This window comes from Cobetia sp. 3AK, from assembly GCF_029846335.1.
In the GTDB taxonomy this organism is placed as follows: domain Bacteria; phylum Pseudomonadota; class Gammaproteobacteria; order Pseudomonadales; family Halomonadaceae; genus Cobetia; species Cobetia marina.
This window is the reverse complement of sequence record NZ_JARWKR010000013.1, coordinates 1-57,671: the sequence shown is the minus strand read 5'-3', so window position 1 is coordinate 57,671 and position 57,671 is coordinate 1. Positions and strand designations below refer to the sequence as shown.

General features: G+C 63.4%; 50 protein-coding genes and 1 tRNA gene (1 of these 51 running past the window's edge). 21 read left to right on the top strand and 30 right to left on the bottom strand.

The genetic code is table 11. The features are described 5' to 3' along the window. The 5 genes from ttcA to QD228_RS15745 all read left to right on the top strand — a co-directional run. Positions 1-422, top strand: the 3' end of a protein-coding gene (ttcA, locus tag QD228_RS15765) for a tRNA 2-thiocytidine(32) synthetase TtcA (protein WP_077380114.1). It extends 544 nt beyond the left edge of the window; only the last 422 of its 966 coding nucleotides appear in the window; its start codon lies off the left edge, out of view; it ends in the stop codon at positions 420-422. Between the two features lie 230 nt (positions 423-652). Then, the gene (gene aceK, locus QD228_RS15760; protein WP_077380112.1) at positions 653-2,425 is read left to right on the top strand and encodes a bifunctional isocitrate dehydrogenase kinase/phosphatase; all 1,773 of its coding nucleotides are present in this window, start codon (positions 653-655) and stop codon (positions 2,423-2,425) included. Positions 2,426-2,506: 81 nt separating this feature from the next. After that, a complete protein-coding gene (locus QD228_RS15755) occupies positions 2,507-3,256 on the top strand; it encodes a Sir2 family NAD-dependent protein deacetylase (protein ID WP_077380110.1) in 750 nt (249 codons plus the stop codon). A gap of 80 nt (positions 3,257-3,336) precedes the next feature. Beyond that, entirely contained in the window at positions 3,337-4,281 is a 945-nt protein-coding gene (locus tag QD228_RS15750; RefSeq protein ID WP_077380107.1) for a bile acid:sodium symporter family protein, read from the top strand. A 110-nt stretch (positions 4,282-4,391) separates the two neighbouring features. Continuing rightward, entirely contained in the window at positions 4,392-5,264 is an 873-nt protein-coding gene (locus tag QD228_RS15745; protein ID WP_279876023.1) for a DTW domain-containing protein, read from the top strand. Positions 5,265-5,370: 106 nt separating this feature from the next. Here QD228_RS15745 and QD228_RS15740 read toward each other — a convergent pair whose 3' ends face one another. The 5 genes from QD228_RS15740 to def all read right to left on the bottom strand — a co-directional run bounded on the left by QD228_RS15740 (position 5,371) and on the right by def (position 11,573). Next, entirely contained in the window at positions 5,371-6,819 is a 1,449-nt protein-coding gene (locus tag QD228_RS15740; protein ID WP_077380103.1) for a TrkH family potassium uptake protein, read from the bottom strand. 82 nt (positions 6,820-6,901) lie between these two features. Continuing rightward, positions 6,902-8,275: a Trk system potassium transporter TrkA gene (gene trkA / locus QD228_RS15735; RefSeq protein ID WP_077380101.1), complete on the bottom strand. Its 1,374-nt coding sequence runs from the start codon at positions 8,273-8,275 to the stop codon at positions 6,902-6,904. 160 nt (positions 8,276-8,435) lie between these two features. Next, entirely contained in the window at positions 8,436-9,887 is a 1,452-nt protein-coding gene (rsmB, locus tag QD228_RS15730) for a 16S rRNA (cytosine(967)-C(5))-methyltransferase RsmB (protein WP_191237660.1), read from the bottom strand. Beyond that, the gene (gene fmt, locus QD228_RS15725; protein ID WP_077380097.1) at positions 9,884-10,888 is read right to left on the bottom strand and encodes a methionyl-tRNA formyltransferase; all 1,005 of its coding nucleotides are present in this window, start codon (positions 10,886-10,888) and stop codon (positions 9,884-9,886) included. Before fmt ends, rsmB begins: the two co-directional genes overlap by 4 nt. A gap of 175 nt (positions 10,889-11,063) precedes the next feature. Beyond that, the gene (gene def / locus QD228_RS15720) at positions 11,064-11,573 is read right to left on the bottom strand and encodes a peptide deformylase (RefSeq protein WP_077380095.1); all 510 of its coding nucleotides are present in this window, start codon (positions 11,571-11,573) and stop codon (positions 11,064-11,066) included. A gap of 239 nt (positions 11,574-11,812) precedes the next feature. Here def and QD228_RS15715 point away from each other — a divergent pair, with 239 nt between their 5' ends. Next, on the top strand, positions 11,813-12,865 hold the full coding sequence (locus tag QD228_RS15715; RefSeq protein ID WP_205632725.1) for a LysM domain-containing protein: 1,053 nt from the start codon (positions 11,813-11,815) through the stop codon (positions 12,863-12,865). Positions 12,866-12,921: 56 nt separating this feature from the next. Continuing rightward, entirely contained in the window at positions 12,922-14,181 is a 1,260-nt protein-coding gene (dprA, locus tag QD228_RS15710) for a DNA-processing protein DprA (RefSeq protein ID WP_279876022.1), read from the top strand. Between the two features lie 190 nt (positions 14,182-14,371). Here dprA and QD228_RS15705 read toward each other — a convergent pair whose 3' ends face one another. After that, entirely contained in the window at positions 14,372-15,265 is an 894-nt protein-coding gene (locus tag QD228_RS15705) for a 5'-nucleotidase, lipoprotein e(P4) family (protein ID WP_279876021.1), read from the bottom strand. Between the two features lie 255 nt (positions 15,266-15,520). Between QD228_RS15705 and QD228_RS15700 the strand changes: the two genes are divergently transcribed. The 3 genes from QD228_RS15700 to aroE all read left to right on the top strand — a co-directional run bounded on the left by QD228_RS15700 (position 15,521) and on the right by aroE (position 18,056). Continuing rightward, a complete protein-coding gene (locus QD228_RS15700; RefSeq protein WP_077380089.1) occupies positions 15,521-16,102 on the top strand; it encodes a Sua5/YciO/YrdC/YwlC family protein in 582 nt (193 codons plus the stop codon). 154 nt (positions 16,103-16,256) lie between these two features. After that, entirely contained in the window at positions 16,257-17,177 is a 921-nt protein-coding gene (hemF, locus tag QD228_RS15695) for an oxygen-dependent coproporphyrinogen oxidase (protein WP_077380086.1), read from the top strand. 45 nt (positions 17,178-17,222) lie between these two features. Beyond that, positions 17,223-18,056, top strand: coding sequence for a shikimate dehydrogenase (gene aroE / locus QD228_RS15690; RefSeq protein ID WP_279876036.1), 834 nt, complete (start codon positions 17,223-17,225; stop codon positions 18,054-18,056). A 127-nt stretch (positions 18,057-18,183) separates the two neighbouring features. Here aroE and QD228_RS15685 read toward each other — a convergent pair whose 3' ends face one another. Further along, entirely contained in the window at positions 18,184-18,909 is a 726-nt protein-coding gene (locus tag QD228_RS15685; RefSeq protein WP_279876020.1) for a response regulator transcription factor, read from the bottom strand. Positions 18,910-19,139: 230 nt separating this feature from the next. On the opposite strand from QD228_RS15685, the gene QD228_RS15680 reads away from it, so the two are divergent. Together QD228_RS15680 and QD228_RS15675 are read left to right on the top strand one after the other, a co-directional pair. Next, complete coding sequence (locus QD228_RS15680) at positions 19,140-19,679, top strand: hypothetical protein (protein WP_279876019.1); 540 nt, start codon at positions 19,140-19,142, stop codon at positions 19,677-19,679. 48 nt (positions 19,680-19,727) lie between these two features. Continuing rightward, positions 19,728-22,100 carry an ATP-binding protein gene (locus tag QD228_RS15675; RefSeq protein WP_279876018.1) on the top strand — a complete coding sequence of 791 codons (2,373 nt, stop codon included), beginning with the start codon at positions 19,728-19,730 and terminating at the stop codon, positions 22,098-22,100. 241 nt (positions 22,101-22,341) lie between these two features. On the opposite strand, the gene QD228_RS15670 is transcribed toward QD228_RS15675, so the two are convergent. Then, entirely contained in the window at positions 22,342-23,529 is a 1,188-nt protein-coding gene (locus QD228_RS15670) for an EAL domain-containing response regulator (RefSeq protein WP_164850252.1), read from the bottom strand. Positions 23,530-23,813: 284 nt separating this feature from the next. Further along, on the bottom strand, positions 23,814-24,653 hold the full coding sequence (locus QD228_RS15665; RefSeq protein WP_170877501.1) for a M48 family metallopeptidase: 840 nt from the start codon (positions 24,651-24,653) through the stop codon (positions 23,814-23,816). Positions 24,654-24,892: 239 nt separating this feature from the next. On the opposite strand from QD228_RS15665, the gene QD228_RS15660 reads away from it, so the two are divergent. Then, positions 24,893-25,756, top strand: coding sequence for an ATP-binding protein (locus QD228_RS15660; RefSeq protein ID WP_077380076.1), 864 nt, complete (start codon positions 24,893-24,895; stop codon positions 25,754-25,756). Between the two features lie 152 nt (positions 25,757-25,908). Here the strand turns inward: QD228_RS15660 and der are convergent, their stop codons facing one another. The 14 genes from der to trmJ form a co-directional block, all read right to left on the bottom strand. After that, positions 25,909-27,333, bottom strand: coding sequence for a ribosome biogenesis GTPase Der (gene der / locus QD228_RS15655; protein WP_077380074.1), 1,425 nt, complete (start codon positions 27,331-27,333; stop codon positions 25,909-25,911). A gap of 399 nt (positions 27,334-27,732) precedes the next feature. Next, complete coding sequence (gene bamB, locus QD228_RS15650) at positions 27,733-28,893, bottom strand: outer membrane protein assembly factor BamB (RefSeq protein WP_077380072.1); 1,161 nt, start codon at positions 28,891-28,893, stop codon at positions 27,733-27,735. Beyond that, a complete protein-coding gene (locus QD228_RS15645; RefSeq protein ID WP_084207900.1) occupies positions 28,890-29,546 on the bottom strand; it encodes a tetratricopeptide repeat protein in 657 nt (218 codons plus the stop codon). Before QD228_RS15645 ends, bamB begins: the two co-directional genes overlap by 4 nt. A gap of 87 nt (positions 29,547-29,633) precedes the next feature. After that, positions 29,634-30,917 carry a histidine--tRNA ligase gene (gene hisS, locus QD228_RS15640; protein WP_254696563.1) on the bottom strand — a complete coding sequence of 428 codons (1,284 nt, stop codon included), beginning with the start codon at positions 30,915-30,917 and terminating at the stop codon, positions 29,634-29,636. 113 nt (positions 30,918-31,030) lie between these two features. Beyond that, entirely contained in the window at positions 31,031-32,146 is a 1,116-nt protein-coding gene (gene ispG, locus QD228_RS15635) for a flavodoxin-dependent (E)-4-hydroxy-3-methylbut-2-enyl-diphosphate synthase (protein WP_077380065.1), read from the bottom strand. Positions 32,147-32,157: 11 nt separating this feature from the next. Next, a complete protein-coding gene (locus QD228_RS15630) occupies positions 32,158-33,162 on the bottom strand; it encodes a RodZ domain-containing protein (protein ID WP_279876017.1) in 1,005 nt (334 codons plus the stop codon). Between the two features lie 363 nt (positions 33,163-33,525). Continuing rightward, positions 33,526-34,335 (bottom strand): type IV pilus biogenesis/stability protein PilW, encoded by an 810-nt coding sequence (gene pilW, locus QD228_RS15625; protein WP_077380061.1) that lies wholly within the window; start codon positions 34,333-34,335, stop codon positions 33,526-33,528. Between the two features lie 269 nt (positions 34,336-34,604). Continuing rightward, a complete protein-coding gene (gene rlmN / locus QD228_RS15620; protein ID WP_279876016.1) occupies positions 34,605-35,762 on the bottom strand; it encodes a 23S rRNA (adenine(2503)-C(2))-methyltransferase RlmN in 1,158 nt (385 codons plus the stop codon). A gap of 357 nt (positions 35,763-36,119) precedes the next feature. Continuing rightward, positions 36,120-36,545 carry a nucleoside-diphosphate kinase gene (ndk, locus tag QD228_RS15615; RefSeq protein ID WP_043333812.1) on the bottom strand — a complete coding sequence of 142 codons (426 nt, stop codon included), beginning with the start codon at positions 36,543-36,545 and terminating at the stop codon, positions 36,120-36,122. Between the two features lie 260 nt (positions 36,546-36,805). Then, positions 36,806-37,132, bottom strand: a complete 327-nt coding sequence (locus QD228_RS15610) for an iron-sulfur cluster assembly accessory protein (protein WP_077380057.1) — start codon at positions 37,130-37,132, stop codon at positions 36,806-36,808. A 15-nt stretch (positions 37,133-37,147) separates the two neighbouring features. Continuing rightward, positions 37,148-38,296 carry an aminotransferase class V-fold PLP-dependent enzyme gene (locus QD228_RS15605; RefSeq protein ID WP_279876015.1) on the bottom strand — a complete coding sequence of 383 codons (1,149 nt, stop codon included), beginning with the start codon at positions 38,294-38,296 and terminating at the stop codon, positions 37,148-37,150. 30 nt (positions 38,297-38,326) lie between these two features. Next, entirely contained in the window at positions 38,327-38,800 is a 474-nt protein-coding gene (gene iscR / locus QD228_RS15600; protein ID WP_077380053.1) for a Fe-S cluster assembly transcriptional regulator IscR, read from the bottom strand. A gap of 142 nt (positions 38,801-38,942) precedes the next feature. After that, on the bottom strand, positions 38,943-39,839 hold the full coding sequence (gene cysE / locus QD228_RS15595; protein WP_077380051.1) for a serine O-acetyltransferase: 897 nt from the start codon (positions 39,837-39,839) through the stop codon (positions 38,943-38,945). A gap of 9 nt (positions 39,840-39,848) precedes the next feature. Continuing rightward, positions 39,849-40,646 (bottom strand): tRNA (cytosine(32)/uridine(32)-2'-O)-methyltransferase TrmJ, encoded by a 798-nt coding sequence (gene trmJ / locus QD228_RS15590; RefSeq protein ID WP_077380049.1) that lies wholly within the window; start codon positions 40,644-40,646, stop codon positions 39,849-39,851. A 362-nt stretch (positions 40,647-41,008) separates the two neighbouring features. Between trmJ and QD228_RS15585 the strand changes: the two genes are divergently transcribed. Continuing rightward, complete coding sequence (locus tag QD228_RS15585; protein ID WP_077380047.1) at positions 41,009-41,803, top strand: inositol monophosphatase family protein; 795 nt, start codon at positions 41,009-41,011, stop codon at positions 41,801-41,803. Positions 41,804-41,925: 122 nt separating this feature from the next. Here the strand turns inward: QD228_RS15585 and secF are convergent, their stop codons facing one another. The 5 genes from secF to queA form a co-directional block, all read right to left on the bottom strand. After that, positions 41,926-42,831 carry a protein translocase subunit SecF gene (gene secF / locus QD228_RS15580; protein WP_077380045.1) on the bottom strand — a complete coding sequence of 302 codons (906 nt, stop codon included), beginning with the start codon at positions 42,829-42,831 and terminating at the stop codon, positions 41,926-41,928. A gap of 12 nt (positions 42,832-42,843) precedes the next feature. Further along, the gene (gene secD, locus QD228_RS15575; RefSeq protein WP_077380043.1) at positions 42,844-44,694 is read right to left on the bottom strand and encodes a protein translocase subunit SecD; all 1,851 of its coding nucleotides are present in this window, start codon (positions 44,692-44,694) and stop codon (positions 42,844-42,846) included. A gap of 73 nt (positions 44,695-44,767) precedes the next feature. Then, a complete protein-coding gene (yajC, locus tag QD228_RS15570; protein WP_077380041.1) occupies positions 44,768-45,103 on the bottom strand; it encodes a preprotein translocase subunit YajC in 336 nt (111 codons plus the stop codon). Positions 45,104-45,234: 131 nt separating this feature from the next. Further along, positions 45,235-46,371, bottom strand: a complete 1,137-nt coding sequence (tgt, locus tag QD228_RS15565; RefSeq protein ID WP_084207905.1) for a tRNA guanosine(34) transglycosylase Tgt — start codon at positions 46,369-46,371, stop codon at positions 45,235-45,237. Positions 46,372-46,483: 112 nt separating this feature from the next. Further along, positions 46,484-47,575, bottom strand: a complete 1,092-nt coding sequence (gene queA / locus QD228_RS15560) for a tRNA preQ1(34) S-adenosylmethionine ribosyltransferase-isomerase QueA (RefSeq protein ID WP_077380204.1) — start codon at positions 47,573-47,575, stop codon at positions 46,484-46,486. Between the two features lie 334 nt (positions 47,576-47,909). Between queA and QD228_RS15555 the strand changes: the two genes are divergently transcribed. Both QD228_RS15555 and QD228_RS15550 read left to right on the top strand, forming a co-directional pair. Further along, a tRNA-Leu gene (locus tag QD228_RS15555) sits at positions 47,910-47,995 on the top strand. Positions 47,996-49,183: 1,188 nt separating this feature from the next. Then, positions 49,184-49,795 carry a LysE family transporter gene (locus QD228_RS15550; protein WP_279876035.1) on the top strand — a complete coding sequence of 204 codons (612 nt, stop codon included), beginning with the start codon at positions 49,184-49,186 and terminating at the stop codon, positions 49,793-49,795. Between the two features lie 124 nt (positions 49,796-49,919). Here QD228_RS15550 and QD228_RS15545 read toward each other — a convergent pair whose 3' ends face one another. Both QD228_RS15545 and QD228_RS15540 read right to left on the bottom strand, forming a co-directional pair. After that, entirely contained in the window at positions 49,920-50,429 is a 510-nt protein-coding gene (locus QD228_RS15545; protein ID WP_279876014.1) for a copper chaperone PCu(A)C, read from the bottom strand. Positions 50,430-50,451: 22 nt separating this feature from the next. Beyond that, positions 50,452-52,146, bottom strand: a complete 1,695-nt coding sequence (locus QD228_RS15540; RefSeq protein ID WP_176494316.1) for an acyl-CoA dehydrogenase family protein — start codon at positions 52,144-52,146, stop codon at positions 50,452-50,454. A gap of 153 nt (positions 52,147-52,299) precedes the next feature. Here QD228_RS15540 and QD228_RS15535 point away from each other — a divergent pair, with 153 nt between their 5' ends. The 5 genes from QD228_RS15535 to QD228_RS15515 form a co-directional block, all read left to right on the top strand. Beyond that, positions 52,300-52,812, top strand: a complete 513-nt coding sequence (locus tag QD228_RS15535) for an NUDIX domain-containing protein (RefSeq protein ID WP_254696562.1) — start codon at positions 52,300-52,302, stop codon at positions 52,810-52,812. 100 nt (positions 52,813-52,912) lie between these two features. Next, positions 52,913-53,842, top strand: coding sequence for a MoxR family ATPase (locus QD228_RS15530; RefSeq protein WP_077380031.1), 930 nt, complete (start codon positions 52,913-52,915; stop codon positions 53,840-53,842). Then, positions 53,839-54,837: a DUF58 domain-containing protein gene (locus QD228_RS15525; RefSeq protein ID WP_279876013.1), complete on the top strand. Its 999-nt coding sequence runs from the start codon at positions 53,839-53,841 to the stop codon at positions 54,835-54,837. The genes QD228_RS15530 and QD228_RS15525 overlap by 4 nt, the downstream gene beginning before the upstream one ends. Next, positions 54,834-56,912 carry a DUF3488 and transglutaminase-like domain-containing protein gene (locus QD228_RS15520; RefSeq protein ID WP_279876012.1) on the top strand — a complete coding sequence of 693 codons (2,079 nt, stop codon included), beginning with the start codon at positions 54,834-54,836 and terminating at the stop codon, positions 56,910-56,912. The genes QD228_RS15525 and QD228_RS15520 overlap by 4 nt, the downstream gene beginning before the upstream one ends. 217 nt (positions 56,913-57,129) lie before the next feature. Beyond that, on the top strand, positions 57,130-57,671 hold a 542-nt coding region (locus QD228_RS15515), incomplete at its 3' end, for a retention module-containing protein (RefSeq protein ID WP_279876011.1).

The window sequence follows — 57,671 nt, the reverse complement described above, 5'->3', positions numbered from 1 at the left end:
TGCTGTCGGATGATCAGCGGCATATCGTCATTCGTCCGCTGGCCTATTGCCGCGAATCGGACATCGAAGCCTATTCCACGGCGCGTCAGTTCCCGATCATTCCCTGCAACCTGTGTGGCTCCCAGGAGAACCTGCAGCGTCAGGTGGTCAAGGAGATGCTGCAGGACTGGGAGACGCAGCATCCCGGGCGGCTCGAGACCATGTTCCGTGCCGTCACTTCCGTGGCACCCTCGCACCTGGCGGACCGTGAGCTGTTCGACTTCGCGGGGCTGGATGAGAAGCGCGATCGCTTCCAGGCCACGCGTATCGATGCGCTGGACATGGACTCGGAGCAGGCCGGCATGGCAGAAGACCTCTTCGAAGCCGAGCGCCGTGTTCAGACTGCCTCCGAGACTGCGGCCTCATTGGGCCGGGAGCTCTAAGCCCGGATCCTGCTGACATCCGCGAATCCCCGACGCCATCTCGCCTGTCGCGAGGTGGCGTCGTGCGTTTCAGGGCCGGTAATCCGTAAATGGCAAGACGGGACAGCGCTGGCGTGCGTGAGTGGAACGTCATCGACAGTTGATGGCCCGCGACCATTGTCGTCTCGCCTGACGGGGCAACTGTCCGCATGCTCTGAGGATGTCGGATGACCCAAGGGCAGGGGGCGGTGATGGACAATGATGTCGATGAACGTGGCAATGGTCAGCAGGGCCAACGTCTGGCGGCGACGGTGCTGCATGGCTTTGATGAGTACCGCTCGCGCTTCAAGCAGATTTCCAGCGATGCCAGACGGCGTTTCATCGAGGCCGACTGGCGTGAGGCACAGCAGGCCTCGGCGGCACGCATCAACCTCTATGACGAGAAGGTCGCCGCGACCATGGAGCGCCTGGCGCGCGCCTTCGAGCCTGAGCGTCTGAGCGAATGCACCCTGTGGGGCGAGGCCCGACGCCATTACATGACGCTGATCGATCAGCGCCTGGACTACAAGCTGGCCGAGACCTTCTACAACTCCATCTTCTGCAGTGTCTTTTCCCACCGTCATATCCGGGACGACTGGATGTTCGTGTCATCCTCCCGGCAGGCGCCAGCTCGCCACTCCGGGATGAGCATCAGCCACCGTGTGCCGGTCGAGGGTGATTGGGCAGGGGCGCTGGACACGGTATTGAGCGAGGCCCCGCTGGGGATCGCCTTCGAACACCAGGGGCGCGACGTGACATTGGGCGCCGAGATGCTGCTCGAGGTGTTGCCACCCGAGGTGCGTGAGGCCTCCGATGCCACCTTCGAGGTGCTGCGCAGCGTCTTCTATCGCAACAAGGGGGCCTACCTCATCGGACGCATCGAGGGCGGCGGGCAGACGCTGCCGCTGGTGCTGCCGGTACTGCATACCGAACGCGACGGCGTCTATCTCGATACCGTGATCATCGAGCCCGAGGAAGTCTCGATCATCTTCTCCTTCACCCGCGCCTACTTCCAGGTCGAGATCGAGGTGCCCGGTGAGGTGGTGGGCTTCCTGCAGACACTGATGCCCGACAAGCCCATCGGCGAGCTCTACGCTGCCATCGGGTTCTACAAGCACGGCAAGACCGAGCTTTTCCGTGGCCTCAACGACCACGTCGCCAGCCGCACCGACCGATTCATCATCGCGCCGGGCGTGCGAGGCATGGTGATGGCGGTCTTCGTGCTGCCCAGCTATCGACTGGTCTTCAAGCTGATCAAGGATCGCTTTGCGCCCAGCAAGGACATGAGCCGCGACCAGGTGCGCCAGAAGTATCGTCTGGTCAAGCGCCACGACCGCGTCGGCCGTCTGGCGGACACTCAGGAGTTCTCCAATTTTGCCGTCGGACGCGATCATTTCGATCCCGACTGCCTGGCCGAGCTGCTGGAGGTCTGCAGCTCCTCCATCACGCTGCGCGGCAACAAGGTACTGATTCGGCATTGTTATACCGAACGCATGATGACGCCGCTCAATCTCTATCTCGAGCAGTGTGATGAGGATGAGACGCGCGCCGTGCTCAATGACTACGGCAATGCGATCAAGCAGCTGGCCGCGGCCAACATCTTCCCCGGCGACATGCTGCTGAAGAACTTCGGCGTGACCCGTCATGGTCGGGTGGTCTTCTACGATTACGACGAGATCAACTATCTCACCGAGTGCAATTTCCGCGAGATTCCCGAAGCGCTCTACCCTGAGCAGGAGATGGCCAGCGAACCCTGGTATTCCGTGGGACCGAACGACATCTTCCCGGAAGAATTCGGCCCCTTCCTGTTCGCGGATCTTGGGCTGCGCAAGCTGTTCTACGAGCTGCATCCGGAAATCTTCCAGGCCAGCTGGTGGAAGGGGCTGCAGGATGCCATCACGGCGGGACGGGTGATCGATGTCTACCCCTATCGCAACAAGCGACGTTTCGGGGTCGATCGCAGCCAGGACTTCATCGATGACTGAAGGCTTGCGTTCGGACAGGAAGCGCCCCCAGGCTCGGCAATGGGACGTCACGATCAAGTTCACAGCGAGAGAGAGTGTTGGATGAGTGAAGGTTTCAGGGATCCTGGCGCGCGCCATGGTCGGCATCTGGTCGTGCTCAGTGGCGCAGGCATCAGCGCGGAAAGCGGTCTGCGCACCTTCCGTGCGGAAGATGGCCTGTGGGAAGAGCACCGTCTGGAGGAGATAGCCACTCCGCAGGCATTTCGGCGTGATCCGCAGAAGGTGCTGCGCTTCTATGATGATCGCCGTGCCCAGGTCCGGCGGGCCAGGCCCAACGCGGCGCACAAGGCACTGGCAGAACTTGAACAGGCCGGTTTTCGTGTCTCGGTGATTACCCAGAATATCGATGATCTGCACGAGCGCGCCGGCTCGCGCGAGGTCATGCATCTGCATGGCGAGATTCTCAAGGCACGCTCGAGCGTCGACCACGGCTTGCGCTACCCGCTGCCGCGCGGTGGCATTCGGCTGGGAGACCTGTGTGACAAGGGCAGTCAGTTGCGCCCGGACGTGGTGTGGTTCGGTGAGGCAGTGCCACTTTACGGCGTCGCCGAAGGCATCGCGGCGGAAGCGGATCTGCTGCTGATCGTGGGGACCTCGCTCAAGGTGATGCCGGCCTCGAATCTCTATGCAGCGGCACCGTTGGATGCCCCCATCGTGCTGGTGGACCCGAATGCCCATGAGCTGGCGGAGCCCGGCGTGCATCCCCTGGCGGAAAGCGCCGGGCAGGCAGTGCCACGTCTTGTGCGCCATTGGTTGTATCAGGGACACCTGGGCCTGCCTGATACGTTATGATGCGCGGCTTCAGGCCTGCCATGGGCGGTGGGCCAGCAATCCCGGAGGCAAGCAACCTTCGGTGACCGGAAATTGAAAGCATGTTTGAGACGCTGAATCGTTTCTTCCCGCTGTGGGCCCTGTTGTTCGCCGGCCTCGCCGTGCTGGCGCCGGCGCCTTTCGTGGCCCTCAAGGATGTCATCCAGCCGCTGCTGGCCCTGATCATGTTCGCCATGGGACTGACGCTGTCGCGTGAGGATTTCATGCGTGTCGCACGTCGCCCGGGGCCCATCGCGCTGGGCCTGCTGCTGCAATACAGCGTGATGCCGCTGGCTGCCTTCCTGATCGCGCGGCTGCTGGGGCTGGACCCCGCGTTGACGGTCGGCATGGTGCTGGTGGGGGCCACTGCAGGAGGAACCTCCTCCAACGTGATGACCTGGCTCGCCGGTGGTCACGTGGCCCTGTCCGTCTCGATGACCATGGCCTCGACACTGCTCTCCATCGTGATGACGCCGCTGTTGACCTGGTGGCTGCTGGGGACGGACATCGACGTGCCGGTGAGCGGCATGCTTCTGAGCATCGCCAAGCTGGTGGTGGCGCCCATCGTGCTGGGTGTCATCGTGCATCACTTCGCGCGTGACGCCATCCGCGAGTGGGAATCGGCGCTGGCGAGTCTGGCCATGCTGGCGATCGTGCTGATCATCGCCATCGTGGTGTCGCTCAATGTCGGTCGCCTGGCCACGCTGGGCCCGCTGGTGGCATTGGCCGTCGTGGCGCACAACGCCATCGGCCTGAGCGCCGGCTATGGCCTGTCGCGCCTGTTCGGACTGGATGAGCGTACCTCGCGCACCATCGCCATCGAGGTCGGCATGCAGAACTCCGGACTGGCGGCGTCACTGGCCAGCCAGTTCTTCTCCGCCACGGCGGCGTTGCCGGGAGCGATCTTCTCCATCTGGCACAACGTCTCCGGCTCGTTGCTGGCCGGTTACTGGAAGCGTCGGCCGCCGAAGTTCGTGACCGGCGGCAAGCACCGCTACGAGGTATAGCCGCGACACTCGCTGAGTGAACCACGCTTGGCGACACGAGACGGCAACATGAGAAAGGGACACGCATGCTAGAATGCGCGTCCCTTTTTCTTTGGTACTGACCACCCATCATGTGTGATTCCCGTCTTACGCCGGCCGTTGGTCATCCCGCCAGCGTTGATCAAGCCGCTTCCTCCGCCCCTGAGTCGACCGAGCCGGGCGAGGCCAGCGGTATCACGACGCTTCCCAGTGGCGAGCCGGATGAGTGGCACGGACGCCACCCGCGACGGGAATTCAAGGCGCGTGGCAGCCAGGTGATCCGTTGCGAGGCCTGCCGTCTGCCCAGGCTCAACTGCCTGTGCCCGTATCAGGTCAGCGCGCAATCACGGATCACGTTCTGGTTGATCACCCACCCGTTGGAGCACTACAAGCCCACCAATACCGGGCGCCTGATCGCGGATGTGCTGGCGGGCACCGAGGTCTTCAGCTGGTATCGTGTCGAGCCCGACCCCCGCCTGCTGGCGCTGCTGGAAGATGAGCGCTATCAGCCGTTCATCATCTTCCCGGACGATCAGCCGGACTATGCTGATCGCGTGGTCGACGTGAACGCCATCGCCGGTGTCGGGCCCGAGGTGGCGACGCATACCGCCAGTGGCGAGGAGCGCATTCCGGTCTTCATCCTGCTGGACGGGACCTGGCGTCAGGCGCGTCGCATCTTCCGCAAGAGCCCTTATCTGGATGGTCTGCCGGTGCTGCCGCTGCACACCACGCGTCTGACGCGCTATCACCTGCGCAAGCCGGCGTCCCAGTCACATCTGTGCACGGCGGAGGTGGCGGCGGAGCTGCTGCGTCAGGCGGGGGAGGAGGAGGCGGCCAACGTGCTGGATGATTACTTCGACGCCTTCAATGACTGCTATCGCGCCAGCCGGATTCACTATGTGCTGGAGCCGACCGCACCGATGCGTCGGCTGTTGGCTCGCCGTGAGGCCAATGCCGGCGAATAGCCGTGACACAGAAGTGAGAACGCCCCCGTCGGAGCCATCCGGCGGGGGCGTTCGCGTTCAGGGGCGGGCAAGAGCTTGTCCGCTCCGCCTGCTCGACGGGCAGGACTCAGCGTCGCCAGAAGGCCGGCGTGAACAGAACCAGAACCGTGAAGATCTCCAGACGCCCCAGCAGCATCGCCAGAATCAGGATGCCCTTGGCCGCCCCCGGGATATCGCCGTAGTGGGTCGCGACCTCACCGAGTCCCGGCCCCAGGTTGTTGAGCGCAGAGCCGACCGCCGACCAGGCCGTGACCTGATCCAGTCCGGTGGCCAGCATGCCCAGCATCATCAGCACGAACAGCAGCAGGTAGACGGAGAAGAAGCCCCACACTGCCTCCGCGACCCCTTCGGAGATGCGCATCTTGCCCACCTTGACCGAGAGGATGGCGTTGGGGTGGATCAGACGATGCACCTCACGCACGCCCTGCTTGAGAATCAGCAGGATACGGATGACCTTCATGCCGCCGCCGGCGGACCCGGAGCACGCGCCGATGAAGGCGGCGATGAACAGCATCATCGGCAATACGCCCGGCCAGCCGGTGAAGTCGGCGACGCCGAAGCCGGTGGTGGTGGCCACCGAGACGGCCTCGAACAGGCCATGGCGCAGCGCCTTGCTGTCATCGTAGCTGCCGGTGAGCAGCAGGCCGGCGATGGTCACGCAGGTCAGGATCAGCAGCAGGATCAGGAAGAAGCGGGTCTCGGGATCGCGCAGATAATGACTGATCCGCCCCTCGCGCCAGGCGGCGAAGTGCAGGCCGAAACTGATCGAGGACACCACCATGAAGAACACGCAGATCATCTCGATGGTGGCGGAATCGAAGTAGCCGATGCTGGCATCGTGGGTCGAGAAGCCGCCCACCGCGACGGTGGAGAAGCTGTGGCCGAGGGCATCGAACCAGCTCATGCCGGCGGCCCAGTAGCTGGCGAAGCACACCAGGGTCAGGGCGGCGTAGATGTACCAGAGCGCCTTGGCCGTCTCGGTGATGCGCGGCGTCAGCTTGGAGTCCTTCAGCGGCCCGGGGATCTCGGTGCGATAGAGCTGCATGCCGCCGATACCGAGAGTCGGCAGGATCGCCACCGCCAGTACCACGATCCCCATGCCGCCCAGCCACTGCAGCTGCTGGCGATAGTAGAGGATGGAGTGGGGCAGCAGATCGAGCCCCGTCATCACCGTCGCCCCGGTGGTGGTAAGTCCCGAGAACGACTCGAACATGGCGTCGATGATCGACAGGTTCGGGTCCTCGGCGAGCAGGAAGGGCAGCGACCCGAAGGCACCCAGCACCGTCCAGAACAGTACCGTGATCAAGAAGCCATCGCGGTTGCGCAACTCCTTGCGGGCATGCCGGTTGGGATAGAACAGCGCGAAGCCGGTCAGCAGGGTGATGCCGAGGGCGATGGCAAAGGCGCTGAGGGTATGGTCCTCGAAGGCCAGCGAGATGAGCATCGGCGGGACCAGCGTCAGGCTGAACAGCATCAGCAGAATGCCGAGGATGCGATAGATGACGCGCAGGCTCATGCACGACCCCCACGCATCATGACGCGAATGTGGCGGCCCATGCAGCGAGCCCGGCTTGCGAGAGACATCGTGGCGGCCATCATCAGAAGAAGGTCAGCCCGACCTGGAACAGGCGCTCGACTTCCCGGATACGGCGCTTGTCGACCACGAACAGGATGACGTGGTCGTTGGATTCCACCACCAGATCGTGATGCGCGACCAGCACTTCCTTGCCACGCACCACGGCACCGATGGTGGCACCCTCGGGCAGATTGATGTCCTCGATGCGCCGGCCCACCACCTTGGAGGAGCGCTCATCGCCGTGGGCGATGGCCTCGATGGCTTCTGCCGCGCCGCGCCTGAGAGAGTGCACGTTGACGATGTCGCCCTTGCGCACATGCGTCAGCAGACCGCCGATGGTGGCCTGCTGCGGCGAGATGGCGATATCGATCTCGCCACCTTGCACCAGGTCCACGTAGGCCGCGTTGTTGATCAGCGTCAGTACCTTCTTGGCGCCGAGTCGCTTGGCCAGCATCGAGGACATGATGTTGACCTCGTCATCGTTGGTCAGCGCGCAGAAGATGTCGCAGTCCTCGATGTTCTCCTCCAGCAGCAGGCGCTTGGAGGTGGCGCTGCCGTGCAGGACCACGGTGCGGTCGAGGCGCTCGGACAGGTCGGTGCAACGGGCCAGCGAGTGCTCGATGATCTTGACCTGATGGGTGTGCTCCAGCGTCTCGGCCAGGCGCTCACCGATGTGGCCGCCACCGGCGATCACCACGCGGCGGAAGTTGCGGTCCACGCGGCGCAGTTCACCCATCACGGTGCGGATATCCTTGCGCGCCGCGATGAAGAACACCTCGTCATCGGCCTCGATCACGGTATCGCCACGCGGGATGATTGGACGATTGCGCCGGTAGATGGCTGCCACGCGAGTATCCACGTTGGGCATGTGACGACGCAGGAAACCGAGTTCCTGACCGACCAGCGGACCGCCATAGTAGGCCTTTACCGCTACCAGCTGGGCGACACCATTGGCGAAGTCCAGCACCTGCAGGGCGCCGGGATACTCGATCAGGCGGCGGATGTGATCCGTCACCACCTGCTCGGGACTGATCAGCACGTCCACCGGGATGGCATCGTGGGAGAACAGGCCCTTGCGAGTCAGGTAGGCGGTGGAGCGCACCCGCGCGATCTTGGTCGGGGTATGGAACAGGCTGTGGGCGATCTGACAGGCAATCATGTTGACCTCGTCAGAATTGGTCACCGCGATCAGCATGTCGGCATCTTCGCCGCCGGCCTGACGCAGCACCTGGGGATAGCTGGCCGCGCCGGTGACGGTGCGGATATCGAGACGGTTGTGCAGCTCGCGCAGCCGCTCGGTGTCGGTGTCCACGACCGTGATGTCATTTTCTTCATGGGCCAGGTGTTCGGCGAGTGTGCCGCCGACCTGACCTGCACCCAGAATGATGATTTTCATGTCCGGCTCGTCCGCTGTTGCTCAGTCGGCACAGGATAAACCAGTGCCATGACGGAAGACAGCCGTGCCCCGGGAGTCGGGGCACGGCTGTCCTGATGTGCCAGGCGCGTCATCTCGCAAGCCGGGATGCGGTACGCCTGTCCGGTGATCCTGCCGAGCCTCAGGCGCCGGCCTTGGTGATGTGCGCCAGATAGAAGCCATCGTGGCCATTGACCTGCGGCAGCATCTGACGACCGGCACCGGAGACACGGCCCCAGTCGGCCTTGATGGTCTCGGCCTTGGCATCCGGCGTGGCGGCCAGGAAGCGATCCATCACCCGGGCGTTTTCCTGGGTGATGATGGAGCAGGTGCCGTAGACCAGGGTGCCGCCGGGCTTGAGCATGCCCCACAGGTTCTCCAGCAGCTTGCCCTGCAGGCGTGCCAGGTCCCCGATGTCGTTCGGGCGACGCAGCAGCTTGATGTCCGGGTGACGGCGGATGACGCCACTGCCGGAGCAGGGCGCGTCGAGCAGGATGACATCGAAGGCTTCGCCGTCCCACCAGTCGCGCTCGCTGGCATCGGCGCACACGACGCCGGCGCCCAGTTCCAGACGCTCCAGCGTCTCTTCCACGCGTTCGAGACGCTCGCCGTCGATGTCGATGGCAGTGGCGTCCAGCGCGGGGAAGCGCTCCAGCATGTCCGCCAGCTTGCCACCCGGCGCGGTGCAGGCATCCAGCAGGCGCACGCCTTCCCCTTCGGGGTTGATGGCCGTCACGGCGGGGGCCAGCAGCTGACCGGCCAGTTGGGCGGCCTCATCCTGCACGCTGACCAGGCCTTCCTCGAAGCCCGGCAGGGCACTGACGTCGCAGGCGCTGGCCAGGGTGATGCCGTGCTCGGCGAAGGGGCAGGCCACGGCGTCGATCTCGGCGTCGGCCAGCTGGGCGAGGTAGTCCTCGCGGCTGATGGCGGCGACGTTGACGCGCAATGTCATCGGGGCCTGGGCGTTGTTGGCGGCGGCGATGGCTTCCCAGTCGTCCGGCCAGTTGCGCTGGAAGGTGTCCAGCAGCCACTGCGGGTGGGAAAGCGCCACGGCGGGGTCCTTGTCGACCTCGGCTTCCAGTGCTTCCTGCTCACGCTGGAAACGACGCAGGCAGGCATTGAGCACGCCCGTCGCCCAGCCCTTGCCCAGGCCGCGTGCGGCGCCAGCGGTCTCACCGACGGCCGCGTGCGGCGCGATGCGCATGTACAGCAGCTGATAGAGGCCGAGCAGCAGCAGGGCGTGGATATCCTGGTCCTGCGCCTTGAAGGACGATTTCAAAAGCTTGCCCGCGAGTGCGTCCAGACGCGGCAGCTGGCGGCAGACACCGAAGCACAGTGCCTTGTAGAGGCCCTGGTCACGCCCGGCGACGCCAGACGGCAGGCCGTCCAGATTCAGAGAGGTCTTTGCCGCCAGTACCGGCGCCAGGGTGCGCGCAGCGGCAACCCGGACGGCAGCGCCCGGTGAGGCCGGGGCATTGTCAGGCTTGCGGCGCGCACCACCGTGCTTCGAACCACCGCCCTTGCTGCGGGCCGGCGGCAGGGAGTTACGCTTCTTGCCGTTGCCCTTGGAGGACGGGTTGTCTGACTGGCTCATGCGGAAGTCTCGGTCTGTGAATCGGAATCAGGGGCGTGGTCGGCGCCGAGGACAAGGCCCTCGGGGAAGCGCGCGGCACGTGAGTTGAGCAGGTCCTTGACGGACAGCGGCTTGGCACCGGGCAGCTGGGCACGGGTGATCTCCAGCACCTGATGGCCATCACCGCAGGCGATGCGCAGGCAATCATTGCCGGGCGCCAGCAGAGTGCCGGGTGACACGAAGTCTGCGAGGCGCTGCTCGCCCGTGCGCGACATCCACAGGCGTAGCGGCTCGCCGTCCAGGCGTGTCCAGGCCACCGGCCACGGGTTGAAGGCGCGAATGCGCGCGTCCAGCTCTGCGGCGGGACGGGTGAAGTCGAGTTCCGCCTCGGCCTTGGAGAGCTTGGCGGCGTAGGTGACACCTTCCTCGGGCTGTCGGGTCGCCGGAAGATCGCCATCGGCGATGGCGTCGAGGGCCGTGACGATGGCCTCGCCGCCCTGTGCCGCCAGGGCATCATGCAGCTCGCCGCCAGTAGTGCTGGCGGTGATCGGGGTGCGACGGATCAGCAGCATGTCGCCGGTGTCCAGGCCGGCATCCATCTGCATGATGGTGACACCGGATTCGCTGTCGCCGGCCTCGATGGCGCGCTGGATCGGCGCGGCACCGCGCCAGCGTGGCAGCAGGGAGGCATGGATGTTCAGGCAACCGAGGCGTGGGATGTCGAGCACGGCCTGCGGCAGGATCAGCCCGTAGGCCACCACCACCATGATGTCGGCCTCGAGATCGCGCAGGATCTGGCGATCGGCCTCGTCCTTGAAGTTGAGCGGCTGATGGACGGGAAGGTCGTGCTGGAGTGCCAGCTGCTTGACGGGGCCGGGGGTCAGCTTGCGGCCGCGCCCGGAAGGGCGGTCAGGCTGGGTATGGACACTGACGATCTCATGGCGGCTTTCGAGCAGCGCGGCGAGACATTCGGCGGCGAAATCGGGGGTGCCGGCAAAGGCGATGCGCAGGGCTTTCGACATGCAAGAGCTCTCATATGGGGAGCGCGGCCGAGGGCCAGGCTCAAGGTGCTGACGGTAAAGGAGGGATTCAGGCGGTGCCGGTGAATCACTCATCAACAAGCAGGGAGGCCAGAGGAAATCCTCCGGCCTCCCTGCGATGTGACATGGCGCACCGGAGTCCCCTCCGGCGTGCGGATCACGCTTCCTGCAGCTTGTGGCGCTTCTGCATCTTCTTCATCACCCGATCACGCTTGAGCGGGGAGAGGTAGTCGACGAACAGCTTGCCTTCGAGGTGGTCGTTCTCGTGTTGGATGCAATGTGCCAGCAGGCCTTCGGCCTCGAGTTCGTAGGCCTCACCGTTGCGATCCTGAGCGTTGAGCCGTACTTTCAGATAGCGCGGCACTTCGGCGTAGTATTCCGGGATCGACAGGCAGCCTTCCTGCATCGGCTCCTGCGCTTCGCCGATGGGCGTGTATTCGGGATTGACCAATACCAGAGGCTGGGATTGATCTTCGCTGACGTCGATGACGATCAGACGACGATGCACGTCGACCTGGGTAGCGGCGAGGCCAATGCCACGCGCGTCATACATGGTCTCGATCATGTCGTCGATCAGGGTCTGCAGTTCCGCGTCGAAGGTGTCGATCGGGGCGGCAACATTGCGCAGACGCTCATCGGGGAATTCAAGAATTTCGCGCTTGGCCATGACTGGTGTAATTACCGTTGTGCTGTCAGTGGAGATTTGCCTGATATTGTAGTGTGCACAGCCGAGGAACGGAACCGATGGCCTTCAATGCTGCTACTATCGCGGCAATAGTCATGATTGATCGCGAGTTCCGTCAGGCAGGGGCAAGGCTGGGCGGCACGCGCTCGGCGCGGGTTTGAGACAGGCCATCACCACCGACAACAACAGGTGGCATCAACGCAAGGGACGCAGGAATGGGCATGAAACGACTGGTCGGCAACGCCGTGTTCACGGCACTCCTTGGCATGGCGACGCTGGGGGCAAGCGCAGGGACGTCGCTGGCGCAGGCGGCAACCGTACGTGATGACGTACCCTCCACCTATGTGGTGGTGCGCGGCGACACGCTGTGGGACATCTCGGGACGCTTTCTGCGTGAGCCCTGGCTGTGGCCGGAAGTCTGGCGTGCCAATCCGCAGATCAAGAATCCACACCTGATCTATCCGGGAGATCGCATCTCGCTCTATTACGAGAACGGCGAGCCTCGTCTGCGCCTGGAGCGTGGCCAGGGCGGCGTGGTCAAGCTCTCGCCCAAGATTCGCAAGATTCCCAAGCGCGAGGCCGTGCCACCGATCCCGCTCGAGAAGATCTCCGCCTTCCTCAAGGACCACCGCGTGGTCGATCCTGGCCTGCTCGAGAATGCGCCCTACGTGGTGGCCGGTGACGACACGCGTCTGATCAGTGGTGCCGGGGATACCGTCTATGCGCGTGGTCAGTGGCCGGCCTATGACACCTTCAGCATCTACCGGACGGGGCAGCGTTACCTGGACCCTGTCACCCAGGAATTCCTGGGCCTGGAGATGATCAGTATCGGGGATGTCCAGCTGGAGCGTCGCGAGGGCGACATCGGCGTGATGCATGTGGTCTCGGCCAATCGCGAGATTCTCAACGGTGATCTGCTGTTGCCGGCCGATGGCGGGGCCATCAGCACCAGCTTCCAGCCACAGCCTCCCGTCGAGGTGTCGGGCGGCGAGATCCTCGCGGCACCGGACGGACTGCGCAACATCGGTCGCAATGACATCGTGGCGCTCAACCGCGGGAGCCGGGATGGCGTGGAGCCGGGCTTCGTGTTCGGTGTCGAGCGTCAGGGCGAGACGATCACCGACCCCAAGACAGGGGAGCCGATCACTCTGCCGGGCGAAGAGGGCGGCCTGCTCATGGTCTTCCGTATCTATGACAAGGTCAGCTATGCCCTGGTGATGAAGGCGGAGCGCCCGCTGAGTGTCGGAGACAAGCTGCTGGAGCCGCATGGCTGAGCAGACATGCCCGGTATTTGATCCGCAACTGTGAGCATCCGCTCGGGAGGTGTGGCGTGTCGATCGATGGTGATGTCGAGCAGCGCCGCCCCTCGCGGGCGGATTTCGTCTTTCTGGCGCGTCTTCCGGGTATCGGTACGCACACCGTGGCCAAGCTGCTTGAACGAGCTGACTGGCCACAGGGGTGGCTGGCGGCACTGCCGTCGCGCCTTGCCGCGCCTGTGCGGCTGTGGTGTGAGCGACCCGCATCTTCACCGCTTCATCAGCAGGTGATGACGGATCTTGCCTGGCATGCGCCAGAGCAGGGGCGTCATCTGCTGACCCCCGCCGATGCCGACTGGCCTGCCATGCTGGCGCTGTTGCCAGATCCGCCCATCGCGCTGTGGGCCCTGGGCAGGCGCTCCCTGCTCGAGCAGCCCATGCTGGCCATCGTCGGTGCCCGCAAGGCGAGCCCCGCTGGCATGACGCATGCGCATGACCTGGCCGCCGAGCTGGTCTCCCGGGGCTGGAGCGTTGCCAGTGGCCTGGCGCTGGGCATCGATGCCGCAGCGCATCAGGGGGCCTTGAATGCTGCGCAGCGCCTGGAAGCCGATGCCTATCCCGCGCCACCCTCGACTCTCGCCGTGCTCGGGTGTGGCGTCGACGTGACCTATCCTGCCCAGCACCATCAGTTGCGGCTCCGGCTGCTGGAGAGCGGAGGCCTGCTGCTGTCGGAGCATCCGCCTGGTACCGGGGCGCATGCCCGTCATTTCCCGCGTCGCAATCGTCTGATCACCGGCCTCTCGCATGGCGTGCTGGTGGTGGAGGCCACGCTGCGCAGCGGCTCGTTGGTCAGCGCGCGTCTGGCGATGGAGCAGAACCGCGAGGTCTTCGCATTGCCCGGGCGGATCGATGACATCGCCTCCAGCGGATGTCTGGAGCTGATCCGTCAGGGGGCTACCTTGGTGCGTGATGTCGATGACATGCTCGCCGAGCTGAGCCATCTGATGCCGACGGAGCAGCGTCGCCCCTTGGCCAGCCCTCGAGGTGTCGTTGACTCGCCATCCACGCCTCGCGTCTCCTCCTCCCGTTCCGTGCCGACGGGGGCGCGCGGCAATGCGCTACCCGAGAATCTGCCGCTGCTGGAGGGGGACAGGCCTGTCGCGGAGACGTCGCCTGTGCCTGCCCCGCTGTGTTATCTGAGTGCGATGCCACTGGCACTGGATCAACTGGTGGAGCTCTCGGGGACGCATGTGAGTGTCCTGAGCATGCAGCTTCTGGAGCTGGAGCTGGAAGGGCGTGTGGTGCAGGCGCCGGGAGGCTGGAAGCGCCTGTAAGCCGTTCAGACATCCCGTCATGGCCCGTCGTGTTTCACGCAAGCTTGCGCAGCGAGCCGTCTCTAGACATCAAAACGCCCTTCAGCGCTGCCTCGGCGGCATCTGAAGGGCGTTCCTGTTTTCTGCAACCCTCAGGCGAGTCACGCTCGCCTGAGGGCGTTGCCGGCCATGCATGGCCGGCAACGTGAACTCACTTGCCTTGGCTGACGCTGCCGCTCTCGGGTTGCCAGACATTCAGTGCCGCCTCGCGCATGGCACGCTTCTCTGCATCGCTTGCTCCCCAGTTGCCGTCATAGACGACACCTTCCCATTCGCCGTAGGTCGGGTTGGGCAGCATGATGAAGCGGCGTCCGAATTCACCGGCCTGCTTCTCGACTTCCGCGTGGCGTGCCGCGCTGGTGGCTTGCTGGAAGGCCTGATCGAAGTCCCCCAGGTTGTCACCCATCAGGATGACGATGTCGTGCTCGGCCGTGACGCTGGCGCGGCGTGCGGTCTTGTCGGAGCTGTCGGTACGCGGCATCACGTGCTCGGCATTCGCCTGCGGGAAGCCCAGTGCGGCGAGATTGTCGATGGTGGCCTGCTTGCCGCCTGCCTTGCGATTGGTGATGTAGTAGACATCGACACCGCTGTCGTGGGCGTAGTTGAGGAAGTCGACGGCGCCCGGGGAGGCGGTGGAGACGGCGTCGTCTACCCAGTCCGCCCAGCTCTGGCTGTCGTAGGTACGGCCTTCGCGCAGCGCCCAGCCACCATAGCTGGTGGTGTCGAGCACGGTATCATCGACATCCACGACCACCGCGAGTGGCTTGTCCTCGGCAGTGCGGCGCGCGAGTGCCAGATTCAGACGATCATGCGCCACATTGAAGGCCTGCAGCGACAGACCATGGAATTCAGCACTGTGTTGTATCCAGAGGGTCGCCAGCATGGCCTGGTCGCTGAGTGGAGCGGCCTGGGCGGCGGCGGGGGCCCCACCTTCGGTGGAATTCAGGGAAGGCGTCTGTTCCACTGTCGGGGCTCCAGAGCTGGCACAGCCGGCCATCGTAAACAGGAGGGCGGCAGACGTACTGAGGGTCGCAAGACGGCGCATGAGGCAGGGTTTCCTTGTTCGGGAGGAGAGGGTGGATTCGTGGTGACCTGCGGTCATCGTGATCCAGGGATGATGCGATTGCGGGATGATGACGTGATGTCGGTGCCATCATAAGTCATGCCTGCGCGACTCAGCGTTGCGTCGGCCTCGCGCTGAGTGGCGTGGTAGAATCCGCCGACTGTCGATGCGGCGACAGGCAAGCCGCCTCGCCGTATCCCCTCTGCCAGTGTCCATTTCCAGGAGTCCGTGCGGATCATGAATGCCAGTGCTGTTTCGTTCGATCTTTCCGCGGTAGCGGCGGCTGCCGAGCATGTGCGTGGTGGCGGCATCGTCGCCTATCCCACCGAGGCCGTGTGGGGGTTGGGATGTGACCCCGACGATGGCGAGGCGCTGTCGCGCCTGATCCGGCTCAAGGAGCGCGATCCGTCCAAGGGACTGATCCTGATCGCCGGCGACGTGACGCAGATCGAGCCCTGGCTTGAAGGGATCTCCGAGCAGCAACGTGAACGGTTGATGGCCAGCTGGCCCGGCCCCTTCACCTGGCTGGTGCCTGACAATGGTCGCGCCCATCCGCTGCTCAAGGGAGAGCACGTGAGTCTGGCGGTACGTGTCAGTGATCATCCTCTGGTCCAGGCGCTGTGTGCGGCGCTGGATGGCCCGCTGGTATCCACCTCGGCCAATCGTGCGGGAGACGCTCCGGCGATGACGGCTGCCGAAGTGCAGGCTGCCTTCGGTGAGGCGCTGGCGGATGACGTGATTCTGACGGGGCCGCTGGGCGGCAATCCTCGCCCCAGTACCATTCGTGATCTGGTGACCGGCGAGGTCCTGCGGGCCTGAGCGTTCACTTTCTTGATGCAGGTCAGGCACGCAGACGAGTTCGTCTGCCCGGCCCGCGCGGGAGGGGTATGCTGGCGCTTTCGTTTTCCTCGGCAAGCGCAGCGACGTTATCGTCGCTTTGACATCTTTCATTTTTCGATTCACCGGAGGCATCGTGGCACACGCCAATCTTGAAGACGTGAAGGTCTACCTGCTCGACCTGCAGGACCGCCTGTGTGATGCATTGCAAGCCTGCGATGGCAAGGCTGACTTTCGGGAAGACAGCTGGGAGCGTGCCGAAGGTGGCGGCGGCCGCTCACGAGTCATCGAGAATGGCGGTGTCTTCGAGAAGGGCGGCGTCAATTTCTCGCATGTCTTCGGTCACGAGCTGCCGGCCTCGGCGACTGCCGTTCGTCCTGAGCTGGCGGGCCGCAGTTTCCACGCGGTGGGGGTCAGCTGGGTGTTGCATCCCCATAATCCGCATGTCCCGACCAGTCATGGCAACGTGCGCTTCTTCATCGCCGAGAAGGAAGGCGAGGAGCCGGTCTGGTGGTTCGGAGGCGGTTACGACCTGACGCCGTTCTATCCGGTGCTGGAAGATGCCCGTCATTGGCACCAGACCGCGCACGATGCCTGCATCGCCTTCGGCAGCGATGTCTATCCTCGCTACAAGGCCTGGTGTGACGAGTATTTCTATCTCAAGCATCGCGGTGAGACGCGTGGCATCGGCGGCCTGTTCTTCGATGATCTCAACGAGTGGGGTTTCGAGCGTTGCTTCGCCTTCCAGCAGTCAGTGGGAGACAGCTTCCTCGATGCCTATCTGCCCATCGTCGAGCGCCGTCGTGACACGGCCCATGGCGAGCGTGAACGCAACTTCCAGCTCTATCGTCGCGGCCGGTACGTGGAATTCAATCTGGTCTGGGACCGTGGCACCCTGTTCGGCCTGCAGAGCGGCGGACGCACCGAGTCCATCCTGATGTCGATGCCGCCGGTGGTCCACTGGGAGTATGGTTACCAGCCCGAGGAAGGCAGTCCCGAAGCCGCGCTCTATCGTGATTTCCTGCATGCCCGCGACTGGCTGGGCGAAGAGGCCTGATCGCGTCATTGACCCTGATGTTTCACTGTGATTGTCACCGGAGTCCTGATGTCCCGCTACGCTGTATTCGGCAACCCGATTGCCCACTCGAAATCCCCGCTGATTCATCGTGCCTTCGCTGAGCAGCTCAAGGACTCCCTGAGCTACGAGGCGCGACTGGCGCCGGTGGATGACTTCGCGGCTGGCTGGGCCGAGTTCGTCGCTGAAGGCGGGCAGGGGGCGAATGTCACCATGCCCTTCAAGGAGCAGGCCTATCGGCTGGTCGAGGTATTGAGTCCGCGAGCTCGTCGCGCCGGTGCCGTGAATACTCTGCTGCTGGGCAAGAATGGCCAGCTGTATGGCGATACCACTGATGGCGTCGGGCTGACCCGTGACCTCGAGCGTCTCGAGGCCCCGCTCACGGACGCGCGTATCCTGATTCTTGGCGCTGGCGGCGCCGTGCGTGGCGTGCTGGAGCCTCTGTTGGCCAAGCAGCCTGCGGCATTGGTGATCGCCAATCGCACCGCTGCCAAGGCCAGCGCGCTGGCCGAGGACTTCGCGGACCTGGCGGGAGATGGCTGTCAGCTCTCCGGTGGCAGCTACGAGGCCATCGAGGGTCAGTTCGACCTGGTCATCAATGGCACCAGCGCATCGCTGGGCGGTGAGTTGCCGCCGTTGCCGGATTCGTTGTTCTCATCGCATGCGCTGGCCTACGACATGATGTATGCCGCCGGGCCGACCGTCTTCATGCGCTGGGCCAGCGAGCAGGGGGCACGGGGCGAGGATGGTCTCGGCATGCTGGTGGAGCAGGCGGCCGAGTCCTACTTCCTGTGGCGTCACAAGCGCCCGGAGACGGGGCCCGTGGCGGACATGTTGCGCGAGCTGCTGACAGACTCCTGACGAAAATTCAGGCTGTTGCTGCACCTTGGGGTATCAGTGATGAAAGCGCCGGCACTTCGCTGAACGAAGTGCCGGCGCTTTGCGTTGCGCAGGATGGGGCGGAAACGCGAGAGGCTGAGCACGCTCTTCAGGCACTAGCGGCAGATAGTGTCGAAGGTGTACAGGTTTCCAGGCGATAGCCATGCTGATACACGCTCTTCAATCGCAGGCCGCGACTACCGTCGAGTTCCAGCTTGCGGCGCAGGCGACTGATATGAGTGTCGACGGTGCGGGTGGAGATGTCCCCATTGATCCCCCATACCATTTCCAGCAGATAGGCCCGTGAGAACAGTTCCCCCACATGACGCAACAGCAGCACGGCAAGCCGGTACTCGCGCTGTGTCAGATTGACGGGGTGATCGCCGCACCAGATGGTGTGCTCATCCTGTTCGATCCGGTACTGGCCGGGGAGCGCTTCCACTTCCTGCGATCCATTGCTGGCCTTGCTGTTGGCAAGGCGTCGTCCCAGCGCGGACACCCGGGCTGACAGCTCTCTGGGATTGATGGGTTTGCTCAGGAAGTCGTCGGCACCATGCTGCAAGGCATGCACGACATCCTCCTCTCCCTGGCTTGCGGTGATGAACAGGATCAACCCCTGCCAGCCGTGTTCATTGCGCAGCGTACGCGTCAGTTCCATGCCGCAGGCATCCGGCAGCTGCCAGTCGATGATCAGCAGGTCGAAGCTGCGTTCACGCAATGCGCGCAACAGTTGGCTCGCGCGTTCGAATCCTGCCACTTCATGCCCCTGGGACTCGAGACACAGGGTCAGATAATCACGTTGATCATGGTCATCTTCGAGAATGCCGATATGCATGTCGTTGCCTCCCTGCGTGGGTATGACCAGCAGTCTACGCGCCCCTTGCGTGAGACCGCGTCACAATGGTTCACGTTTGGCCCGACGATGGCGGCTTATACTCGTTCCCAGCTGCTCTCTTGCTGTCGTGCACCTCTGCTCATGGTGGCTCGTGATTGGCGATGATGCCTCGCGACGGTGAATCACTGGCCGTGATCAATGGCTACCCATGATCCACAGGAGTCTCCCTCATGCCTCTTCTCGTACTCTCACGCCGCTTCATTCTGGCGTCACGTCGCATGCGCCACTGGCTCCTGCTGATGGCGTTGTCGCTCTCACCCTTCGCCCTGGCGCTGGAAGCACCGCAAGGGCCGGTCGTGCTGCGCGTCACGGGTGATATCCGTCACGTCAATGCCGGTGATGAGGCACATTTCGATCGCGCGATGCTACAAGCGCTGCCACAGCGGGAAACCGTGACCACCACGCCATGGCATGACGGTGAAGTCAGCTTCAGCGGACCGCTCGGTTCGGCGCTGATGGAGGCGGTGGGCGTTGACAGTGGCACCATGCGCATCGTCGCGCTCAATGACTACGCGGCCAATGCCCCGGTGCAGGATTACTTCGACTACCCGGTGATACTGGCCATGCAGGCCGAGGGCAAGCTTCTTCGGGTACGCGACAATGGCCCGATCTTCATCATCTATCCCTTCAGCGAGCAGCCGGATCTCCTCAACGAGGAAATCATGACTCGCTCTGTCTGGCAGGTGAAGCGGATCGTCATCGAACGCTGAGCCCACATTCTCCGCTCCGTCTGATGAGCTCTGGCAGGATGCCTGTGCATGAATCCTCTTCGTTCTCTGCATTTCAGAACCGCCATCGCCATTGCCGCGACGCTGTTTTTCGTCTCGGCACTGGTGACTGGCGTGTTGGTCTACCAACGCCAGCAGGCCCTTGAGCACAAGCTGCGCGAGAACCTGATCTGGGCGGTCTATCAGTTCGACAGGGAGGTGCGCGAGCTGCGCATGGTGGTGGCCGAGGAGCAGCAGTCTCCCACGCCACCGGAACTGATGGATGACAGTGAGCTGCTGTTGCGTCTGGACATCCTGTACAGCCGGGTACAGCTGCTGCAGAACGGTCAACTCGGCAGCATGCTGGCGGGGATGCCGGAACTGCATGTCCAGCTGCTGGCGATGCTGCCCAGAATCGAGGTGCTGGACAACGGCATCATGGAGCTTGCGAGTCGTCAGCAGCGTGAAGAGGCACTCTACGCGCAGCTGCTCAGTCGCCTGGTCTCTCTTCAGGAGCAGACAGGCAAGCTGCTGCTGGATATCAATGCGGAGGCTGCCTTGCAGCGCACGAAGGAGCGTACGGAGCTTCTCAATCTGTATGCACTCGCGCTGTCACTGGTCCTGCTGATGACCCTCAGCGGCACTGTCCTGGTGGTCGCTCTGATCGTCGAGAGTCGCGGGCGGGCCTCCAAGACCCGCAAGCTGGAGGAGCGTACGCAGGAGCTGGACGGCATGGTGCAGCTGGCGCAGGCCGCCAGTCGTGCCAAGTCGGAATTCATGGCGATCATGAGTCATGAGATACGCACGCCTCTCAACGGCATGGTCGGCGTATCGGACCTCATCGGTGAGGAAGTCTCGACCCAGCGTGGGCAGCAATATCTGGTGATGCTGCGTCAGAGTGCCGAGAGTCTGCAGGCCGTCATCAATGACGTGCTGGATTATTCCAAGATCGAGGCCGGCAAGCTGGAGCTGGACCGGCGCTGCTTCTCGCTGCCCGACTTTCTCGAGTCATTGTCCGCGCATTACACCCGTCAGGCAGACAGTGCCGGCAAGGGGTGCTCGCGTATCTTCCTGGAGGAGCGTGCCGATGACCTGCCTGTCTGGGTCGAGGGAGACGTCAATCGTCTGCGCCAGGTGCTGACCAACCTGCTCAACAACGCGTTCAAGTTCTGTCCCCAGGGGACCATCCGGTTGCGGGTGTCGTCGCAAGAGGATGAGACCCTTCATTTCGAGGTCCACGACAGCGGTTGCGGTATCGCCTCTGACCAGGTGAGTCAGCTGTTTGCCCCCTTCACCCAGGTGGATACCTCGATGGCACGTCGCCATGAAGGGACCGGGCTGGGGTTGGCCATCTGCAAGCGGCTGGTGGAGGCAATGGGTGGAGAGATCGGCGTGGAGAGTCATCTTGGCCTCGGCAGTCGATTCTGGTGTCGCGTGCCGTTGCCGGTGCTGACAGCCTCCGAGACCTGCCCCCAGCAGACGGCGAGGGAAGCCCCCTTGCCCGAGGCCCGCGTTCTGGTGGTGGAAGACAACGAGGTCAATCAGTCGCTGGCTCGCGCAATGCTGGAATATCTGGGGCAGCAGGTCACGATCGTCGAGGAGGGGGAGCAGGCGCTGGCCTGGCTGTCGCAGGCGGACCATGAGGTTGATCTGATCTTCATGGACATGCAGATGCCAGTGCTGGATGGTCTGGAGACGACACGACGCTGGCGTCAACGGGAAGCCGAGACGTCCGCGACCCGCCTGCCGATCATCGCGATGACTGCCAACGTGATGCAGGAAGATGCACGCCGTTGCATCGAGGCCGGAATGGACGGTGTCCTGCACAAACCCTTCACTCGTGATGACCTGCAGCAGGTGCTGCACCAATATCTGACGTCCCGCCGGCGGGAGATCCCCGTGGACGCTGGCGTGGGCTCTGGCGCGGAGTCTGACGCGAAATCTGGCACGGAAGTTCTCGCCATGGCGAGCCTGGCGGAGGAGCAAGCGGCGCCTCTCGGTACGGAGCCGTCATCTGATGAGACACATGCTGGCGCCGATCCGGCCTCTGATCAGTGTGACCTGAAGGGCAACCCGTCATCGCTGCTTCAGCAGGCGACCTGTCAGGAGCTGCTTGCCACCCTGAGTCGCGAGGCTTACTCACGACTGTTGAGCAATTACCTGACGCGCCTCGAGGGGCGACTCGACGTGATGTTGACCCTGCTACAGCAGAGGGATCTCGGAGAGCTCAAGCGGGAAGCGCATTCCCTGAAAGGGGCCTCTGCTTCGTTGGGATGCAGCGGTATCGCCAGCGGTGCCAGGGCGTTGGAGGAGGCCGCGATCTCCGAAGACATGACCCGGGCCCATCATCATGTCGCCACGCTGCGCGCCTTGAGTGTGCCGACGCGCGACAGTCTTCTCGAGCAGGGATATCTGCTCTCCTGAAGGGCTTTTTCTCCTGAAGTGCCTTTTGCAGGTGTCCTCATGTGAGGGCGATAGGCGAGCGAAGGGAAGTGAAGCGGAAGAGAAAAGAGTGCAGGAAGTGCAGGGAGTGCAGGAAGTGCAGAGCTCGCAAGACAGAAACGCCACCCATGGTGACATGAGTGGCGTTTCTGTCTTGAAGGAGCATTCGCTTGCTCGAGTCGGCTTTCTTGATCCGGGCATGCGTTGATGGGAAGCCTGTCTGTCAGTGAACGGAAGGCGCATGGCGCTGGATGAGGGCGCTGACGGCAGTGGGTGGGCAGTGGCTCCAGGCATTGAAGTCGGTGACTGTCATGGGCCGCGCGAAGAGATAGCCCTGGCCGAGATTGCAGCGAGTATCGCAGAGGTAGTCGCGTTGCTGTGTCGTCTCGATGCCTTCCCCGACGACAGCGAGATTGAGTCGCTGGCCAAGCTCGACGATGGTGCGCGTGATGGCACGGGCTTCCGGGTGGCTATCGCTGCGTCCGACGAAGCACTGGTCGATCTTCAGCTCGTCAAAGGGCAGATTGTAGAGCTGCATCATCGAGGAGAAGCCGGTACCGAAGTCATCCAGTGCCAGGCGATAACCGCGCTCGCGAATGGCGTTCAGGAGATGGCGGGCGTAGGTCAGACAGTCTATGCCGCAACTTTCCGTGAGCTCCAGGGTGATCGTATGGGGGTCGACCTGATGCTGGCTGGCAAGTGCATCAAGCTTCTTCAGCATGTCGCGCGAGCGAAGCAGTTGTGGGGAAAGATTGAGCGCCAGATTCAGCGTGAGGCCCTGTGATTGCCACTCCTGCTGCTGACCGAATCCCTGATTGATGACCTGCCAGGTAAGCGATTCGATGCGATTGCTGCGCTCCGCCAGGGCGATGAACTGGTTGGGCATGACCATGCCGCGCAGAGGATGCTGCCAACGCACGAGGGCCTCGGCACCACTCAGCTGGCCACTGGCAAGATCGATCTTGGGTTGATAGACGAGATGCAGCTGCTGTTGGGCCAGGGCCTCATCCAGCTCCGCGAGCGTCAGCGGATTATGGTGTTCATCGAGATCATTGAGCATGGACGCCAGATGCTTGAGATCGAACGGCTTGCTGAGCTGTCCCAGCATGTCCAGGCCACTGCGTCGGCCCTGATTGATCATCGCCTGCATGTCGTCATCGTGACAGGCGCTCATCAGAATGATGCCCGCCTCGACATTGCGCTCACGCAGATAGCTGAGAACATCAGCGCCGGTGAAGTCCCCCAGTTCATAATCCACCAGGATGAGGTCTGCCTGCAGAGAGGAAGGGTCACAGGCGATGTCCTGCAGTCCCTCACTTTCCATGCAGCTGAATCCGAAGGTGGAAAGCAGTCCGGCGATCAGCTCACGAAAGTCCGGATCATCGTCGATGATGAGTGCATGTCGCGTCATGTGATACATCCTTGGCTGGGGGCGAGAGGACGCTCACGGTGACATTTCTCGGGGGGTAGGTGAGCGCATGTCTGAAGACTAGCAACGTCGCCACTCACAACGCGTATATCGACACATTTGGCGCCACCTTTTTACATTCATGCGCCTGGTGGAGTCGTCCGGATTCAGAGTGGCGCACGGCGGTGAGACGTCGGGACACGAGATCGATGAATGCGCGGCAGAGATGCCAGAGGCGCCCGACAGGCGCCTCTGGAAGACGGGGACGTTCTCCTGCGTAAGCCGGCTCAGCGCAGCCTGTCGCAGTTGGGCTTCTCGCCGGCGGCCCGTGCCTGCTGGTAGGTCGGCAATGCGGTCTCGAGGCGCTCGTTGAGCGCGGTCATGCGCTGCTCGTCACTGGGGTGAGTGGACATCCAGACCGGAGGCTGAGCGCCACCGGAGGCGTTCATGTTGGCCCACAGCTTGATGCTGGCACGTGGGTCAAAGCCGGCTTCGGCCATCAGGTCCAGCCCCAGCAGGTCGGCCTCGGACTCATGTGAACGCGAGAACGGCTTGAGCACGCCATATTCCGCGCCCATGCCCAGCAATCCCATGAGCTGGTCACCGCCGGTGCCTTCCAGTCCGGCCAGTGCCTGGGTCAGGGAAAGACCTGCGGACGTCAGGGATTGGGTCGAGACGCGCTCATTGGCATGGCGGGCCAGCACGTGGGCGATCTCATGGCCGATGACGGTCGCCAGCTGATCCTGATTCTCGGCGACTTCCAGCAGACCGGTGTTGACGCCGATGTAGCCGCCCGGCAGTGCGAAGGCATTGGCAGAGTCATCCTCGAATACCTTGACCTGCCACTCGCTGATGCCATAGCTGGCGGGCACCTTGGCGGTCACGGCATCTGCCACGCAGCTGACATAGGCATCCTGGCGGCCTTCCACCACCGGCAGCTCCTGTTGGTACTTGCTGAAGCTGGCTTCTCCCATCTTCTCCAGCTCCTGATCCGAATAGAGCGTCAATTGGCTTCGGCCCAGAGGAGAACTGGCGCAGGCACTCAAGGTGACGGACGCCGCAAGAGCCGCCAGCGGGAGCAGACGGCGCAGGGCGCGGGGAGATGAGTGATCGAGCAATCCTGGCATTGAGGCCTCCTGGCAATGGTGACGATGACAACCTTCGAGTGCACGGCAAGGCGGTGCTGAACGTGCAAGAAACGTGCAGACAGCATAACCGGATAGGCGCAGTGGTGCAGTCAGCGAAATGATACGTTGCTGAGATCACAGCAACGTCAGGCCAGACGGGCTCGCCGGGCATGAGATACTGGGCGCGATCTCATGGGCCTGCCACGGCCCTTGCCCCATGTACCTGACAGGGAGTCATCATGTCACCAGAGTTTGAACACCGCCTCTCGCAGTTGCTGGACCGTCTGGAGCCGATGCTGCCGCCGACGGCTGTCGAGGTGGACTGGACACGAGACGTCGCCGCCTTATGGACCCGCCACCCCCTGGGCGGCCGCCTGACCCCGATCGCGCCGCGTGATGCCCTGACGCTCGAGGATCTGCTCGGCATCGCCCGTCAGAAGCGCGAGCTGCTGGCCAATACCCGCGCCTTCCTGGCGGGTCGGCCGGCCAACCACGCGCTGCTGTGGGGCGCGCGTGGCACCGGCAAGTCATCGCTGGTACGTGCGCTGCTCAACACCCTGGGCAGTGAAGGCCTGCGGTTGATCCAGATAGACCGTCACGACCTGCCGGCACTGCCGGGGCTGGTCGCCGAGCTGGCACAACAGCCGCACCGCTTCATCGTCTATTGTGATGACCTGTCCTTCGAGGGTAGCGATGACGCCTACAAGGCGCTCAAGAGCGTGCTGGATGGCACCCTGACGGGCCCGCCGGAGAACGTGCTGCTGTACGCCACGTCCAACCGTCGTCATCTGCTGCCGGAGCACATGAGCGACAATCACGACACGCATATCGTCGATGGCGAGCTGCATCATGGCGATGCGGTGGAAGAGAAGATCTCGCTGTCGGACCGCTTCGGCCTGTGGCTGGCCTTCCATCCCTTCAATCAGGATGCCTACCTGGAGACCTGTCAGCACTGGGTGGAATGGCGTCTCGGCGCGGGCAGCTTCGACGAGGCGGCGCGTGCCGAGGCGTTGCGTTACGCCACTCAGCGCGGGGTGCGCAGCGGGCGTGCTGCCTGGCAGTTCGCCAATCTGTGGGCGGGACAGAAGACACTAGAGGCATGATTCTGGTGCTTGGCGATTGAGGTGCTTGAGACGACAATGCTCGCCCCATGAAAAAGCCGCCCCTGCAGTCATCTGCAGGGGCGGCTTTTTCATGGGGCAGACTAGCGGATCAGATCCGCTAGTCTGCCGTCACACAGGCGTAGTTCACGCCATCAGCGGCGTTGCTTGCGTTCCTTGCGGGCTTCCTTGGTGCGCGCCAGTGAACGCTCTTTCGCGCGCTCGCGGTCATCGCTGCCCTGGGCACCGTCGAAGGGGTTGTCGCCTGAGCGGAATTCAAAGCGCATCGGCGTGCCCTTGACCTTGAGCACCTTGCGGAAGGTGTTGGTCAGATAGCGCTTGTAGGCTTCCGGCAGCTTGTTGGTCTGGTTGCCGTGCACCACGATCAGCGGCGGATTGGCGCCGCCCTGGTGCGCCATGCGCAGCTTGATGCGACGGCCGTTGACCATCGGCGGCTGGTGCGCCTGAGTGGCATCCTGCAGCAGGGTGGTCAGGCGCTTGGTCGACCAGCGGGCCACGGCACTCTCGAAGGCGCGGTCGATGGACGGGTAGAGGTCACCCACCGCCGTACCGTGCAGTGCGGAGATGAAATGCAGGTCGGCGTAGTCGGCAAAGCCCAGACGACGCTTGATCTCGGAACGCATCTTCTCCTTGGCTTCGCTTTCCAGGCCATCCCACTTGTTGACCACCAGCACCAGAGCGCGACCGCTGGTCAGCACGAAGTCCAGCAGGTGGAGATCCTGCTCGACCAGCCCCTGACGGGCATCGAGCACCATCACGGCGACGTTGCACTTCTTGATCGCTTCCAGGGTCTTGATGATGGAGAACTTCTCCACCACTTCGCGCACGTTCTTGCGGCGACGGATCCCCGCGGTATCGACCAGTAGATACGGCTTGCCACGACGCTCGAAGGGAATCTCCACGGCGTCGGTGGTGGTGCCGGCCTGGTCAAAGACGACCACGCGCTCCTCGCCCAGCAGGCGGTTGACCAGCGTCGACTTGCCGACGTTCGGGCGACCGATGATGCCGATGCGCACGCCGCGGTCATCCAGCTCCGGATGCAGGTCCTCGTCTTCGCCTTCCTCGACTTCCGGGTAGGGCGAGAGCACCTCTTCCAGCAGCGTGGTGACGTTGCGGCCATGCTCGGCGGCGATGGCACGCGGGTCACCCAGACCCAGGGTCCAGAAGTCGGACTTGCCGATTTCCTCGTCCATGCCGTCGGTCTTGTTGACCACCAGCCAGGTCTTCTTCTGGTTGATGCGCAGGTGGTTGGCGATGGCTTCATCGGCCATGTTCAGGCCGGCGCGCGCGTCGACCATGAACAGCACGATGTCGGCCTCATCGATGGCGGCCAGCGACTGGCCCGCCATCATCAGGTCGATACCTTCCTCGTCACCGCTGATGCCGCCGGTGTCGATGACGGTGTAGGGTTTGCCACCGACCTTGCCGGTGCCGTACTTGCGGTCACGGGTCAGGCCCGGGAAGTCGGCGACCAGGGCATCACGGGTCTTGGTGAGGCGATTGAATAGCGTCGACTTGCCGACATTCGGGCGGCCGACCAGGGCGATCACGGGGTTCATGGAATCTCACAGCATTCGCAGGGATAGCATCGATGCCGGCCCCGGGCGGTCTGCTTCGAACCATGACGGCTGGAAAGCACCTTGTGCAGGCAGGGCGATAGCGATGATATCGGACTTGGGTCACTGAAGGGCGTCGTCGGCAGGCGCCTGACGAGGCGTGTCTCCAGTATGGCCCGCAGAGTGGGCCTTGGCACTCTCTGCGGAAATGATCTCGTGGCTGAGTTCAGCGAATCTGCCGACACCTTGGCGCGTCAGCCGACTCGTGTGGTCAGCGGGGGCGGTATTCTAGCACTGCGAGCATGACGCTACCAATGGCGTAGACGGCATTGCGTGCCCACAACGCATCAACGGCAGCACTGGGGCTGCCGTTGATGCGTTGCAGAGGCTTCCCGACCGGACTCAGGGAGCTTCGAGATCCAGTGCGGTCAGCTCGCCATCATTGGTGTAGACGAAGATGCGCTTGCCTTCGGTGAGCGGCGTGATGCTGATGCCGTCACCACCGACGTCGTAGCGGCCAGCCATTTCCCCACTCTGGGCATCGATCAGGTGCACGTAGCCTTCATAATCTCCCACCACCAGCTTGCCATCGATGAAGGCGGGTGAGGTCAGCCAGCGACCCTCGAGGTCTTCCGATTTCCACAGCACGTTGCCGGTGTTGGCATCCATCGCCAGGATGTGGCTGGCGTTGTCGATGCTGAACAGGTAGTCACCCACGACGATCGGTGTCAGGTAGCTGGAGGAAGGCTTGTCCCACAGCGGCTCGCCATTGCGAGCATCCAGCGCGATCAGACGGCCGTTGTAGCTGGTGACGTACAGGCGACCGTCACGGGTCAGCACCGGCTGGCCATCCAGATCCACCAGCTGGTCCACTTCGGTACGCCCGGAGGGCACCGCGACCCGCAGGTCCCACAGCTCCTGACCCGAGCGGTTGTCCAGGGTCACGAGCTTGCCATTGGCGAAGCCGGCGAAGGTGACCGGCTGGATGACGCGCGGTGCGCCGGTGCCGCGCAGCGTCAACGCGGGGATGGTCGCGGAATAGACCCACTGTTCCTCGCCGGTGAAGCGATCCAGTGCGGTCACGCTGCCATCGACGCTCTGCACCACGATCAGCTCCTCGTTGTACTGAGGTGCGGCCAGCACTTCGCTGGAGACTCGCGTGCTCCATTCGATGCTGCCGTCCTGCTGGTCAATGGCGCTGACCTTGCCATCGCGGGTACCGACATACAGACGAGACGGGTCGGCATTCAGTGCACTGGTGATGCCGGCCGGCAGGGTGATCTGCCAGACCTCGTCGCCGGTCTTGGCATCGAAGGCTTCCAGCTCACCCTCTTCAGCCGCCACGAACAGCCGGTCATTGGCCACGATGGGGGCCAACGGGTAGTGAGCGCGACCCAGGCCGTTGCCGACCGATTCGCTCCAGGCGGAATCCAGCGCCACCGTGGCATCGAAGTCGACGAGTTCCTTGGGGGCATACTCTGGCTGGGCACTGCTGGCGCAACCGGCCAACAGGCTGACGGTCAGCAGTGACACAGGCAGCGACAGGCGGTGATTCAGTTTCATGACGGGCTCTCCACGGCGAGGTCGGCGAGTTTCAGATCCAGCCCGTAGACCGGCTGGCCGCTCTGCTCGGACAGGCGGCTGGCTTCTTGATAGGCCGCGACGGCTTCATCACGCTTGCCTTGTGCCACCAGTGCATCCCCGCGCACGGCGGCGGCCTGTGCCGCGAGGGTCGTGGGCGGGTTCTCCAGCAGGCTCAAGGCCTTGTCCTGCTCGCCGAGCTCCACATGGAGTCGGGCCAGACGCAGGCTGGCCAGCCCCTTGAGATAGCTGTCGGCGTCGCTGTCCACCACGCTCTGCAGTGCCTTGGCGGCAGCGTCGAGGTCATCGGCCTTCACCGACATGCTGGCATCCAGCAGGTGGGCCATCTGGGTATAGAGACTGTCGGCGTGCTCGCTTTCCAGCTCACTGATCAGGTTGCGTGCCCGCTGGACACCCGCATCTTCCAGCGTGGGCTGACTGACGAGGCTGATCAGCTGCTGATAGCGCATGGAGGCTGCCTCGGACTGACTGGCCTCGTAATTCTGCCAGGCCTTGAAGGCAAAGATGCCGGCACCGGCCAGCACGACACCGGCGATCAGTGACTTGCCGTTCTCGCTCCACCAGCGCTTGATGGCCTCAAGCTGTTCTTCTTCGCTTCTGAGCTCTTCCGCCACGGGCGGTCTCCTTGACCTGGCCGGTACGCCGGCACATGCATTCGGGAGGCGGGGCGCACTGGCCCCGCCGGATATTCACTGGCCGTCTCAGGCGCTGAAGACACTCGCGAGACGCTCGCCGAGGGCGCGCTGATTCAGGGTTTCCTGATCACGCTCCTCGCGCAGGAACTTGAGTCCCACGGTCCCTTCGATGACTTCATTCTCACCGAGAATCAATGCCACGCGTGCGCCGCTCTTGTCGGCCTTCTTCATCTGGCTCTTGAAGCTGCCGCCGCCGCAATGCAGCACGAGGCGCAGGTCGGGCAGGGCGCTGCGCAGATCTTCGGCCAGACGCATGGATTCGGCTTCGGCCTGCTCGCCCATCGACATCAGATAGACATCGACGGTCTCACGCACGGCCTCCGGGACCAGTTCCAGTGTCTCGAGCAGCAGGATCAGGCGCTCGACACCCATGGCGAAGCCGACCGCCGGCACCGGCTTGCCGCCCAGCTGTTCGAACAGGCTGTCATAGCGGCCACCGGCACACACGGTGCCCTGGCTGCCCAGTGCGGTGGTGGTCCACTCGAACACGCTGCGCGAATAGTAATCCAGGCCACGTACCAGGCGCGGATTGATGACGTACTGGATGCCTGCCGCATCGAGGCGTGCCTTGAGGCCCTCGAAGTGCACGCGGGAGGCTTCATCCAGGTGATCGCCGAGACGCGGCGCGGCATCGACGACGGCGGCCATGTCCGGGTTCTTGGTATCGAGAATGCGCAGCGGATTGCTGTGCAGGCGACGCTTGGCGTCCTCGTCAAGCACATCCAGATGCTGCTCGAAGTATTCGATCAGCAGGTCACGATAGGCAGCACGTGCTTCCAGGCTGCCCAGTGAGTTCAGTTCGAGCGTGACGTGCTCCAGCAGGCCCAGCTGACGCCACAGGCGTGCCGAGATCAGGATCATCTCGGCATCGATGTCCGGGCCATCCATGCCGTAGGCTTCGACACCCACCTGATGGAACTGACGATAACGGCCTTTCTGCGGGCGCTCGTGGCGGAACATGGGGCCGGCATACCACAGGCGCTGGATCTGGTTGTGGACCAGACCGTTCTCCATCGCCATGCGCACGCAGCTGGCCGTACCTTCCGGCCGCAGGGTCAGGCTGTCGCCGTTGCGATCCTCGAAGGTGTACATCTCCTTCTCGACGATGTCGGTCACCTCGCCGATGGAGCGCTTGAACAGCGCCGTCTGCTCGACGATGGGCGTGCGAATCTCGCGATAGCCGTACTGGCCCATCAGGGTCTGCACCTGGCGTTCGAAGTATTGCCATACCGGTGACTGGTCCGGCAGCAGGTCGTTCATGCCACGGATGGCCTGGATCTTGGTGCTCAACGTTCTCTCCTGAATCCTTGCGCATCTCCCCGCGGCAGCGGCATGCAGCAGCATGACGTCAGGCGGGGAGACGAAGGCGCATCGTGATGATGCGCAAGCCGGCTGAGACGTGCTCAGCCCTGGCGGATGATGGTATCGGCCTCACGGGCCTCTTTTTCGGCGACCTTGTCTCGAATCAGACGTTCCAGGTCATCGACGAGCGTGTCGTTGGTCAGCTTGCTGGCCGGCTTGCCGTCCAGATAGACCAGATTCGCCGGGCTGCCGCCGGTCAGACCGACATCGGTCTCCTTGGCTTCACCGGGGCCGTTGACGACACAGCCGATCACCGAGACGTTCAGCGGTGTCAGCACGTCCTCGAGGCGATTCTCCAGCTCGTTCATGGTCTTGATGACGTCGAAGTTCTGACGTGAGCAGCTGGGGCAGGCAATGAAGTTGATGCCCTTGGCACGCAGCTTGAGACTCTTGAGCATGTCGAAGCCGACCTTGATCTCCTCGACCGGGTCCGCGGCCAGCGAGACACGGATGGTGTCGCCGATGCCGTCCATCAGCAGCATACCGAGGCCGATGGAGGATTTCACGGTACCGGAACGCAGACCGCCGGCTTCGGTGATCCCCAGGTGCAGCGGCTGTTCGATGCGCGTGGCCAGATCACGATAGGCGGCGACGGCCATGAAGATGTCGCTGGCCTTGACGCTGACCTTGTACTCCTGGAAGTCGAGGCGATCGAGGTGATCGATGTGGCGCATGGCGGATTCGACCAGCGCGGCCGGCGTCGGTTCGCCGTATTTCTTCTGGAGGTCCTTTTCCAGGGAGCCTGCGTTGACGCCGATGCGGATCGGGATACCGTTGTCACGCGCGGCACTGACCACGGCACGCACACGGTCTTCACGGCCGATGTTGCCCGGGTTGATGCGCAGGCAATCCACGCCGAGCTCGGCGACGCGCAGGGCGATCTTGTAGTCGAAGTGGATATCGGCCACCAGCGGGATGTTGCTCTGCTGCTTGATGCGACCGAAGGCTTCAGCGGCATCCATGTCCGGCACGCTGACACGCACGATATCGGCACCGGCATCCTCGAGGCGCTTGATCTGCGCGACGGTGGCGGCGACATCGTTGGTGTCGGTATTGGTCATGCTCTGCACGGAAATCGGTGCATCGCCGCCGACGGCGACGTTGCCGACATGAATCTTGCGCGAGACGCGGCGCTTGATGGGGGAGTGACTATGCATGGGATTCCGGATCATTCACCGAGTGTGAGTTTGGCGACGGTGCCGCGTGTGGCGCTTTTCAGATCAACCGGCTCGTTCATGTATTCAAGGACGACGCCCGCGGATTTGCCGATGGTGAGCTTGAACGGCGGCTTGCCTTCCAGCGTCTTGCTGCTGCCTGGCGGGTTGGTGCCATAGAGCAGTTTCTTGCCATCCGCATCACGGATGTCGGTCCAGGAATCATTGTTGAAGGTCAGTGTCAGCTTGCGCGGGTCAGCGGCAGGGGCGGTAGCCTCCTGTACCGCTTGCGGTTCTGTCGAGTCCTCTGCGCCGGCAGCCGCGGTGTCGCTTGTGGTGTCCGCCGCGAGGCTGGCATCCGCCGGCGTGGTGCCGGTTTCGCTGACGTCGCCGCCAGTCGTGGCCGGAGTCGCCCCGGGTGTCGTCGCGACGGATTCGCCGGCGCTGGCCTCCCCGGCATCGTCAGCGGCAGGCGCTGCTGCCGTCTGGGAGAGGGTCAGCTCGATCGAGCCATCGGCGTTGACGACCGGTGAACCATCGTCGGTCGCGCCTTCGCTGAGGGGGGCGGCGTCGGACGTCTCTGACGGTGAGGTGCGTCCGTAGTCTCCGCTCTGCCACCAGACGTAGCTGAGGCCGATCAATCCGGCGATGACCAGCAGGCTGACGAGTCGAAACAGGTACTTGCCCAGCTTGCCGGGCGGGCGCACCGAGGGGCTCATCGCAGGAGGATGGCGCTCCACCTCGGTGGTGCCGAACTGGGCATTGTACTGGCCGACGACCGCTTTCTCATCCATGCCCAGCAAGCGGGCATAGGCGCGCAGGTAACCGCGGCGGTAGGCCGCGATGGGGATCTGGTCGTAGTGGTCGCGTTCCAGGTCATCGACCAGACTGGGGCGCAGGTTGAGCTGTGTTGCCACTTCATCACGTGACAGCCCCTGATGCTCCCGCTCAGCCTTGAGAAGCTTGCCAGGCAGTGTGTCGCTGACGGACATGTCAGGGGAGGGCTGATGTTCGCTCATGGCGCATCCTTGTAGGGAAGAACGGACGACCGGATACCTGTCCGGGCACTCTTCCGGTATTGCTGTGAACAGTTACTGTAAACAACTGCTGTGAACGATGGTCGTGAAAACGGGTGACTGCCAACAGGAGTGACCATCCGCTCCGGCTGCCGAGCTGACATGCCACGACGGTGACGTGATCTCGCCGGCGATGGCAAGCCGTCATGCCATGTTGACGTCGGCACTATACCAAGGCCGGGCCAGAATTTTCACCGGCATTTCGGTCTTCCGGTGCCTCAACGAAGCAACCTGTCGCCGAGTGACGGCCGGTGAGCCAGGCGCGCAGGGCGTTTCCCCGCATCACGCCACGCCCGAGCCCCGGTTTCATGGTGTGCGGATGACCGCGCGTCCGGCCTCACGTGTTCTGATCTGCTCCAGCTGTCGGCCGTAGAGGTCCGCCAGACGTGCATCACCGCGTGCCACGGCGACATCCACGGCCAGTTCCAGACTGTCACTGTCGGTGCCGTTCAGTCGGAAATATCGGCTCAGCGCCTGCTGGGCAGCGTCATCGTCACCGGCTTCATGTTCCATGCGCGCCTTGGCGAGCCACGCCTCGGCTTCCCGCGGGTTGATCTTGACGGCACGATCGAAGTTCGCCCGTGCCTCGCTCGTCTTGCCCAGCTGCAGCTGACAGCGCCCCAGGTTGGTGTAGAGCTGGCCGCGGTTGTCATAGGTCAGATCCTGCGTGGCTTTTTCCAGCTGCTCGCAGGCGGCGACGTATTCCCCGCGCGAGTACAGGAATGCCGCATAGTTGTTGCGTGCCCGCGTGAACGAGGGGTCACTGGCGATGGACTGCTTGAAGTAGTCATCTGCCAGTACGTTCTCGCCCTGACGCTGATAGATCATCGCCAGCCCGGCTTTGGCTTCGGCATTCCCCTGCTGCAGCTTGAGTGCCTTCTGGAAGGCATTGTCCGCGCGTTGCAACTGATTACGACTCAGATAGGCCTCGCCAAGTTCCACATAGGCCGTCGATGCCTTGTTGTCATCGGGGGCCGCGTAAGGGTCATTGGTTTCCACGCGCGTCGCGCAGCCCGACAGGGTCAGGCCGGCAAGACTCAGGCACAGCAGCATGCCGCGAACTCGCGCCGTGGCGCCGCGGCGGGAAAAGCGATGAAGTGGCAGACGACTCGACATGCAATCCTCGCGAGATAAGGCTCGTGATCTGCCTGCGGGCGAGGATCGCTGCAGGCAACAGAAGCGCCTCCATCAAAGCGCTGCACTCCAGACAAGTCAAGGCGGGTTTGTCAGGCAGGGCGGTGGGGGTCGTCACAGTCGCGCGGCAGGCATCCCCATGGGCCATTTGCGGCTTCCCCGCGCGAAAACGCCAGCCATGAAAAGCTCATGGCTGGCGCTGGGAGTCACCGTGGTGGCCTCAGGTATCTGGCCCCGACAAGTGCTCTGGCTCAGTCGGCGTCGAGCTGGATGGCGTTGATGTAACGCTCGGCGCGACGGGTGCGGTCCTTGACCTGACCGACCAGCTGGCCACAGGCGGCGTCGATGTCATCGCCACGTGTCGCGCGCACCGGGGCGGTGTAGCCCAGCTCATAGAGACGCTGCTGGAAGCGCATCACCTGATTGCGTGACGGCTTCTCGTAACCGGAATGCGGGAACGGGTTGAACGGGATCAGGTTGATCTTGCACGGCAGCTCGTCGAGCAGCGCGGCCAGTTCCTCGGCGTGCTGGATCTGGTCGTTGACGTCCTTGATCAGGGTGTACTCGATGGTGACGATACGCGCGTCGTCACACTTGGCCAGGTAGCGATGGCAGGAGTCGAGCAGTGCGCGGATGTTCCACTTGCGGTTGATCGGCACCAGCACGTTGCGCAGTTCATCGTTGGCTGCGTGCAGCGAGATCGCCAGGCTGACGTCCATCTCGTCGCCGAGCTGGTCCAGCTTGGGCACCACACCGGAGGTGGAGAGGGTGACGCGACGCTTGGACAGGCCATAGGCGTTGTCGTCCAGCATCAGCTTCATTGCCGGCACGACGTTGTCGTAGTTCATCAGCGGCTCGCCCATGCCCATCATCACCACGTTGGTGACCGGACGCTTGCGGGTGTCCTTGCGGTCTTCGGCGCCACGGGTGGCGACCCACACCTGGCCGATGATCTCGGCGGCGGTCAGGTCACGCTCGAAGCCCTGCTTGCCGGTGGAGCAGAAGCTGCAGTCCAGCGAGCAGCCGACCTGGGAAGACACGCACAGGGTGCGACGATTGCCGTTCTCGGACGGAATCAGCACGGTCTCGACATAGCTGCCGTCGCTGACTTCCAGCACCCACTTGCGGGTACCGTCCTTGGACTCGCCTTCATAGACGATGCCCGGCGCGCGAATCTCGGCGACCTGCTTGAGGCGTTCGCGCAGGGGCTTGGCGAGATTGGTCATCTCGTCGAAGCTGTCGACGCCTTCCTGGTGAATCCATTTCATCACCTGGGTGGCGCGGAATTTCTTCTCGCCGATGCTCTCGAAGAAGGCTTCCATCGCCGGGCGCGGCAGGCCAAGCAGGTTGGTGAGCTTCACGTCGGTAGGTGCCGCGGCATCGGTAGCGGTTGCAGTGGTATCAGTCATGGTCTCGGGCCGGTCGTGTCAGGGATGGGCAGGCGTCAGCCACAAGGATAGACGTCTGCAGGGTGGCGCTGTCAGCGGAGGTGGCGATGACTCGCGGACCTCAATGGACACTCGCAGTCAGGCAATGGGCAGGGAATGGCCGCACGGCACTGGCGGAGGTAGCTGCAGGGCTTCAAGAAAAGCGTATCGGACCTGCTCAAGCGTCGAATCTGCTTCAGGGAATGCAGGCTGGCGCACGACGCTTCAGCACGTCCGATACCACGACGGCCCCGCCACGCAGGCAGGGCCGTCGAGTCATGCACGGCTGGTGATATCACGCCCGCAAGGGACAGACATCATCAGGCGCACAAAGCGAAATCAACCGCGCGGGCAGATTTCGTTGTCGCCGAAGAAGTAGGCGATTTCGCGAGCAGCGGATTCCGGCGCGTCAGAACCGTGAACGGCGTTGGCGTCGATGGAAGTGGCGAAGTCTGCACGGATGGTGCCAGCTTCTGCTTCCTTCGGGTTGGTAGCGCCCATCAGGTCGCGGTTCTTGGTGATGGCGTCTTCGCCTTCCAGCACCTGGATCATGACCGGGCCGGAGGTCATGAAGCCGACCAGCTCACCGAAGAAGCCACGTTCGCTGTGCTCAGCGTAGAAGCCTTCGGCCTGTTCCTTGGACAGGTGAACCATCTTGGAAGCGACGATCTGCAGACCGGCCTTCTCGAAGCGAGAGTAGATCTCGCCGATCACGTTCTTGGCGACGGCGTCCGGCTTGATGATGGACAGAGTACGCTGGGTCATGGTGAATCTCCTGAGACAAGCTTTGAAGAGCCGCACGGCCTTGGGCCTTGCGGCGGAAAAAGGGCTCTGTCGACGCAGGGCTCGACAAAAGTGGGCGGCATTATAGCTGCTCGCGTCATCCACTGCATCCATCATGCGGATACTGGATGACGCGCGGATGGCAGGCGTCTTGTCTGCAATGACGCTCTACGCGCTGAGCCAGCTCTACACGCTGACGCTGGATCTACACGCTGAGCCAGGTCTACACGCTGAAGCTGGATCTACACGCTGAAGCTCTCGCCACAACCACACTCGTCCTTGACGTTGGGGTTGTTGAAGCGGAAGTAGCGGTTCAGACCGTCCTTGACGTAGTCCACTTCGGAGCCGTCGAGCACGGCCAGCGCTTCGCTGTCGACATAGACAGTCGCGCCGTGATCGACGAAGACGACATCTTCCTCGTTGGCCTCATCGGCGAAGTCGAGCACGTAGCTGTAGCCGGAGCAGCCGCTGGGCTTGACCGAGACGCGCAGGCCAAGGCCGTGGCCGCGCTCGGCCAGCACGACACGGATCTGGTCGGCGGCGGAGGGGGAAATCGACAGGTGTGCCATGAGCAGTCTCCCGGGTCAGGCGCGCAGCGAGGTCAGGGCATGCCTGAGCTCGCCGAGCGCGGATTCAATGTCGGCGGCGGTGGTGAAGCGTCCGAAGCTGAAGCGCAGTGACGCCAGCGCCAGTGGACGGGGCACCCCGATGCCGGTGAGTACGAAGGACGGTTCGACACTGGCGGAATTGCAGGCCGAACCGGTGGAAATCGCGATGCCGCGCAGTGCCATCAGCATCGCCTCACCGTCCACGCCTTCGAAGGCGAGGTTGAGGATGCCGGGGGCGCTGACGTCTATATCGGTATTGAAATGCACGCCTTCAAGGCCGGATAGTCCGGCGACGAATTGCTGGCGCAGCGCGATCAGGTGCTGGTGGTCGGCATCGAACTGTTCGGCGCACAGGCGGTAGGCCTCGCCCATGCCGACGATCTGATGGGTGGGCAGGGTGCCGGAGCGCATGCCGCGCTCATGCCCGCCGCCGTGGATCAGGGCCTCTACCTTGATCTGCGGCTGACGTCGCACGTACAGCGCGCCAACCCCCTTGGGGCCGTAGGCCTTGTGCGCGGACAGCGACAGCATGTCGATGGGCTGTCGGCTGACATCGAGCTGCACCTTGCCGGGAGCCTGGGCGGCATCGACATGGAAGGCCGCGCCATGCGAGCGGGCGATATCGCCGAGGGCATCGAGATCATTCAGGCTGCCCAGCTCATTGTTCACTGCCATCAGCGATACCAGGATCGTGTCGGCGCGCAGAGCGTCACGCAGGCTCTGGGGGCTGATGCGGCCATCCGGCTGCGGTGCGATACGCGTGACCTCGAAGCCCTCGGCTTCCAGCGCACTGGCGGTATCCAGAATCGCCTTGTGCTCGATGGTCGAGGTGATCAGGTGACGCCCACGCTCGGCATTGGCGCGCATGTAGCCGGTCAGCGCCAGGTTGTCGGCTTCGGTGGCACCGCTGGTCCAGACGATCTCGCGCGGGTCGGCGCCGATGGCGTCGGCTACCTGACGACGCGCGCCCTCGACCGCCTGCTCGGCCAGCCAGCCCGGCATGTGACTGCGCGAGGCCGGGTTGGCGAAGGTGCCGTCCTGCGTCAGGTGACGCATCATCAGCTTGGCGACGCGCGGGTCGACGGGCGTGGTGGCAGCATAGTCAAGGTAGATCGGCTGGGACATGGTGACTTCCTGAAGACATGACGAACGGGTTCAGCTGCCGGGCATGACGGTGATCGGTGTCGGCTCGCAGGCCTTGCGCTGACGACTGGCAATCTGGCGAACCTCCTCACGTGCGACCAGGTCCGCCAGGCTGATGCCATCGAGAAAGCCATGGATCTCATCGGACAGGTCACACCACAGATGGTGCGTGAGGCAGGTGTCGCCTGCCTGACAGTCCGAGAGTCCCTGGCAGCGGGTGGCATCCACCGATTCATTCACGGCATCGATGATGCGCGCCACGGAGGTGCTTTCCAGCTCGACGTCCAGCAAGTAGCCGCCACCCGGGCCGCGTACGCTCTTGACCAGCCCGGCACGGCGCAGGCGAGCGAACAGCTGCTCGAGATAGGACAGGGAAATGCCTTGGCGCACGGAGATGTCGGCAAGGCAGGTCGGACCACAACTGGCATGAAGCGCCAGATCGAGCATCGCGGTGACGGCGTAGCGTCCCTTGGTGGTCAGGCGCATGGCGGAACTCGTGAGCTGGTGGAGCGAATGGCATCGGCGACAGGGCCGCAGTGTCGGCGCCGTCTGCAGGCAGACGGCGCATCAGACTGTCCATTATGGTGAGACGCGGCGAGGGGGTCAATCCCGACTGATTTGGTCAACTTTATCCGTGCTGGCGCTCGGACTCGCCATGACCGGAGGCGCTGGGTGTGGCGTCGGCTTCGCGGGTAACCGGCCGGGCCTGCGGACGCTTGTCCGCGGGCTCACCACCACAGGGCCCCAGCTCATCGATCAGCTGCGCGAAATCGGCGTCGTCCAGCTCGGGAAGGTGGCCGGCGCGATAGCTGGCATCCAGCTTGCGCAGCGTGCCGCACATCTGTTCGATCCGCTTGTCCACCGCATGCATGTGATCGAGCATCGCGTGCATGGAGCGCGCGACCGGGTCGGGCATGTCCTGGCCCATGCCGTAGGCATCGAAGCCGAACTTCTCCTTCATGGCTTCGCGGCTTTCCGGATCGACGGGCGGCTCCTCCGCCACGTCCGGTTCGGCGCGCTTGACGATCTTGCCGGGAATCCCGACCACGGTGGCACCGGCCGGGACTTCGCGTGTGACCACGGCGTTGGAGCCGACCTTGGCCCCGGCGCCGACCGTGAACGGGCCGAGAATCTTGGCGCCGGCCCCGACGATGACGCCATCGCCGAGGGTCGGGTGACGCTTGCCGGCATTCCAGGTGGTGCCGCCGAGGGTGACGCCGTGATAGAGCGTCACGTCATCACCGATCAGCGCCGTCTCGCCGATCACGACGCCCATGCCGTGGTCGATGAAGAAGCGGCGTCCGATGGTGGCACCGGGATGGATCTCGATGCCCGTCAGCCAGCGCATCAGGGTCGAACCGGTGCGCGCCAGCCACTTGGCGTTGTGACGCCACAACCAATGATTGATGCGATGCGCCAGCAGGGCGTGCAGACCCGGATAGTTGGTCAGGACTTCAAAGAAATTGCGTGCCGCCGGGTCGCGAGCAAAGACGCTGTTGATGTCTTCACGCAGTCGAGTGAACATGGCGTGTCCTCAAAGAGTGCGGTTTGCCGCGTCGGTCTGTGCCAGGCGGACCTGCTTGTCGACTGACGAGAGAATCCCGCGCAGGATGTTGATTTCCATGCTGTCGGGGCGGGCGCGCAGGTACAGTCTGCGCAGGCGTGCCATCAGCTGGCGCGGTTGTTCCGGGTCCAGGAAATCGATGCTGATCAGCGTCTTTTCCAGATGCTCGAACAGGCGCTCGAGGTCTGCGTGGCTGGCCAACGGACTGTCCCAGTCGATGCCGAATGGCTGGTCATCCTCGGCCCGCGGGGTCTCGCCGGCGGCTTCCTGATCAGCCAGCCATGCCTGGCGGCACTCGTAGGCCAGCACCTGCACGGCCGCGGCCAGATTCAGCGAGCTGAAGTCCGGATTGGTCGGGATGTGGACGTGACGATGGCAGCGCTGCAGCTCTTCATTGGAGAGCCCGGAATCCTCGCGCCCGAACACGATGGCCACGCGGGCCTCCGGCAGGCGGGTCTCATCGGCCAGGGTGGCGCCGAAGGCGCGCGGCGTGATCATCGGCCATGGCAGATTGCGGGAGCGTGCGCTGCACCCGACCACCAGACTGCAGTCCGCCACGGCCTCTTCCAGCGTCTCATGCACGTGGGCATTGGCGACCAGAGTATCGGCGCCGGAGGCGCGTGAGGCGGACTCCTGACATTGCACCTGACAGCGCGGCGCGACCAGAGCGAGGTCGGCCAGACCCATGTTGAGCATGGCGCGGGCTGCACCACCGATGTTGCCGGGATGGCTGGTACCGATCAGGACAATGCGCAGACGTTCAAGCATGAGGACTTCCAGGATAGCGATTGAAGGGCGGGGCAATCGACGCGGCCCGGACACCGGGCAGGGCGGGACGTGCGTCAGGACCCGATATCCTAGCATGAAGCCGGCGCGGGGAGCAGTCAGGCGCTGACCGATCAGGCCGGCTCTCTTCGCCGAAGGTCGGGGATGGCGATGGCAGCCGGGCGTCGCATCTGCTAGACTTCGCCGTCCTGTTGTAGCGTATTCGCTCTCCTGCATTGCCGACCCCCGTGTCCGGCAGGTGCCATGAGCGTGGCCGTTGCACCCGCTGGCAGATTCCCGGGCCAGCCGCCTTACTGCGTTACACACCGTTCTTTAACAGCTTCCGACTCGTCAAGGCCTTGATCATGCATCCGATGGTCCAATTTGCGCTGCGTGCTGCACGCGGCGCCGCAGAGCAGTTCGTCCGTGTTCGTGAACGTATCGAAGTCGCGCGCAACGACAACGATCTCGATACCTTCATCGCTGACACCGCACGCCGCGCCGAAGCGCACATCGTGCGTCAGCTGGAACGCGGCTATCCGCAGCACGGCCTCTCCGGCCGTTACACCGACCATCGTGATGGCGAAGGTCAGGGCGCTGACTACCACTGGCGCATCGAGCCGGTGCACGGGTATTCCAACCTGGCATCCGCCTCTTCCGGCTTCGCGCTGTCCGTGGTCTGCCTGTTCAAGGGGCGTGCCGAGCACGCCGTGGTCATCGCGCCGTTCACCGACGAAGAGTACATCGTCAGCCGTGGTCGTGGCGCCCAGCATTCCGGCCACCGTATCCGCGTGACCAATGCCACCTCCATCGAAGGTGCGCGTCTGGCGATGGGTCTGCCGGAAAGCTGGCAGCGTCCGCGTCACCTGGCCACCTACCTGTCCATCGTCCAGCAGGTCGGCCCGCAGCTCGATACCCTGCGTGCCAATGGCTGTGCACTGCTGGATGTGCTCGAACTGGCCGCCGGCCGTGTCGATGCCGTCTACGTGCTGGGTCTGGAAGCCGGTGACAGCGAGATCGTCAGCCTGTTCCTGAAGGAATGTGGTGCACTGGCCGGCAGCGCCGATGGTACGCCGGTTGTCGTGGCGGAAGGCACGCTGATGGCCGCGGGTGCTCGCCTGTACAAGGCGCTGGCGCAGACCATGCAGCCGCACCTGTAAGACGCCGTGATTCGCAGTCCTGCCAGCCGCAGGGCGACGCGGAGAACGAAAAAAACCCCACCTCATGCGAGGTGGGGTTTTTTTGTGCCTGGCGATCCGTGCCGGGCGGTCGAGCGAGGCGCTTACGGCGCGCCGTCCTCGAACTGCTCCTTGGGCGGGGGGATCAGGTCCACGCGCTTCAGGCCGACCACCAGCAACAGCGCCGCTGCCACGTAGATGGACGAGAAGGTCCCCGCGACCACGCCGATGATCAGCGCGATGGCGAAGTTGTGGATCATGTCGCCGCCCAGGAAGAACAGCGCCAGCAGCACCAGCAAGGTGGTGCCGGAGGTGGACAGCGTACGTGACAGCGTCGCGTTGATCGCGTCATTGAAGATCGACGGCATGTCATCGGTACGCGATTTGCGAATGTTCTCGCGAATGCGGTCGTAGACGATGATGGTGTCGTTCAATGAGTAGCCGATCACGGCCAGCACCGCGGCCAGTACCGTCAGGTCGAAGTCGAGTCCGAACAGGGCAAAGATGCCCAGCAGGATGATGACGTCGTGACCCAGCGAGATGAGGGCGCCGAGGGCGAACTTGTACTGGAAGCGGAAGGCCACGTAGACCATCACCACGGCCAGGGCGAGCAGCATGCCGAGACCGGACTGGTCACGCAGCTGATCACCGACCTGAGCACCGACGAACTCGGCGCGGATCAGGTTCACGCTATCGCCGGTGGCCTGCAGGTGCGCCACGATGTCATTGCCGATGCCGGCCTCGAAGCTCTGCTGCAGACGCACCAGAATCTCGTTGCTGGCACCGAAGGTCTGGACCGAGACGTCCTTGTAGCCGGCGGCTTCCAGTGTCTGGCGTACGCTGTCCAGCGCCGGCGCCGCCTGGTATTGCACTTCCACCAGGGTGCCGCCGGTAAAGTCGAGGCCCAGGTTCAGGCCGTGAATCACAAGGGCGCCAATGGCCACGATCGTCAGCACGATGGAGACGATGAAGGCCGCGCGCCGCTTGCTCATGAAGTCAAACTGTCGCATCACGATGGCCCCTCAGATCCAGAGTTTCTTGAGTGTCTTGCCGCCAATGGCAAGATTGATGATGCCGCGCGAGACCATGATCGCCGTGAACATTGACGTCAGGATGCCGATGGACAGCGTGACCGCGAAGCCCTTGACCGGGCCACTGCCGATGGAGAACAGGATCACCGCGACCAGCAGGGTGGTGATGTTCGCATCGACGATGGAGGTGAAGGCGCGTTCGAAGCCGGTATGCACGGCCTGGTGCAGCGGCATCTTGGAGCGCATTTCCTCGCGGATACGCTCGAAGATCAGCACGTTGGCATCCACCGCCATGCCCAGCGTCAGCACGATACCGGCAATGCCCGGCAGGGTCAGGGTAGCGCCCAGCATCGACATCGCGGCGATCAGGATCGCCAGGTTGGCGGTCAGGGCCACGTTGGCGACGACACCGAAGGCCTTGTAGCGGGCCAGCATGAACAGCACGACCAGCAGCAGGCCCAGCTCGACGGACAGGATGCCGCGCGAGATGTTCTCGGCACCCAGGCTCGGGCCGATGGTGCGTTCCTGCACGAAGTAGATCGGCGCGGCCAGCGAGCCGGAACGCAGCAGCAGCGACAGCTCCTTCGCCTCGGTCGGGGAATCCAGACCGGTGATGCGGAAGCTGTTGCCCAGCGCGCTCTGGATGGTCGCCAGACTGATCAGGCCCTTCTCGGTGTAGGGGATGCGCTTCTCGACTTCCTCGCCATCCTCCATCACGGTGCGCGTGCGGGTCTTGTGCTCGATGAACAGCACCGCCATGTTGCGGCCGATGGCAGCACGCGTGACGCGGTTCATGATCGAGCCACCGGTGCCATCCAGGTTGATGTTGACCTGCGGACGGCCACTTTCATCGAAGCTGGTGCTGGCGCTGGAGACACTGTCACCGCTGATGATCACGTCCTTCATGATGTTGGCGGTGCGCCCCGGCTGGTTGCGGAAGGCGAAGGTTTCCATCTCGCTGGAGGGCGTGTCGCTGGCCGCTTCGAGACGGAACTCGAGGTTGGCGGTGGCACCCAGTACGCGCTTGGCAGCGGCCGTGTCCTGCACGCCCGGCAGCTCGACCACGATGCGGTTCGGGCCCTGACGCTGCACCAGCGGCTCGGAGACGCCCAGCTCGTTGACGCGATTGCGGATCGTGGTCAGGTTCTGATTGACCGCGTAATCCTGAATCTCCTTGATGGCGGCGGTCGTCAGAGTGAGATCCAGTACGGCCCCACGATCGACATCGCGCTCATCGTATTCGAAGTTCTGGAAGTCGCGCGAGACCAGTGAACGTGCCTTCGAACGGTCTTCGTCGTCGGAGAAGGTCAGGCTCAGCGTGCCATCGTTGACCTCACTGCCGCGGTAGCGGATACGCTCCTCGCGCAGGGTTTCCTTGATGGCGCTGGCGTTGACTTCCAGGCGTTGCTTGACCGCGGCGTCCATGTCGACTTCCAGCTGGAAGTGGACCCCGCCGCGCAGATCAAGCCCCAGCTTCATCGGCGAGGCGCCGAGACTGGAAAGCCACGACGGCGTGGCATCAGCCAGATTCAGCGCGACGATGGCGTCATCGCCAAGGGTGTCGCTGATCAGTTCCTTGGCACGCAGCTGCTGGTCGTTGCTGGTGAGGCGAATCAGGCCGGTGGAACCATTGAGTTCCTCGGATTTGGGCGTGATGCCGGCGTTTTCGAGGGCGCTGGTGGCGCGATCGAGATCTTGCTGGTCGATGGCATCGGCGCCGCTGGCGGCACTGATCTGCACGGCCGGGTCTTCGGGGTAGAGATTCGGCAATGCGTAGATCACGCCGACGGCAAGTACCAGGCAGATCACCAGGTACTTCCAAAGCGGATAGCGGTTGAGCATGGCAGCCCTGTCCTTGGTGGAGCGGGAGAGAAATAGCATGCTGCCGGCACAGGGGCCGGCAGCAGGAGGGAGATCAGATGGACTTGATGGTGCCCTTCGGCAGGACCGCAGCCACGGCGGATTTCTGCACGTTGACTTCGTTGCCTTCGTTCAGCTCCATGGTGATGAACTGCTCGCTGACCTTGGTGATGCGGCCGACCAGGCCACCACCGATGACGATCTCGTCACCCTTGGCCAGGTTGCTGATCAGGTTCTTGTGTTCCTTGGCGCGCTTGGACTGCGGACGCCAGAGCAGGAAATAGAAAATGACCACGAAGCCGACCAGCATGACGATCTGGCCGATGGCGCCGCCGCCGGCGACAGCCGCTTCGGCTTCCGCGTGTGCGGCAGGAATCAGGAATTCCAGCATGTGTATCTCCAGAGGTTACGAGTGAACTGTTGTTATGCAATGAGCGTGATTCGAGCGCTGCTTCACGCCTGTCTCGAGTCAGATACCAAGGCGACCGGAGCGGGTTGCTCTCCGGTCGCGCTTCGATTCGATCAGTCGGCCAGCGGCGGCACCGGCAGGCCGCGCGCGGCATAGAACTGTTCCACGAAGTCCTGCAATGTACCCGCTTCAATTGCACCGCGCAAACCAGCCATCACGGTCTGGTAGTAGCGCAGATTGTGGATGGTGTTGAGCATGGAACCGAGCATTTCTCCACAGCGATCAAGGTGATGCAGGTAGCCGCGTGAGAAGTTGGTGCAGGTGTAGCAATCGCAGTCCGGGTCCAGCGGTGACGTATCGTGCTTATGGACGGCATTGCGGATCTTGACCGTACCGGTCGGCGTGAACAGGTGGCCGTTGCGCGCGTTGCGGGTCGGCATCACGCAATCGAACATGTCGACACCACGGCGCACGCCTTCCACGAGATCCTCCGGCTTGCCGACACCCATCAGGTAGCGCGGCTTGTCCTCCGGCATCCACTCGGGAAGGTAGTCGAGCACCTTGATCATCTCGTCCTTGGGTTCGCCCACGGACAGGCCACCGATGGCGTAGCCATCGAAGTCGATCTTCTTCAGGCCCTCGAGGGATTTCTCGCGCAGGTCCGGATACATGCCGCCCTGGATGATGCCGAACAGTGCCGAGGGGGAATCGCCATGGGCATCGCGGGAGCGCTGGGCCCAGCGCAGTGACATCTCCATCGACTTGCGGGCTTCGTCATGTGTGGCCGGATACGGCGTGCACTCATCGAAGATCATCACGATGTCGGACCCCAGCGAGCGCTGGACGGCCATCGACTCTTCCGGGCCCATGAAGACCTTGGAGCCATCCACCGGTGAGCGGAAGTGAACGCCCTGTTCGGTAATCTTGCGCGTCTTGCCCAGCGAGAAGACCTGGAAGCCGCCGGAATCGGTCAGGATCGGCTTGTCCCATTGCGCGAAATCATGCAGGTCACCATGCGCTTCGATGACTTCCGTGCCCGGGCGCAGCCACAGGTGGAAGGTGTTGCCGAGGATGATCTCGGCGCCGATCTCCTTGATGGATTCCGGTGTCATGCCCTTCACGGTGCCGTAGGTGCCGACCGGCATGAAGGCCGGGGTTTCCACCGTGCCGCGCGGGAAGGTCATGCGGCCGCGTCGCGCGCGACCATCGGTGGCGAGCTTCTCAAAGCTCATGAAGCATTCTTTGCGCATGGTTCTCTCTAAGGCTTGGCGGCGAAACAGGCCGCAGCGGGTGTGGGGCTAGCGTAAGCCACGTCGTGTTAACTGCGCATGACGTGGCTCATGTGATGAGGTATCGCTCGGGTCAGGCGCGTTCCAGCAGCATGGCATCGCCATAGCTGAAGAACTGGTAGCGCTCCTGCACGGCAGCCTGGTAGGCGGCCATGGTGTGCTCGTACCCGGCGAAGGCCGAGACCAGCATCAGCAGGGTCGATTCCGGCAGATGGAAGTTGGTGATCAGCAGATCCACCACCTGCCATTCATAACCGGGGTAGATGAAGATGTCGGTGTCACCGGAGTAAGGTGCCAGCTCGCCACCGTGGGCCTTGGCAGCACTTTCAAGGCATCGCACGCTGGTGGTGCCGACAGCGACGACGCGACGGCCGGCGGCACGAGCGCGGGCGATCGTGTCACAGGCTTCCTGACCGACCTCGATCCACTCGCTGTGCATGTGGTGCTCGAGAATGCTGTCGACACGCACCGGCTGGAAGGTGCCGGCACCGACGTGCAGGGTGACGAAGGCGGTCTCGATGCCTTTCTCGGCCATGGCGGCCATGATCGGCTCATCGAAGTGCAGGCCAGCCGTCGGTGCGGCCACGGCGCCATCGCGCCTGGCATAGACCGTCTGGTAGCGCTCGCGGTCCGACAGCTCGTCATCGCGGGTGATATAGGGCGGCAACGGCATGTGACCATGCTGGTTGAGCAGCTCGATCATCGGCGTCTCGCCGTGGAAGCGCAGCTCGAACAGCGCGTCCTGCCGACCTTCGACCACGGCGGTGATGCCGCCTTCGAAGATCAGCTCGGTGCCCGGCTTCGGCGACTTGCTGGAGCGGATGTGCGCCAGACCACGGTGTGCATCCAGCGGACGCTCCAGCAGCATCTCGATCTTGCCGCCGGAGGCCTTCTGGCCGTGCAGGCGCGCGGGGATCACGCGGGTGTCATTGAAGACCACGACATCGCCGGGTTCCAGCTGCTCGAGCAGGTCAGGAAAGTGGCGATGCACGATCTCGCCGCTCTTGCCGTCCAGGTGCAGCAGACGGCAATCACTGCGCTGCTCGGAAGGGTAGCGGGCAATCAGCTCATCCGGCAGACTGAAATCATAATCACTGCGCTGGAGCGGGCGCTCGGAAGCGGAGGGGGCAACGCCAGAGGCATCGCCGGAATCGATTCGTGACATGGCCAACGGAAACTCTGGTGGCACGGCGCGCAGAAGGCGCTCCGCTGCAATGGAGATACCCTGCTCGCAGGCGTTCATGCCGTTAGCGCGTCTGTCTGTCTGCCCGCTCTCGAGCGGCAGTGGTCAGGGGCGATACGCAGGATGGACTGGCGAGCCTGGGCAGGCGAAAAAGGTGGCTCATGATACCGAATGGCATGGCTCCCGCGAAGTCCCGTTTTCGAACGACCTGTCCCGCTCAGTGCGTGAATCCGTCGCTGGGATGCGCTGCATGTGTCTGATCTGGCGTGAAAACTCGTTGACCTCGGCGTAGGCTTCCGTATAATTTCGCTCCATTGCCGGTGTGGCGGAATTGGTAGACGCAGCGGATTCAAAATCCGCCGCTTAATAGGCGTGTCGGTTCGAGTCCGACCACCGGCACCATCTTGAAAACAGTCGCTCACGAGCGGCTGTTTGCGTTTCTGGCCCTCGCCTCAGATTCATTGCTCTCAACTTCATTGCCTTGTGATCCCAGAGCACTCTTCTTTCTATTTCCTCTTTCCTCTTTCCTCTCTGTCCTTTCTTCGCGCTCTTGCCAGATGATGGTCTGGGTGTCTGAGGCATAAAAAAGCCCCGACCGGATGTCGGGGCTTTCTTGTCTCTGGCGCATCTGCCGGCGATTCACGCCTGATGTGGAACGCTCTTGACGCGTCGGTAGATGCTGTTGCTTGCGAGGGAAGGGTCAAGGAGTGCAATGCGCGTGCTCTGTATCGCGAGTTCCTGGCGCAGGGTAGACCACATGCCGATGAACTCGCGGCAATCCTGGCAGTTCACGAGATGGTCGGCGGATGGTGCATGGTATTGATAGTCCATCTTGAGGCCGGAACATACCGGACAACACAGAGCCGCTCGAGCTTTCCCTTTCATTTCTCCTCTCCCTCTCAGCATTCGACTGAATTCGGTGAGGTTCAGCGTAGTGGTCTCATTTCCTTGAGTTCGCGAGCTTGCCAGTCATCAAGATTCGTAAGCCCACCAGCTCAGGCTTACGGATCTTTCTGGCCGCGTGGCATAGCCCCCACACTCGCGAGTCATCCTCTGACAGGGCCTTTCCCTGGCTGCACTTGCCTGTGCACTTAGCCCATCACTACGCTGAACTCGCCGCTCTCCCTGAGCAGCGATTAAGAAATTACTGATTATTGAAAACTTGTACAAGAGTTAATTTGTTGCACAAGTTTTCAGGTATGTAAGATCGTGTACTTCAAGATAGTCTCATATCAAGATGTTCTCATGTAATGTGGCGTTCGATCGTTCTGATTCGCTGGCGACGCTGTCCGGCGCGCTTGATGGTTCACGTCATGTGCAAGACCAATGTCGCCTACATGACATGGTGATGTCGCTGCCGGGCCAGTCTGACGCTTGGTACAATCGGGCGTATCCGCTGGAGCTGCAGAGGGGAAGGCTGAACACGGAAAGCGCTCTCATCCCGTCAGCCGTCGCGGGCAGGGGATTCAGAACCTGTACTGAACTTGAATGGAACTCGCGTGATGCTCGAGGGGCGCCTGGCGGCGAACCGCTGTTCAAGCATCGCTTTCACGAACTGCCATGGAACATGGAAAGACTGTCATGCATTGGATGCCACTGAATCTGTGGTTGTCACTGGTTGCGCTGTGTGCCATGGGAGCGATGTCGCCCGGGCCGAGTCTGGCGATGGTGCTTCGCCACACGCTGGGAGGTGGCAGAAGTGCGGGAGTCGCCGCCGGTATCAGCCATGCATTGGGGGTCGGGTTGTATGCCGCGCTCACCGCCTGGGGACTTGGTGCCTTGATCGTTCATTATCCGGGCATGTTCCAGGCGATCATGATTCTGGGGGCGGCCTATCTGGCCTGGTTGGGCGTCAAGGCATTGCGGGCGGGCCGTGGCGGGGCGCTGGAGGCGCAGGCCGTCACCACATCCCGTTCCATGGCGATTCGCGATGGCTTCATGGTGGCGCTGGCCAATCCCAAGCTGATCCTGTTCTTCGTGGCGCTGCTCAGTCAGCTGATCACGCCGGAGATGAGCGAGATGGGCAAGTGGCTGGTGGTCGTGACGGCGATGGGCATCGACGGTGCCTGGTATGTGCTGGTGGCGATGGTACTGTCGCACTCGCGGGTGCTGCCCTGGCTTCAGGCGCGGGCGGTATGGATCAATCGCCTGACCGGTATCGTGTTGGTGGCGTTGGCGCTGCGGGTCGTATGGGGTGTCTGACCGGCGCATGTCGGGAGTGACATGCACCGTTGAGGAATGAGATTGCCTGGTAGAAGATGGCCGCCCTGACAGGTGATGTCAGGGCCGCGTTGCGTTGCAGGGGGTGGCTGGTGGAGCCGGAAGATCACGGAGTGAAGATGTCGGAGTAATCCTTCACGGGAACCCTGATCTGCTGGTCCGGGCGTGCCTGAAAGTGCAGGGTCACGGGGATTTCATCGCCTGACGAGATGGGCTGAGTCAGCCCAGTCAGCATCAGATGGGGCCCACCTCCCGGCCGCATCTCCAGTGGGGACTCGGGGGAGAGGGTCAGGTGTCCCAGCTGGCGCATGTACATCCGGCCTTCGCGCATCTGCATCTCGTGCAGCTCGATGCTCTGCGCCACGGGAGAGCTGGCGCCTGTCAGCGTGACCTTGCCTCGGGGGAGCGAGAGCGTGATATAGAGTGCAGCGGTCGTCGCGCCCGGAGGCGTCGGTAGTGCGAAGGCATCTTCCAGCACGGGATTTTCCAGCACGGGATTTTCCAGCATGGGGTCTGTCGCCACGGGGGGCGTCGCGGCGCTTGCATCGGTGCGCATCCACAGGATGCCGCTCATGGCGATTGCCAGCATCAGGCTCGCGCGTGAGAGTCGTGTCACGTGGTGTCGTCTCCTTGGCCTTTCATGGCAGTACCCGTGCCAACAGATGGCGGGGTGACATGCCCGGCGGCAGCCCATGTACGCCAGTGGCGCCGGGGATGTCGGTGCCTGCCAGTCGTGTGGCGCAGAAGGCCTCGGCCACGTCGGCAGGGGCATGGCGAATCAGCAGGGCAGCCTGCCATAGCACGGCCAGTGACTGGACCAGTTGCCGGGCTCGGGCTTCCTCGGCGTGATGAAGAAGGTTGCCGCGTTCGAAGATGGCCAGTGCGGCGTCATAGCGAGGACTCTGCCCCCGGGCGTCCCTGAGCTCGCTGAGCAGCGCCTCGCCTGCGTCGGGGTGACGGGCCAGAGTGCGCAGGACATCCAGACACAGCACGTTTCCAGAACCTTCCCAGATGGCGTTGACAGGGGCTTCGCGATACAGGCGCGCTGTCAGGTGTTCCTCTATGTAGCCATTGCCGCCCAGGCATTCCATGGCCTCTGCCAGCAGTGCCGGTGCACGACGATTGTGCCAGTACTTGGCGATCGCCGGCGCAAGGCGGGCCAGGGGGCGCGCATCCGGTTCCCGAGTGGCGTCATCGAACTGTCGCGCAATGCGCAGACACAGTGCGATGCCGGCTTCGACTTCCAGTGCGATGTCTGCCAGCACCTGCTGCATCAAAGGTTGACTGGCCAGCGGCTTGCCGAAGGCATGACGTTGCTGGCAGTGGTGCAGTGCCTCGACCAGTGCCTGGCGCATCAGTGCCACCGGCGCGGTGGCAGCATCCAGTCGGGTCTGGTGGACCATCTCGAGAATGGTGGTGATGCCACGTCCCGGCTCACCAAGGCGCTGCCCGCGCGCATCCACCAGCCGGACTTCGCTTGAGGCGTTGGCGCGATTGCCGCACTTGTCCTTGAGGCGTTGCAGTTGCAGGCCATTGTGGCTGCCATCCTCCCGTCGCCTCGGTACCACGAAGCAGGTCAGCCCTTCCTCGAGCTGCGCCAGAGTCAGAAAGGCATCTGACATCGGGGCACTCATGAACCACTTGTGACCGTTGAGGCGATAGCCTTCACCCTCAGCGTGTGCCTGTGTCAGGTTGCTACGGACGTCGCTGCCGCCCTGACGTTCCGTCATGGCCATGCCGAAGGTCGCGCAGTGCTTGTCGCGAGGGGCACAGGTTCTCGGGTCGTGGCTGCGGGCCCGCAGGCGAGGGCCCCAGAAGGCGGCCAGAGATTCATCCTGACGCAGCGCGGGCCAGGCGGCATGGGTCATGGTGATCGGGCAGCAGAAACCGGGTTCGGCCTGGGTGAGCAGGTAAAGGGCGGCGACATGGGCCTGATGTCCTCCGCAGCCTTCCGCCTCCCAGGCGACACTGTGCCAGCCACCTTCCAGAGCGATGCGCATCAGCCGGTGATAGTCGGGGTGATACTCGACGTCATCCCGCCGCCGCCCTTGTGGGTCATGGGTGTGGAGGACCGGCGGATGCGCATTGACGGCAAACCCCATCGCGCGGGTCTCTAGCGTGCCCACCTGCGCCCCGAGGTCGGCCAGGCGAGTGAGCAGGTCCGCCGAGAGCCCAGGCGCGTGACAGCGCAGCGCCTCACGCAAGGGGAGGTCATCGACGAAGGCATGGCGCAGCGGTGGTGCCGATTGATTGAGCACCTCATCGCGCCATGGAGCAGGCCGCTCCTCTTCACGAGAGTGCTCAGTCGAGGACGCAGGCAGCGAGTCGGGCATCGTGGGGTCCTGTCATGAGAGGTATGCCTTGAGCGTAGAACACCTGCGGCCTGCTGGCGGAGTGGAAGGCAGCTGCCTCGCATTCTGCTACCGTGGGGGCATCAGTCGGTGCGTGGCATCGCGACGATCAGCACAGGGAAAGGACAGGGTACGGTGATCCAGGACGAAATCATTCAATTGGTTGATGCACGCAATCGCCCATGCGGTACGGCTCCTCGTCGCCAGATGCGACGTTATCGCTACTGGCATCGAGCGACCTATGCCTTCGTGCTCAATGCTAGTGGAGAGCTGTGCATCCAGAAACGCACCATGAGCAAGGAAGTCTTTCCGGGGTATTTCGACCTCGCCAGCGGAGGTGTGGTCGGCGCGGGCGAAGCGGTCCACGTGGCCGCACGACGCGAGCTGGAGGAGGAGATCGGTGCCCGGGGCGTCGCGCTCAGACATTGCTTCGATTTCTGCTATCGCGATGCCACCAATCATGTCTATGGCAGCGCCTACCTCGCACGTTATGACGGTCCCTTGACGCTTCAGGCCGAGGAGGTGGCTGACGCCTTCTGGGTGACACCGCAACAGGCGCTGGAATTGCATCCTTCAACGCCGGACAGCCGTATGGCGCTTGAACGCCTCATTCGTGAGGGCTTTCTCGTCTCTGCCATGGAAGAGTAGGCAATGATGGCCTGTCGGCGGCGCGCCATGTCCCTGCGCGCGCCTGCATGTGCTTTCTCTGTCCCACTCTCCCTACCACTCTCTGTGCTGGAGTCTGCGCATGAATGCCAAGGTATCGCCCCAACAGTTGGAAGAGGTGGAGGTTGCACTGTCGAGCGTGCTGGCGGGCAAGCCGCATCAGATCCGGCTCGCTCTGTGCTGCCTGCTGTGTCAGGGCCACGTGCTGATCGAGGATCTGCCCGGGCTTGGCAAGACGACGCTGGCCCAGGGGCTGGCGCGTCTGATCGGCACCGACATGCAGCGCGTCCAGTTCACCAGTGATCTGCTGCCCGCCGACATTCTCGGCGTGTCGGTCTTCGACCCTCGTGAGAGCGCCTTCCATTTCCATCCGGGCCCCGTCTTTCACTCGCTGGTGCTGGCGGATGAGATCAATCGTGCCACGCCCAAGACCCAGAGTGCGCTGCTGGAGGCCATGGAAGAGCGACAGGTGACCGTGGAGGGCGAGACGCGTCGTCTGCCGGAGCCTTTCTTCGTCATCGCCACTCAGAACCCGCTTCAGCAATCCGGTACCTTCCCGTTGCCTGAGTCCCAGCTGGATCGCTTTCTGATGCGTCTTTCGCTTGGGTATCCAGAGCCTGCGGCTGAGCGAGAGATACTGAGAGGCAATGCCGGTCGCCAGCACATCGAGGCGCTGCGTCCCCTGTTGCCGCTCGAGGTACTGCGTGAGTGGCAGGCATCCGTGACGCGCGTGCGTCTCTCTGAACCGCTGCTGGATTACTTGCAGGCACTGGTCGCTGCCACACGATCGTCGCCGGAAGTGCCTTATGGCCTGTCGACGCGAGGCGTGCTGGCATTGGCCAACGCCTCGCGTGGCTGGGCGTTGCTCGCGGGGCGTGACTACGTGCTGCCGGAGGATGTCCAGGCCGTCTGGGCGCCGGTGGTCGGCCATCGCCTGAGCGAGGGCAGTGTCGCGGAGGGAGATGCCGTGGCTCGCCATCTGCTGGGGCAGGTGGCGGTGGTGCCTGCATGACACGAGCGGCCAGTGTCGGGCCATGGGGCCGGCTCAAGGCGCGCATGTTGCGCAGGATGTCCATCGCCGGCGGTGAGGCGCTCCATCATGCCCGTCTGATGATCCTGCCCACGCCCTTCGGCCTGTTCTGGGCGGTGCTGGTGTGCATGCTGCTGCTGCTGGGGATCAACTACGAGAATTCCCTCGCGCATGCGCTCGCATTCTGGCTGTTCTCGCTGGCGGTGATCAGCATCTTTCGAAGCTGGCGCAATCTTGCCGGTGTGCGCGTCCAGTTGATCGCGGATGGCGAGGCCTACGCAAGCGGTGAGTTGCGCCTGCTGGTCCGGCTGAGCGGGCGGGCGCGGGCGCGCGCCATCGATGTGCGTCTCGGGAATAGTCGTCAGCGTCTCGAGATTCATGCCGGAGAGGGCAGTGCGCCTATGGGGCTGCCGGTCGCTCTTCGTGGGCAGTTCACCTTGCCGCCATTGACGCTGGAGTCTCGCTGGCCGCTGGGGCTGGTGCGTCTGTGGTCCTGGGTCGCGATCGAGATGCCGGTGATGATCCACCCCTGTCCGCAGATGCCGGCCGCACCGCAGGGCAGTCGCAATACGCTGGAACAGGTCGAGCAGGGCGACTTCGCCGGCCTGCGTCGCTATGTGGCCGGTGATCCACCGGCGCATGTGGCCTGGAAGCACTGGGGGCGCAGCGGTGAGCTGGTCACCAAGCGTTTCGAGACGCCGGCACGCCCCTCCTTGTGGCTGGACTACGAGGCGTGCCATGGCGACATGGAACAGCGTCTCGGCGAATTGACGGCACGCGTGCTGGCGGCGGAGAAGTCACAGGCGACCTATGGGCTGCGCCTGCCGGGCCAGACGCTGGCCATCGCCAGTGGTGGGGCGCATCGGCGACGCGTACTGGAAGCGCTGGCCTTGTTTGGAGGAGAGACGGTGCTGCCCTGGGAGGTTCAGCAGCAGGCCGTGGCGTCTCGAGAGCTGGCCGGGAGGGCAAAGACATGACGCGAGCACATGGCAATGTCTCTCGCCGCTGGTGGCAACGCAAACCTCTGACGCCTGATCAGGCGCTTGGCTGGCTTGAACTGCGCCACCTGTTCATTGGCCAGTGTCTCGTGCTGGCGCTGCATCTGCTGTGGATGCCGATCTGGCTTGCACTCCCTGCGCTGCTGGCGGCGCTATGGCGGTTTCAGCAATTGCGCGCCCGCGTGCCGCGTGCCGGCATTCTGCTGCGGCTGGCGGCGGTATGCCTGGTGGCAGCAGGGCTGTTTCTGGAATACGGGCAGATGTTGCGCCTGGAGGCGATGATCGGCCTGCTGGTGGGAATCTATCTGCTCAAGCTGCTGGAAACTGACAGCCTGCGTGATGGTCGCGTGGTCTGTGGGCTGGGGTTTGTCGTGCTGGCCTCCGCCTTCCTGCATGATCAGGGGCCGGTGATGGCAGCTGCGGCGATTCTGGCCGCTGGCTGGCTGATCGGTGGTCTGGTCCTGATCGCCGGAGCGCGCCGCAGTGGTGAGGCACTGCGTGAGACTTGCTGGTTGATGGGCTTGTCATTGCCGCTGATGCTGGGATTGTTCGTGCTGTTTCCCCGTCTGCCGCCACTCTGGAACGTTCCTCAGCTGGAAGAGGCCACGACCGGTCTGACGGATAGCGTATCGCCCGGTGATATCGCAGCGCTGGGGCGCAGTGACGAGCTGGCTTTCCGAGCCCGTTTCGACGGTGCCTTGCCGGCAGCTTCAGAGCGCTACTGGCGTGTCTATACCTTGAGTCTGTTTGATGGCGTGCGCTGGTCACGTGCCTCCCCTGATAGGCTGCAGAGTGCGTTGGGTGGGCCAGCGTCGCGCTATGCCGTGCGTGGCAGGGGCGTGGATGGCGGGAGCCCCCGGCACCGTTATGAGCTGTTGCTGGAGCCGGACCCGCGCCCTTGGCGGCCAAGCCTCGGCGCTCCGTTGTCGAGTGATCAGGAGGCGCGTTATCTGGTGGACGGCACTCTGGAAGGGATGTCGTCACTCAACACCCGTGCATTGCTGAAATTGAGTTCCTCCGGTCAGCCTCCCTTGGCGGCACCACAATGGATGCAGCGTCTGGATCTGCTGTTGCCTGAGGATGGCAACCTCCGTGCTCGCGCATTCGCTCGTGATCTGATGCATCAGGCGGGTGGAGACCCCCAAGGCTTCCTTCGCCTCCTGTTCCAGCATTTCCATCGTCAGCCTTACCACTACACCCTCACGCCCCCGCGTCTTGAGGGCATGAATCGTGTGGACGATTTCCTGTTTGATAGCCTGCAGGGGTATTGCACGCATTACGCATCGACTACCGTCTTTCTGGCGCGGGCAGCAGGAATCCCGGCGCGCATGGTGGCGGGCTATCTCGGTGGAGAGGCGCAGGGTGGCGCCGCGAGCGGTGAGCGTGAGTTGAGCATTCGGCAGTATGACGCCCATGCCTGGGTCGAGGTGTTCCATGGGGGGCGCTGGCACCGGTTCGACCCGACGGCGGCGGTGGCTCCCGAGCGTATTGCCCAGGGGGCGCTCAGTCTGCAAGGTCAGCCGGGTTTCATGGCAGATGCCGGTCTGCGCGCCTTCACGCTGAATAATTCCATGCTTCGTGATCTGAGGCGTCAGTGGGAGCGTTTCGAGTACCGCTGGCAGCGAAGTGTCGTGGGGTTCCGCCTGGAACAGCAGCGTAGTCTGTGGCAGCGGATGTTCGGCGAGTTTCGCTGGGAGTGGCTGGTCTGGGGGGTACTCGGATTGCTGGCCTGTGTGGTACTGGTAGGGGCGGTGCTGGTGCTCTGGTCTGGCCGTGAGGTAACGACACATGCCGGTGTCAGAGCCTACCGTCGTCTGGCGAAGCGTCTGGAGTGCTCCGGGCTTGGCCCTGGCCCGGGTGAGGCGCCCGGCAGTCACCTGCGGCGTGTCGCACGGCTGCAGCCGGACAATGTTAAAGAATTGTTACAGTTGTCGGAAGTCGTTGAACAATGGATTTACAATGATGACGCGCAAGAGGGCGCTTCTCATGCCGGCGGCTCGTCTTCTCGTAGCATGCGTCGCCAGTGGTCAGCGTTATGCCGTAAGTTGTCATAGTTCACGTTTTCCATCGTGGTGGTGTGTGATTCCTTGTTTTCTGGGTATTTTTCGAGATCAGGTATCTCAGTCTCGTTGCGTGGCACCACTACGGAAAATTGCTAGGTTGCGGTAAGTGTTTTTGTGTATCAAAATGTAACCATCTGATTTTGTCGATCATGCCATTGCGCCCTTCGCAGCATGATGCAGCACCTTTCCCCAGCAGGAGTAAGTCCCCATGGTTCAGGTCATTCGCACAGAAGGCACAGTACTTGTTGTTTCCGCCACTAACGAGTCGCAGCGTGTCGTCAATGGAATGACGCTTGAACCTACTGCCACCCTGATCGCGCCGCAGGGAGCGATCATCGTGCTGGAAGATGGTTCTCGGTTGGTGGTGCCGCAAGGGGCCCCGATCGGTATCGAGGTACTGCTCGCAGAGTCTCGCGATGACGCACCTGTCGACCCGACGGTAGAAGCATTGCGCGAAGCGATTGCCCGAGGCGAAGACCCGACGGCCATCCAGGAGGCACCGGCAGCGGGGGAAAATGCAGGGTCTCCGGGCAGCAGTCGCAGTGGCTTCCTGGATGCCTCTGGCGTCGGTCGGGATGGCCGTGTCGAGCGCACTTCCTACGAATATGAAGGTGGGTTCACCGATCCCACCTATACCGATGAAGACGAAGATGGCCTCGGGTTGGATCCTGAGTCGACGGAAACCGACCTGGCCTTGACCGTCGATGCGCCGGCGCTGACCTCCGACACCACGCCGACCATCGTCGGCAC

Excerpts from the sequence above, each read along its gene's own strand:
- iscR (WP_077380053.1), bottom strand. The coding sequence starts at position 38,800 with ATGCGCCTGACCACCAAGGGACGCTACGCCGTCACCGCGATGCTCGAT.
- queA (WP_077380204.1), bottom strand. The coding sequence starts at position 47,575 with ATGTCACGAATCGATTCCGGCGATGCCTCTGGCGTTGCCCCCTCCGCT.
- trkA (WP_077380101.1), bottom strand. The coding sequence starts at position 8,275 with ATGAAAATCATCATTCTGGGTGCAGGTCAGGTCGGCGGCACACTCGCC.
- ndk (WP_043333812.1), bottom strand. The coding sequence starts at position 36,545 with ATGACCCAGCGTACTCTGTCCATCATCAAGCCGGACGCCGTCGCCAAG.
- QD228_RS15715 (WP_205632725.1), top strand. The coding sequence starts at position 11,813 with ATGAAACGACTGGTCGGCAACGCCGTGTTCACGGCACTCCTTGGCATG.
- QD228_RS15685 (WP_279876020.1), bottom strand. The coding sequence starts at position 18,909 with ATGCATATCGGCATTCTCGAAGATGACCATGATCAACGTGATTATCTG.
- yajC (WP_077380041.1), bottom strand. The coding sequence starts at position 45,103 with ATGCTGGAATTCCTGATTCCTGCCGCACACGCGGAAGCCGAAGCGGCT.
- QD228_RS15520 (WP_279876012.1), top strand. The coding sequence starts at position 54,834 with ATGACGCGAGCACATGGCAATGTCTCTCGCCGCTGGTGGCAACGCAAA.
- bamB (WP_077380072.1), bottom strand. The coding sequence starts at position 28,893 with ATGAAACTGAATCACCGCCTGTCGCTGCCTGTGTCACTGCTGACCGTC.
- aceK (WP_077380112.1), top strand. The coding sequence starts at position 653 with ATGGACAATGATGTCGATGAACGTGGCAATGGTCAGCAGGGCCAACGT.
- QD228_RS15630 (WP_279876017.1), bottom strand. The coding sequence starts at position 33,162 with ATGAGCGAACATCAGCCCTCCCCTGACATGTCCGTCAGCGACACACTG.
- QD228_RS15670 (WP_164850252.1), bottom strand. The coding sequence starts at position 23,529 with ATGACGCGACATGCACTCATCATCGACGATGATCCGGACTTTCGTGAG.
- tgt (WP_084207905.1), bottom strand. The coding sequence starts at position 46,371 with ATGCGCAAAGAATGCTTCATGAGCTTTGAGAAGCTCGCCACCGATGGT.
- secD (WP_077380043.1), bottom strand. The coding sequence starts at position 44,694 with ATGCTCAACCGCTATCCGCTTTGGAAGTACCTGGTGATCTGCCTGGTA.
- QD228_RS15750 (WP_077380107.1), top strand. The coding sequence starts at position 3,337 with ATGTTTGAGACGCTGAATCGTTTCTTCCCGCTGTGGGCCCTGTTGTTC.
- QD228_RS15665 (WP_170877501.1), bottom strand. The coding sequence starts at position 24,653 with ATGCCAGGATTGCTCGATCACTCATCTCCCCGCGCCCTGCGCCGTCTG.
- QD228_RS15660 (WP_077380076.1), top strand. The coding sequence starts at position 24,893 with ATGTCACCAGAGTTTGAACACCGCCTCTCGCAGTTGCTGGACCGTCTG.
- rlmN (WP_279876016.1), bottom strand. The coding sequence starts at position 35,762 with ATGACTGATACCACTGCAACCGCTACCGATGCCGCGGCACCTACCGAC.
- QD228_RS15700 (WP_077380089.1), top strand. The coding sequence starts at position 15,521 with ATGAATGCCAGTGCTGTTTCGTTCGATCTTTCCGCGGTAGCGGCGGCT.
- rsmB (WP_191237660.1), bottom strand. The coding sequence starts at position 9,887 with ATGAGCCAGTCAGACAACCCGTCCTCCAAGGGCAACGGCAAGAAGCGT.
- fmt (WP_077380097.1), bottom strand. The coding sequence starts at position 10,888 with ATGTCGAAAGCCCTGCGCATCGCCTTTGCCGGCACCCCCGATTTCGCC.
- QD228_RS15605 (WP_279876015.1), bottom strand. The coding sequence starts at position 38,296 with ATGTCCCAGCCGATCTACCTTGACTATGCTGCCACCACGCCCGTCGAC.
- QD228_RS15525 (WP_279876013.1), top strand. The coding sequence starts at position 53,839 with ATGACACGAGCGGCCAGTGTCGGGCCATGGGGCCGGCTCAAGGCGCGC.
- pilW (WP_077380061.1), bottom strand. The coding sequence starts at position 34,335 with ATGTCGAGTCGTCTGCCACTTCATCGCTTTTCCCGCCGCGGCGCCACG.
- QD228_RS15530 (WP_077380031.1), top strand. The coding sequence starts at position 52,913 with ATGAATGCCAAGGTATCGCCCCAACAGTTGGAAGAGGTGGAGGTTGCA.
- der (WP_077380074.1), bottom strand. The coding sequence starts at position 27,333 with ATGAACCCCGTGATCGCCCTGGTCGGCCGCCCGAATGTCGGCAAGTCG.
- QD228_RS15550 (WP_279876035.1), top strand. The coding sequence starts at position 49,184 with ATGCCACTGAATCTGTGGTTGTCACTGGTTGCGCTGTGTGCCATGGGA.
- QD228_RS15540 (WP_176494316.1), bottom strand. The coding sequence starts at position 52,146 with ATGCCCGACTCGCTGCCTGCGTCCTCGACTGAGCACTCTCGTGAAGAG.
- QD228_RS15755 (WP_077380110.1), top strand. The coding sequence starts at position 2,507 with ATGAGTGAAGGTTTCAGGGATCCTGGCGCGCGCCATGGTCGGCATCTG.
- cysE (WP_077380051.1), bottom strand. The coding sequence starts at position 39,839 with ATGTTCACTCGACTGCGTGAAGACATCAACAGCGTCTTTGCTCGCGAC.
- ispG (WP_077380065.1), bottom strand. The coding sequence starts at position 32,146 with ATGCATAGTCACTCCCCCATCAAGCGCCGCGTCTCGCGCAAGATTCAT.
- QD228_RS15610 (WP_077380057.1), bottom strand. The coding sequence starts at position 37,132 with ATGGCACACCTGTCGATTTCCCCCTCCGCCGCCGACCAGATCCGTGTC.
- QD228_RS15680 (WP_279876019.1), top strand. The coding sequence starts at position 19,140 with ATGCCTCTTCTCGTACTCTCACGCCGCTTCATTCTGGCGTCACGTCGC.
- QD228_RS15705 (WP_279876021.1), bottom strand. The coding sequence starts at position 15,265 with ATGCGCCGTCTTGCGACCCTCAGTACGTCTGCCGCCCTCCTGTTTACG.
- QD228_RS15740 (WP_077380103.1), bottom strand. The coding sequence starts at position 6,819 with ATGAGCCTGCGCGTCATCTATCGCATCCTCGGCATTCTGCTGATGCTG.
- def (WP_077380095.1), bottom strand. The coding sequence starts at position 11,573 with ATGGCCAAGCGCGAAATTCTTGAATTCCCCGATGAGCGTCTGCGCAAT.
- trmJ (WP_077380049.1), bottom strand. The coding sequence starts at position 40,646 with ATGCTTGAACGTCTGCGCATTGTCCTGATCGGTACCAGCCATCCCGGC.
- QD228_RS15745 (WP_279876023.1), top strand. The coding sequence starts at position 4,392 with ATGTGTGATTCCCGTCTTACGCCGGCCGTTGGTCATCCCGCCAGCGTT.
- secF (WP_077380045.1), bottom strand. The coding sequence starts at position 42,831 with ATGCGACAGTTTGACTTCATGAGCAAGCGGCGCGCGGCCTTCATCGTC.
- QD228_RS15585 (WP_077380047.1), top strand. The coding sequence starts at position 41,009 with ATGCATCCGATGGTCCAATTTGCGCTGCGTGCTGCACGCGGCGCCGCA.
- QD228_RS15675 (WP_279876018.1), top strand. The coding sequence starts at position 19,728 with ATGAATCCTCTTCGTTCTCTGCATTTCAGAACCGCCATCGCCATTGCC.